Origin of the sequence: Corallococcus sp. AS-1-6 (genome assembly GCF_020037015.1) — a bacterium.
GTDB lineage: Bacteria > Myxococcota > Myxococcia > Myxococcales > Myxococcaceae > Corallococcus.
The window spans coordinates 1-56,678 of sequence record NZ_JAIQDE010000032.1 but is presented as its reverse complement, the minus strand read 5'-3'; the positions used below and the strand labels follow the sequence as shown (position 1 = coordinate 56,678).

General features: G+C 71.9%; 47 protein-coding genes (1 of these 47 running past the window's edge). 27 read left to right on the top strand and 20 right to left on the bottom strand.

Annotation, left to right across the window (positions count from 1 at the left end; genetic code table 11):
- A protein-coding gene (locus tag K8612_RS33050) for a hypothetical protein (protein WP_223765150.1) crosses the window boundary here: on the top strand, positions 1-1,105 show its 3' portion. The gene continues 1,211 nt to the left of window position 1, outside the view; the window shows 1,105 of its 2,316 coding nt (coding positions 1,212-2,316); its start codon lies beyond the left edge, outside the window; its stop codon occupies positions 1,103-1,105.
- Positions 1,106-1,848: 743 nt separating this feature from the next.
- Here K8612_RS33050 and K8612_RS33045 read toward each other — a convergent pair.
- From K8612_RS33045 to K8612_RS33035, 3 genes are all read right to left on the bottom strand, one after another.
- Entirely contained in the window at positions 1,849-2,280 is a 432-nt protein-coding gene (locus K8612_RS33045; protein WP_223743447.1) for a hypothetical protein, read from the bottom strand.
- A 687-nt stretch (positions 2,281-2,967) separates the two neighbouring features.
- Complete coding sequence (locus tag K8612_RS33040; RefSeq protein WP_223743448.1) at positions 2,968-3,177, bottom strand: hypothetical protein; 210 nt, start codon at positions 3,175-3,177, stop codon at positions 2,968-2,970.
- A 203-nt stretch (positions 3,178-3,380) separates the two neighbouring features.
- Positions 3,381-3,650, bottom strand: a complete 270-nt coding sequence (locus K8612_RS33035; protein WP_120525713.1) for a GlsB/YeaQ/YmgE family stress response membrane protein — start codon at positions 3,648-3,650, stop codon at positions 3,381-3,383.
- A 229-nt stretch (positions 3,651-3,879) separates the two neighbouring features.
- Between K8612_RS33035 and K8612_RS33030 the strand changes: the two genes are divergently transcribed.
- The 4 genes from K8612_RS33030 to K8612_RS33015 all read left to right on the top strand — a co-directional run bounded on the left by K8612_RS33030 (position 3,880) and on the right by K8612_RS33015 (position 6,780).
- The gene (locus tag K8612_RS33030; RefSeq protein ID WP_223765149.1) at positions 3,880-4,752 is read left to right on the top strand and encodes a JmjC domain-containing protein; all 873 of its coding nucleotides are present in this window, start codon (positions 3,880-3,882) and stop codon (positions 4,750-4,752) included.
- 188 nt (positions 4,753-4,940) lie between these two features.
- Positions 4,941-5,306 (top strand): group 1 truncated hemoglobin, encoded by a 366-nt coding sequence (locus tag K8612_RS33025; RefSeq protein ID WP_223743450.1) that lies wholly within the window; start codon positions 4,941-4,943, stop codon positions 5,304-5,306.
- Between the two features lie 24 nt (positions 5,307-5,330).
- Complete coding sequence (locus tag K8612_RS33020) at positions 5,331-6,326, top strand: 2Fe-2S iron-sulfur cluster-binding protein (RefSeq protein WP_223765148.1); 996 nt, start codon at positions 5,331-5,333, stop codon at positions 6,324-6,326.
- Positions 6,274-6,780 carry an Rrf2 family transcriptional regulator gene (locus K8612_RS33015; RefSeq protein ID WP_373692156.1) on the top strand — a complete coding sequence of 169 codons (507 nt, stop codon included), beginning with the start codon at positions 6,274-6,276 and terminating at the stop codon, positions 6,778-6,780. Before K8612_RS33020 ends, K8612_RS33015 begins: the two co-directional genes overlap by 53 nt.
- Before the next feature lie 87 nt (positions 6,781-6,867).
- On the opposite strand, the gene K8612_RS33010 is transcribed toward K8612_RS33015, so the two are convergent.
- Complete coding sequence (locus K8612_RS33010) at positions 6,868-7,584, bottom strand: glucose 1-dehydrogenase (RefSeq protein WP_223765146.1); 717 nt, start codon at positions 7,582-7,584, stop codon at positions 6,868-6,870.
- Between K8612_RS33010 and K8612_RS33005 the strand changes: the two genes are divergently transcribed.
- Positions 7,574-7,855, top strand: a complete 282-nt coding sequence (locus tag K8612_RS33005; protein WP_223765145.1) for a helix-turn-helix domain-containing protein — start codon at positions 7,574-7,576, stop codon at positions 7,853-7,855. The genes K8612_RS33010 and K8612_RS33005 overlap by 11 nt on opposite strands.
- A 69-nt stretch (positions 7,856-7,924) precedes the next feature.
- On the opposite strand, the gene K8612_RS33000 is transcribed toward K8612_RS33005, so the two are convergent.
- Positions 7,925-12,280 (bottom strand): carbohydrate binding domain-containing protein, encoded by a 4,356-nt coding sequence (locus K8612_RS33000; RefSeq protein ID WP_223765144.1) that lies wholly within the window; start codon positions 12,278-12,280, stop codon positions 7,925-7,927.
- A 220-nt stretch (positions 12,281-12,500) separates the two neighbouring features.
- On the opposite strand from K8612_RS33000, the gene K8612_RS32995 reads away from it, so the two are divergent.
- The 3 genes from K8612_RS32995 to K8612_RS32985 all read left to right on the top strand — a co-directional run bounded on the left by K8612_RS32995 (position 12,501) and on the right by K8612_RS32985 (position 18,395).
- The gene (locus K8612_RS32995; protein WP_223765143.1) at positions 12,501-15,530 is read left to right on the top strand and encodes an aminotransferase class I/II-fold pyridoxal phosphate-dependent enzyme; all 3,030 of its coding nucleotides are present in this window, start codon (positions 12,501-12,503) and stop codon (positions 15,528-15,530) included.
- A 911-nt stretch (positions 15,531-16,441) separates the two neighbouring features.
- Entirely contained in the window at positions 16,442-17,668 is a 1,227-nt protein-coding gene (locus K8612_RS32990; protein ID WP_223765142.1) for an acetamidase/formamidase family protein, read from the top strand.
- 139 nt (positions 17,669-17,807) lie between these two features.
- Positions 17,808-18,395, top strand: coding sequence for an SRPBCC family protein (locus K8612_RS32985; protein WP_223765141.1), 588 nt, complete (start codon positions 17,808-17,810; stop codon positions 18,393-18,395).
- Positions 18,396-18,404: 9 nt separating this feature from the next.
- Here K8612_RS32985 and K8612_RS32980 read toward each other — a convergent pair whose 3' ends face one another.
- A complete protein-coding gene (locus K8612_RS32980; RefSeq protein ID WP_223765140.1) occupies positions 18,405-19,625 on the bottom strand; it encodes a serine hydrolase in 1,221 nt (406 codons plus the stop codon).
- A gap of 50 nt (positions 19,626-19,675) precedes the next feature.
- Positions 19,676-20,392 carry a 2OG-Fe(II) oxygenase gene (locus K8612_RS39655; RefSeq protein WP_373692155.1) on the bottom strand — a complete coding sequence of 239 codons (717 nt, stop codon included), beginning with the start codon at positions 20,390-20,392 and terminating at the stop codon, positions 19,676-19,678.
- Here K8612_RS39655 and K8612_RS32965 point away from each other — a divergent pair.
- On the top strand, positions 20,391-21,734 hold the full coding sequence (locus K8612_RS32965; RefSeq protein ID WP_223765139.1) for an erythromycin esterase family protein: 1,344 nt from the start codon (positions 20,391-20,393) through the stop codon (positions 21,732-21,734). The genes K8612_RS39655 and K8612_RS32965 overlap by 2 nt on opposite strands.
- Positions 21,735-21,771: 37 nt before the next feature.
- Here the strand turns inward: K8612_RS32965 and K8612_RS32960 are convergent, their stop codons facing one another.
- On the bottom strand, positions 21,772-22,239 hold the full coding sequence (locus K8612_RS32960) for a transcription elongation factor (RefSeq protein ID WP_223765138.1): 468 nt from the start codon (positions 22,237-22,239) through the stop codon (positions 21,772-21,774).
- A 108-nt stretch (positions 22,240-22,347) separates the two neighbouring features.
- Here K8612_RS32960 and K8612_RS32955 point away from each other — a divergent pair, with 108 nt between their 5' ends.
- On the top strand, positions 22,348-24,432 hold the full coding sequence (locus K8612_RS32955) for a WD40 repeat domain-containing protein (RefSeq protein ID WP_223765137.1): 2,085 nt from the start codon (positions 22,348-22,350) through the stop codon (positions 24,430-24,432).
- Here K8612_RS32955 and K8612_RS32950 read toward each other — a convergent pair.
- Both K8612_RS32950 and K8612_RS32945 read right to left on the bottom strand, forming a co-directional pair.
- Positions 24,407-25,522, bottom strand: a complete 1,116-nt coding sequence (locus tag K8612_RS32950) for a hypothetical protein (protein WP_223744774.1) — start codon at positions 25,520-25,522, stop codon at positions 24,407-24,409. The genes K8612_RS32955 and K8612_RS32950 overlap by 26 nt on opposite strands.
- A 4-nt stretch (positions 25,523-25,526) precedes the next feature.
- Positions 25,527-26,033, bottom strand: coding sequence for an Mpo1-like protein (locus tag K8612_RS32945; protein ID WP_223765136.1), 507 nt, complete (start codon positions 26,031-26,033; stop codon positions 25,527-25,529).
- A gap of 115 nt (positions 26,034-26,148) precedes the next feature.
- On the opposite strand from K8612_RS32945, the gene K8612_RS32940 reads away from it, so the two are divergent.
- Positions 26,149-26,787, top strand: coding sequence for an NAD-dependent epimerase/dehydratase family protein (locus K8612_RS32940; RefSeq protein ID WP_223765135.1), 639 nt, complete (start codon positions 26,149-26,151; stop codon positions 26,785-26,787).
- 20 nt (positions 26,788-26,807) lie between these two features.
- Here the strand turns inward: K8612_RS32940 and K8612_RS32935 are convergent, their stop codons facing one another.
- The 3 genes from K8612_RS32935 to K8612_RS32925 form a co-directional block, all read right to left on the bottom strand.
- Positions 26,808-27,437, bottom strand: a complete 630-nt coding sequence (locus K8612_RS32935) for a hypothetical protein (protein ID WP_223765134.1) — start codon at positions 27,435-27,437, stop codon at positions 26,808-26,810.
- A gap of 12 nt (positions 27,438-27,449) precedes the next feature.
- Positions 27,450-31,070, bottom strand: a complete 3,621-nt coding sequence (locus K8612_RS32930) for an annexin (protein ID WP_223765133.1) — start codon at positions 31,068-31,070, stop codon at positions 27,450-27,452.
- Positions 31,071-31,234: 164 nt separating this feature from the next.
- The gene (locus K8612_RS32925) at positions 31,235-32,095 is read right to left on the bottom strand and encodes a hypothetical protein (RefSeq protein WP_223744779.1); all 861 of its coding nucleotides are present in this window, start codon (positions 32,093-32,095) and stop codon (positions 31,235-31,237) included.
- Between the two features lie 242 nt (positions 32,096-32,337).
- Here K8612_RS32925 and K8612_RS32920 point away from each other — a divergent pair, with 242 nt between their 5' ends.
- Both K8612_RS32920 and K8612_RS32915 read left to right on the top strand, forming a co-directional pair.
- The gene (locus tag K8612_RS32920) at positions 32,338-33,102 is read left to right on the top strand and encodes a hypothetical protein (RefSeq protein ID WP_223765132.1); all 765 of its coding nucleotides are present in this window, start codon (positions 32,338-32,340) and stop codon (positions 33,100-33,102) included.
- Between the two features lie 21 nt (positions 33,103-33,123).
- Complete coding sequence (locus K8612_RS32915; RefSeq protein ID WP_223744781.1) at positions 33,124-33,621, top strand: hypothetical protein; 498 nt, start codon at positions 33,124-33,126, stop codon at positions 33,619-33,621.
- Between the two features lie 18 nt (positions 33,622-33,639).
- Here the strand turns inward: K8612_RS32915 and K8612_RS32910 are convergent, their stop codons facing one another.
- Positions 33,640-34,929: a universal stress protein gene (locus K8612_RS32910; RefSeq protein ID WP_223765131.1), complete on the bottom strand. Its 1,290-nt coding sequence runs from the start codon at positions 34,927-34,929 to the stop codon at positions 33,640-33,642.
- Positions 34,930-35,343: 414 nt separating this feature from the next.
- On the opposite strand from K8612_RS32910, the gene K8612_RS32905 reads away from it, so the two are divergent.
- Genes K8612_RS32905 through K8612_RS32895 form a run of 3 tightly spaced genes read left to right on the top strand, consistent with a single transcriptional unit; the run spans position 35,344 to position 40,367 of the window.
- Positions 35,344-37,815: a cation-translocating P-type ATPase gene (locus tag K8612_RS32905; RefSeq protein WP_223765130.1), complete on the top strand. Its 2,472-nt coding sequence runs from the start codon at positions 35,344-35,346 to the stop codon at positions 37,813-37,815.
- Positions 37,816-37,857: 42 nt separating this feature from the next.
- Positions 37,858-38,895, top strand: a complete 1,038-nt coding sequence (locus tag K8612_RS32900; protein ID WP_223744784.1) for an NAD(P)-dependent alcohol dehydrogenase — start codon at positions 37,858-37,860, stop codon at positions 38,893-38,895.
- A gap of 47 nt (positions 38,896-38,942) precedes the next feature.
- Positions 38,943-40,367 carry an MBL fold metallo-hydrolase RNA specificity domain-containing protein gene (locus K8612_RS32895; protein WP_223765129.1) on the top strand — a complete coding sequence of 475 codons (1,425 nt, stop codon included), beginning with the start codon at positions 38,943-38,945 and terminating at the stop codon, positions 40,365-40,367.
- A 31-nt stretch (positions 40,368-40,398) separates the two neighbouring features.
- Here K8612_RS32895 and K8612_RS32890 read toward each other — a convergent pair whose 3' ends face one another.
- Positions 40,399-41,415, bottom strand: coding sequence for a 2-hydroxyacid dehydrogenase (locus K8612_RS32890; RefSeq protein WP_223765128.1), 1,017 nt, complete (start codon positions 41,413-41,415; stop codon positions 40,399-40,401).
- Positions 41,416-41,674: 259 nt separating this feature from the next.
- Here K8612_RS32890 and K8612_RS32885 point away from each other — a divergent pair, with 259 nt between their 5' ends.
- Genes K8612_RS32885 through K8612_RS32855 form a run of 7 tightly spaced genes read left to right on the top strand, consistent with a single transcriptional unit; the run spans position 41,675 to position 47,838 of the window.
- On the top strand, positions 41,675-42,013 hold the full coding sequence (locus K8612_RS32885; RefSeq protein ID WP_223765127.1) for a hypothetical protein: 339 nt from the start codon (positions 41,675-41,677) through the stop codon (positions 42,011-42,013).
- Complete coding sequence (locus K8612_RS32880; RefSeq protein ID WP_223765126.1) at positions 42,010-43,056, top strand: hypothetical protein; 1,047 nt, start codon at positions 42,010-42,012, stop codon at positions 43,054-43,056. Before K8612_RS32885 ends, K8612_RS32880 begins: the two co-directional genes overlap by 4 nt.
- Positions 43,057-43,078: 22 nt before the next feature.
- A complete protein-coding gene (locus tag K8612_RS32875; RefSeq protein WP_223744789.1) occupies positions 43,079-43,369 on the top strand; it encodes a TraR/DksA C4-type zinc finger protein in 291 nt (96 codons plus the stop codon).
- Positions 43,370-43,401: 32 nt separating this feature from the next.
- Positions 43,402-44,790, top strand: coding sequence for a sigma-54 dependent transcriptional regulator (locus K8612_RS32870; RefSeq protein WP_223744790.1), 1,389 nt, complete (start codon positions 43,402-43,404; stop codon positions 44,788-44,790).
- A gap of 26 nt (positions 44,791-44,816) precedes the next feature.
- Entirely contained in the window at positions 44,817-46,022 is a 1,206-nt protein-coding gene (locus tag K8612_RS32865) for a sensor histidine kinase (protein ID WP_223765125.1), read from the top strand.
- Entirely contained in the window at positions 46,022-46,723 is a 702-nt protein-coding gene (locus tag K8612_RS32860) for a response regulator (protein WP_223744791.1), read from the top strand. The genes K8612_RS32865 and K8612_RS32860 overlap by 1 nt, the downstream gene beginning before the upstream one ends.
- Complete coding sequence (locus K8612_RS32855) at positions 46,720-47,838, top strand: ATP-binding protein (protein WP_223765124.1); 1,119 nt, start codon at positions 46,720-46,722, stop codon at positions 47,836-47,838. The genes K8612_RS32860 and K8612_RS32855 overlap by 4 nt, the downstream gene beginning before the upstream one ends.
- Positions 47,839-47,844: 6 nt before the next feature.
- On the opposite strand, the gene K8612_RS32850 is transcribed toward K8612_RS32855, so the two are convergent.
- Complete coding sequence (locus K8612_RS32850) at positions 47,845-48,369, bottom strand: hypothetical protein (protein WP_223765123.1); 525 nt, start codon at positions 48,367-48,369, stop codon at positions 47,845-47,847.
- A gap of 84 nt (positions 48,370-48,453) precedes the next feature.
- On the bottom strand, positions 48,454-49,368 hold the full coding sequence (locus K8612_RS32845) for a lytic transglycosylase domain-containing protein (protein WP_223765122.1): 915 nt from the start codon (positions 49,366-49,368) through the stop codon (positions 48,454-48,456).
- A gap of 244 nt (positions 49,369-49,612) precedes the next feature.
- Between K8612_RS32845 and K8612_RS32840 the strand changes: the two genes are divergently transcribed.
- On the top strand, positions 49,613-50,569 hold the full coding sequence (locus K8612_RS32840; protein ID WP_223765121.1) for an alpha/beta fold hydrolase: 957 nt from the start codon (positions 49,613-49,615) through the stop codon (positions 50,567-50,569).
- On the opposite strand, the gene K8612_RS32835 is transcribed toward K8612_RS32840, so the two are convergent.
- Both K8612_RS32835 and K8612_RS32830 read right to left on the bottom strand, forming a co-directional pair.
- Complete coding sequence (locus K8612_RS32835; protein ID WP_223765169.1) at positions 50,555-52,126, bottom strand: ATP-binding protein; 1,572 nt, start codon at positions 52,124-52,126, stop codon at positions 50,555-50,557. The genes K8612_RS32840 and K8612_RS32835 overlap by 15 nt on opposite strands.
- A gap of 133 nt (positions 52,127-52,259) precedes the next feature.
- Positions 52,260-52,997: an SDR family oxidoreductase gene (locus K8612_RS32830; RefSeq protein ID WP_223765120.1), complete on the bottom strand. Its 738-nt coding sequence runs from the start codon at positions 52,995-52,997 to the stop codon at positions 52,260-52,262.
- A 154-nt stretch (positions 52,998-53,151) separates the two neighbouring features.
- Between K8612_RS32830 and K8612_RS32825 the strand changes: the two genes are divergently transcribed.
- Complete coding sequence (locus tag K8612_RS32825) at positions 53,152-53,994, top strand: AraC family transcriptional regulator (protein WP_223765119.1); 843 nt, start codon at positions 53,152-53,154, stop codon at positions 53,992-53,994.
- A gap of 21 nt (positions 53,995-54,015) precedes the next feature.
- Here K8612_RS32825 and K8612_RS32820 read toward each other — a convergent pair whose 3' ends face one another.
- A complete protein-coding gene (locus K8612_RS32820) occupies positions 54,016-54,402 on the bottom strand; it encodes a VOC family protein (protein WP_223765118.1) in 387 nt (128 codons plus the stop codon).
- 446 nt (positions 54,403-54,848) lie between these two features.
- On the opposite strand from K8612_RS32820, the gene K8612_RS32815 reads away from it, so the two are divergent.
- The gene (locus K8612_RS32815) at positions 54,849-56,153 is read left to right on the top strand and encodes an FAD-dependent oxidoreductase (RefSeq protein WP_223765117.1); all 1,305 of its coding nucleotides are present in this window, start codon (positions 54,849-54,851) and stop codon (positions 56,151-56,153) included.
- Positions 56,154-56,678: the final 525 nt, after the last annotated feature.

Below are 56,678 nucleotides of genomic sequence, written 5' to 3'. Positions count from 1 at the left end.
CGGGGCCTCCGGTGTCTGTGACACGGCAGAGTACTGCACGGGCAGCAGCGCGCAGTGCCCGGGCGACGCGGCGGTGGGTAACGGCACGACGTGCGGCGGCGGCTCGGAGAGCGCCTGGGGACCGTGTGAGGGGTTCTCCGGGGCATGTGGAGAGGCAGGCACGCAGTCGCGGACGGTCACGGTGCAGGCGTGCTTCAACGGAGGCTGCCAGGCGTCCACCACCACGGAGACCCGCGCCTGCACGCGCGACACGGACGGCTTCACCTGCGGGAGCACGACGACGGGGAGCTGGGGCTCTTGCAGCTATTCGGGCACCTGCGCGGAGGACGGCGTCCAGTCGCGCACCGTCACGGAGCGCATCTGCTCCGCTGGCACGTGCCAGGCCTACACGGGCACGGAGACGGCGGACTGCTACCGCAGCACCGAGGGCAAGTCGTGCGGCACCACCACGGCGGGCAGTTGGGGCGCGTGCAGCTACTCGGGGACTTGCGCCGAGAGCGGGACCCAGTCGCGCAGCGTGACGACGCGGACGTGCTCGTCAGGCTCGTGTGGAAGCTTCACCACGACGGAGCAGGGGAACTGCGGCCGTTCCACGACGGGCACCGTTTGCGGAATCAATATCGGCCCCTGGTCTGCTTGTGGCGGCTTCAGTGGAACGTGCGGCCGGACGGGCACCCAGTCCCTCGTGGAGACGACGCTGCTCTGCGCCTCTGGGTCCTGTAGCGGGAGCGCCAGCCGCACCATCACGAATACATGCGAGCGGGACACCACGGGCGTCTCCTGCAACGACGGCAACTCCTGCACCACGGGCGACACGTGCGACAGCGGAGGAAGCTGCTCCGGCACCCAGATGTCCTGCCCCGGTGGTGGGACGTGCTCGAACGGCGTCTGCCCGGCGACCTGCAACGGTCCGGATGTGGCCATGTGCAATGGTGTCTGCACCAACCTCAACAGCAACGCCAACTGCGGAGCCTGTGGGAACCGGTGCCTGATCAGCGCGGGGTTCGTCTGCCTGAACATGGAGTGCGTCTGCCGGTATGACTATGCCGTGAAGGATGGCGAGCCTGGGGCACTCCCCGCCTGCTTCGCGGCCAGTTCCCAATAGGACCATCAGGCCATGAAACACTTGTCGCGCGGGACACGCATGCGCCCGCGCGAGTAGTGGCTCACCTTCAGGCTGTACGGCATGGGGTGGCGGCCACCCGGGAGGGCTTTGAGAGGGGTTGGGATTTACACATGTGACAGGGAGTGCTACGAGTTTGGCAATCACGACCCGGAGTGTGGGCCGTGTTCACGCTTCCCGCGCGTGCCCCCGTCTCATCCCCCGAGTTCCCCCATGCCCCGCTTGAGATCCGTGCGTGCCCTGAGCGGCACCGTCGTGTTGTGTGTCTTCACCCTGTTCCTGGCCCAGTGCGCCTCGGAGGCCCCCGACGAGACCTGTGGCGCGGGCTGTGCCGCAGGAGAGGTCTGTTGGGACGGAGGCTGTGTCGACGAATCCCTTGCCCCGGAGACCCCGGAACGGCCGGTGGAGGCGCAGTGGGGGACGAAGCAAGAGAACGGCGAAGCGTGCGCGTCCGGCCGCGACTGCTACAGCGGCGAGTGCGCGTCCGGCGTCTGCTGTGACTCAGCCTGTGATGGGCAGTGCAACGCGTGCAACCTGCCCGGCAACGAAGGCACCTGCACCGCCGTCCCGCGCGGCACGACGTGCGACGACGGGGACGCGTGCACCCTCGAGGATGTCTGCGACGGTGACGGCGTGAATGCCTGTGCAGGCACGGCCAAGGTGTGCGACGCCCCGCCGGACGCATGCCACCGGTCAGCGGGCACCTGCTCCCAGGGGGCCTGCACCTACGCGCCCGCTCCCGAAGGAACGGCGTGCGTGGACGACGGCAACCCCTGCACCACGGACGTCTGTGATGCATCGGGTTCATGCCTGCATCCGACACTGACGGTGGGCACGGCCTGCGGCGAGGACGGTGTGTGCGATGCCTCCGCGCAGTGCACCTCTGGCTGCTGGATCGACGGAGCGCTGTACCCGGCGGGGGCGGCCAATCCGGAGGGCTCGTGCCAGGTGTGCGACCCGGCCCGGTCCACGTTGGCTTGGAGCTTCCAGTCCCCGGCCACGGTGTGCCGGGGCGCGGCGGATGCGTGTGACGCGGTGGAGTACTGCACGGGCAGCAGCGCGCAGTGCCCGGCGGACGGCGATGTCGCGGCGGGAACCAGCTGCGGCGCGGGCAGCATCTGTAACGCGTCCGGGCAGTGCTCCACGAACTGCTTCATCAACGGCACCCTCTACGCCTCCGGGGCCACGAACCCGGCGGGGGCATGCCAGGTGTGCGACCCGACATTGTCGACGACCCAGTGGAGCTTCAAGCCCGCGTCGACGCTGTGCCGGGCGGCCTCTGGCGTCTGTGACGTCGCAGAGTACTGCACGGGCAGCAGCGCACAGTGCCCTGGCGATGACGTGGTAGCCAACGGCACGACCTGCGGGAGCACGACGTCGGAAGGATGGAGTTCGTGCGATTACGCGGACTCATGTGCGGATGAGGGCATCCGGGAGCGCTCCATCACCGTGCGTGTGTGCTCTTCCGGCACGTGTCAGGCCTTCACGGATATCGAGACTGCGAATTGCTACCGCAATACCAACGGTCTTGCGTGCGGGACGAACAGCACGGGACCGTGGAGCGTCTGCTTCTACAGTGACAGGTGTGGCGAAACCGCACCCAGGGGCCGGATCATCACCTCCGGTGTTTGTTCCAATGGCGGCTGCCAACAGACTTCCTTCGAGGAGGTTGAATGGTGCCATCGGAGCACGGAAGGGGCGTCGTGCGGTGGCGCCTATTACCCTCCCTGGAGTGGCTGCGATGGAACCTTGGGATCAAACCCCTGCAGCACCTCAGGGGAGATGACCCGCACCATCACCGAGAAGCTCTGCCGCTCGGGCAGCTGTTCGGACGTCTCGACGTTTCAGGCGATGGCCTGCCAGCGCAACCCTAGCGGTGCCTCCTGCGACGACGGAAACGCCTGCACGACGGGCGACACCTGCAACAGCGGAGGCGGCTGCTCCGGAAGCCAGATGAGCTGCCCGGGCGGAGGGACGTGCTCTGGAGGTGTATGCAGCACTCCCACGGGATGCCCTGGCGGGCAGACGAAGTGCGGCGGCTTCTGCACCGACATCTACAGCGACGACAACAACTGCGGCGGCTGCGGCATCAAGTGCAGCGCCGCCCACAACGAGGTCTGTTCCGGCGGGTGGTGCACCTGCGTGCAAACGCCGGGCAGCCCCTACCAGTGCCCGTGACGCCATGACATGAGGCACTTCTCGCGCGGGACCTGCATGCCCCCGCGCGAGAAGTGGCCGAGCCTTTTGCCGGTCCGGATCAGACCCTTCGGACCGTGCTCGAATGGATGAGCCGCAGTATCAGCAGCAGCACCACCGCTCCGATGAACGCCACGAAGATGGTGCCCGCGAGGCCACCGAACGGAGCTCCCGTGCCGAGCGCCCGGAGGATGAAGCCGCCCAGGAACGCGCCCACCACGCCCACGACGATGTCGCCAATCAGGCCGTAGCCACCGCCCACCACCGCGGACGCGAGCCATCCAGCAATGAGGCCAATCACCGCCCACAACAGGATTGCTTCCAGCGCCATGTCTCTTCCTCCCATCGAGGTGTGAGTGGAAACATGGGCATGATTCCCGGCCGCGCTCGCCCCGCCCCCAAGGGCGACGGCAGGGCGGGCAGGCGGCCTGCGCCACCTCCCACCGGCCAAGGTGTCTTCAGAGAGGGGCGGGGCAAAATGCCCCAATTTGAACCTGTGGCCGCGCTCTGCTGGCATGGAGTGAACACCTGTCGCTGAAGGCGGCGAGGAGTCACTTTTCGTGAAGCGCATCTTCGAGTCCGTCGGGTCGCCGCTGCAGTTCGACCGTGAGTCCTTCCGGTGCCGTCACACGCTGCTGGGGCACCCCGCGCTGGAGCTGGAGAACCTGGCGGGCGTGGTGCAGCGGCTGCCTTCCGAGAACGTGTTCTTCAGCTCCGGCCTGCTGCCCAAGGACGCGGACTTCGACCGCGCGCATGTGGACCACCGCACCGGCCTGTCGCTGAAGGACACCGTGGAGAACATGATGACGAGCCGCTCGTACATCATGCTGCGCGCGCCGGAGCAGGACCCCAGCTTCCACGACCTGTACCGCGCGCTGCTGGCGGAGGTGGAGGACCTGATGCGCGCGCAGGGCGTGGGCACGCGCGCGGTGGACCCCATGCTCTACCTCTTCATCGCGTCCCCCGGCAGCGTCACGCCCTTCCACCTGGACCGCTACTCCACGCTGCTGATGCAGTTCCGGGGCACCAAGGCGGTGCACATCTCCAAGGCGTGGGACGAAGAGGTGGTTCCCGCGCCGGACCTGGAGGCCTTCGTCGCGCGCTCCGGCTCCAAGGTGAACTACCGGGAGACCTTCGATGCCACGGCGACGCGCTACACGTTCGGCCCCGGGGACGCGCTGCACATCCCCTTCGTGGCGCCGCACTACGTGAAGAACGGCCCGGAGGACGTCTCCGTGTCGCTGTCCATCATCTTCAACACCCGCGAGACGGCCCGGCACCTGCGCGCGCTGCGCGCCAACCATGCGCTGCGCAAGCGCCTGGGCCCCCTGGGTTACCGGCCCACGCCAGTGAACCGCTTCCTGCCGCTGGACCACGTGAAGAGCGGCGTGGAGCGCGTGGTGCGCCGCGCGCGGGGCCTGCTGCCCGTCTGAGGACGGCGCGCCCACGGCGTCCCGTGGCCCACCAGGACGAACACCTCCCCCACTGTGCGCATGAGGCCAGGACACATGCGCCAGAAGCTGACCCGATGCGCGGCGCGACGCCTTGTTGACGGCCAGGCCCTTAAAGATGCATTCAGTATGCATCTTTTGGGGCGTGGGCCCAGAAAGCGAGCGAAGTCATGTCGAGCGTGTACGAGAAGATTGGCGGGGAACCGGCGATGGCGGCGGCGGTGGAGGTCTTCTACCGGAAGGTGCTGGCCGACGAGCGCATCAACCACTTCTTCGAGGACGTGGACATGGAGCGCCAGGCCGCCAAGCAGAAGGCGTTCCTGACGATGGTGTGCGGCGGGCCGGCGAACTACTCGGGCAAGGACATGCGCGCGGGGCACAAGCACCTGGTGGAGCGCGGGCTGAACGGGTCGCACTTCGACGCGGTGGCGGGGCACCTGAAGGAGACGCTGGAGGAGCTGGGCGTGCCCGCGGAGCTGGTGGGCCAGGTGATGGCCGTCGCCGAAGGGGCGCGCGCGGACGTCTTGAACCGCTGAAGCAGCCCGGGAAGGAGGCACGCCATGGCGAAGGTGCGGCATGAATCCGAGTGGTATCCGCTGGAGCCCGGAGAGACGGTGCTGGACGGCCTCTTGCGCCAGGGCGTGCGCGTGCCGCATGCGTGCCGGGCGGGGGCCTGCCAGTCCTGCCTGATGCGGGCGACCTCGGGCCCCGTGCCCGAGGCGGCGCAGGTGGGGCTCAAGGACACGCTGCGGGCGCGAGGCTACTTCCTCGCGTGCACGTGCCGGCCCCAGGAGGGCGCGGCGCTGGAGGTGGCGGGGGCGTCGGAGCTGCGCGTCCCCGCGCGCGTGGTGGAGCTGGAGTCGCTCAGCGCGGACGTGTTCGCGGTGCGGCTGGAGGTGGAGACGCCGCTCGACTATCGCGCGGGGCAGTACGTCACGGTGGTGCGCGCGGACGGGCTCGCGCGCAGCTACTCGCTGGCGAGCCTGCCCCGCGAGGGCCGGCTGGAGCTGCACGTGCGGCTCGTGCCCGGGGGCGCCATGAGCGGCTGGTTCGCCCGTGACGTCCGGCAGGGGGATCCGGTGCACGTGCAGGGGCCGGCCGGGGACTGCTTCTACGTGCCCGGGCAGCCGGAGGCGCCGCTGCTGCTCGCGGGGACGGGCACGGGGCTCGCGCCGCTGTATGGAATCCTGCGGGACGCGCTGGAGGCGGGCCACACGGGCCCCATCCACCTGTTCCACGGGGCGAAGGACCCGGGCGGGCTGTACCTCAGGGACGCGCTGCGGGCCCTGGCGGCGAGCCATCCGAACCTCCACTACCGCCCCGTCGTGCTGGCCGGAGGCGGCGGGGACGTGGAGGAGGGGGCCCTGGAGGCGAAGGTCCTCACCTGCCTCCCGAAGCGGCTGGTGGGCTGGCGGGCGTTCCTCTGCGGCAACCCCGAAGCGGTGCTATCCCTGCGCAAGAAGCTCTTTCTCGCGGGGTTCTCGCTGAAGGACATCCACGCGGATGCCTTCCTGCCGAGCGCGCCGCGAGCAGGGCCTGCCGCCGGAGCCGCCTGACTTGCACCTGACCCTTCACGCCGACTACTCGCTGCGCGTCCTCATGTACCTGGCGGCACGTCCCGGGCGGCCGTCGTCCACGCAGGAGATGGCGGACGCCTACGGCATCTCCAAGCACCACCTGGTGCGCGTGGTGCAGACGCTGGCGCAGGAGGGACACGTGGAGGTGAAGCCCGGGCGGGCCGGCGGCGTGCTGCTGGCCAAGGCCCCGGGAGACATCCGGCTGGGCAGGGTGGTGCGCGCGGCCGAGCCGGACTTCCACCTGGTGGAGTGCTTCGACCGGGAGCGCAACACCTGCCCCATCGCGCCGGCCTGCGGCCTCAAGGGCGTGCTGGCGGAGGCGCGCGACGCGTTCCTCGCCACGTTGGACAAGTACTCGCTGGAGGACCTGCTGCGCCGCTCCAAGCCCGGCCTGTCGGACCTGCTGCTGACCCCGGCCGCGCCACAGGAGTAGGCGCGCCCGGGCTCACCTCACGCCTGTTGGAGCAGGGGGCGGTCAGCAGCAGCCCGGGGGCCACCCACGGGCATCCGCCAATCCGTGTCACACCGCCATGACACCCCCATCCACGAAGAGTTCGACGCCCGCGACGAAGCTGCTCTCCTTCGACGCCAGGAACAGCACCGCGTTCGCGACATCCTCCGCCTGACCGAGCCGCCCGAGCGGTGTCATCTGTTTCAGCACGTCCTCCATCCCCGCGTTGCGCTGGAGGTATGTCTGCATCGCGGGCGTCTCGATCACCCCGGGTGAGACCACATTGACGCGGATGCCTCGGCTCTTCAGGTCGGTCGTCCAGGTTCGCGCGAGTGAGCGGATCGCGGCCTTGGTCGCGTTGTAGACCGACAGGGCAGGGAAGCCTTTGCTGCCACTGGCCGAGCCGGCGAGGATGACCGCTCCTCCGTCGGTCATGAGCGGCAGCGCCTTCTGCACGCTGAAGATCATGCCCTTCACGTTCGCGCTGAACACGCGCTCGAAGTGCTCCTCGTCGATCGCATCAAGCGTCCTGGTTTCGGAGATCCCCGCATTGGCGAAGACGACATCGACCCTGCCGTGGTCGCGCTTGATGCGCTCGTAGAGCCGGTCGAGGTCGGAGAGATTTCCCACGTCCCCTTGGACGCCAACGGTGGCACCACCGATTTCGGTGACTGCCTCGTCGAGCCTCTCCTGCCTTCGCCCGGTGACGTAGACCCTTGCCCCCTCCGCGGCGAAGGCCCTGGCGGTCGCGAGCCCGATGCCATCACTTCCGCCGGTGACGACCACGACTTACGCCATCAAGCGGCAGCTCGAGGGCATCACCCAGCGCGTGCTGACGCAGACGCTGCGAAAGCTCGAACGCAACGGGATGGTCCGCCGCCGCGTCCTCGGCGGTTCGCCGCCGGGCGTCGAATATGCGCTCACCCCGCTGGGCAGGTCGCTCCAGGAGCCGTTCGCGGTGCTGTACGACTGGACCCTCGCGCACATCGACGCGATCCAGAAACACCAGGAAGCCTACGACCGCGAGGCGGTGGCCGCCGCTCGCGATTCCGACTGAGCCGGGCCCTCCGCGATGCCTCGACGGCGGGCCCGGTCTCCAGGCCCGCCGCGAGTCCGCTTCAACGGCTCAGCGCCACGTGTCGTTCACGGTCGAGCTGCCCGTGGCCGGCGTCGTCAGGGTGCGGTTGGCGCCGCTCTCCCAGGTGACGTTGTTGGCGGCGTCCTTCTTGATGAACTTGTACTCAATCGCCGTGGAGCCCGGCAGCCCGACGGCCGCGCTCCACGTGGGGTAGTTGGCCGCGGACAGCAGGATGGCATTGGCCGGAGCCCAGCTCCCCAGCGCGGCGACGTTGCCCACCACGTACACGTTCTGGCCCATCACGGTGCTCGCCGTGACGTTGAACGTCACCGTGGCCCCGCTGGTGGACGTGGTGACGGAGAGCGCGCTGCTCGCCGCGGACACATTGCCCGCCGTGTCCCTCGCCCGCACGGTGTAGCTGTACGCCGTGCCCGCCGTCAGCCCCGTGTCCGTGAAGCTGGCCGTCGTGGGCGAGCCCACCAGCGCCCCGTTGCGATACACGTCATAGCCCGCGATGCCGCTCGCGTCGGTGGACGCCGTCCACGACAGCGACACGGTGGTCGCCGTCTTCGACGGAGCCGTCAGGCCCGTGGGCACCGAGGGCGCCGTGGTGTCCTGGGACGGCGCACCCGCGGAGATGGCCCCCGCGTTGAACGTGGAGGTGCCCGCGGGGAAGAAGTAGTTGAGCCCCCCGTTGTTGTCCCACGTCCCGCTGCCGTTGTTGAACACCGCCTCCAACTGCGTGGCGGAGCCCAGGTCCACCGTGTGCTTCGCGTAGCCGGAGACCTCCGCCGTCGCCATGGCCACGCCCGGCGCCGTCGTCCACGTGCCGCCCGCCGGGCGGTAGTGGATGTATGGGGTTGCGTAGCCCTTCTTGTAATAGACGGTCGCCGTGTTGCCCGCGCTGGTGGTGACGGAGAGCGCGGTGCTCGCGGCGGACGTGTTGCCCGCGGCGTCGCGCGCCCGCACCGTGTAGCTGTAGGCCGTGTTGGAGGACAGCCCGCTGTCCGTGTAGCTCGTGGACGTGGGCGAGCCCACCTGGGTGCCATTGCGGAACACCAGGTAGCCCGTCACGCCCACGTTGTCCGTGGACGCGGTCCAGCTCAGGGACACCGTCGTCGCGGACTTCGACGGAGCCGTCAGCCCCGAGGGCACCGACGGCGCCGTGGTGTCGCTCACCGGCGCGCCCGCCGTGATGACGCCCGCGTTGAACGTGGAGGTGCCCGTGGGGAACAGGTAGTTCACGCCGTTGTTGTTGTCCCACGTGCCGCTGCCATTGTTGAACACGGCCTCCAACTGCTGCACGGAGCCCAGGTTCACCGTGTACTTCGCGTAGCCCGTCACCTCCGCGTCCGGCATCAGCACGCCGGGGGCCGTGGTCCACGTGCCCCCCGCCGGGCGGTAGTGGAGGTATGGCGTGGCGAAGCCCTTCTTGTAATAGACCGTCGTCGTGTACCCCAGGCCGGTGGTGACGGAGAGCGCCGCGCTGGCCACCGAGGTGTTCCCCGCCGCGTCACGGGCCTTCACGGTGTAGCTGTACGTCGTGCTCGAGGACAGCCCCGTGTCCGTGTACGTCGTCGCCGTGGGCGCGGCCACCTGCGTGCCATTGCGGAACACGAGGTAGTCACTCACGCCATAGTTGTCCGTGGCGGCCGTCCAGCTCAGCACCACCGACGAACTGGTGACCCCCGACGCGGAGAGCCCCGAGGGCGCCGACGGCGCCGTGGTGTCCGGGGGCAGGGTGGTGACGGAGAGCGCGCTGCTCGCGGCGGACGTGTTGCCCGCCGCGTCCCGCGCCCGCACCGTGTAGCTGTACGCCGTGCCCGCCGTGAGCCCGCTGTCCGTGTAGCCCGTCGTGGAAGGCGAGCCCACCTGCGTGCCATTGCGGAACACCTGGTAGCCCGTCACGCCCACGTTGTCCGTGGAGGCCGTCCACGTCAGCGTCACGGAGCGGTCCGTGCGCGTCGCCGCGAGCCCCGTGGGCACGGACGGCGCCGTGGTGTCCACGCGGAGGAACGGGTAGGTGCCCGTCACCGGGCCGTTGATGTCCTCGATGTACTTGCCGCCCTCCAGCCGGTACTTCCCGGCGCCCACGTAGACGGATTGGATCTCGCTCCGGGTGACGTTGCCGCGCGCGTCGGTGGCCTCGATGTAGTAGTCGAGCACCTGGTCGCGGTAGGCCCCCAGGTAGGCGTAGTAGAGGTCGCCAATCTCCTGCGCGGCCACCTTCTGCATCACCGGCAGGTGCGCCGGCTGCCACGCCACGCCGTTCATCACGGGCCGCAGCTCACGGCGCTGGAGCGGGTAATCCACCCAGGCGCCCACGCGGGACGGGTCGATGCCCGGCACGCCCGCGGCCTTCAGTGCCGCCGGGTCGTAGACGCGGGGCGTGTTGTCCAGCGGGTCGATGCTCTTCGCCGTGTGCACGCGCACGCGCGCCTTGATGCTGGCGATGCCGCTCACGTCGTAGGCGTAGGTGTACAGCGCGAAGTTGTTGTCGAAGTGGTGCAGCGTCCAGCCTTCGGACTTGTCCGTGTTGGCGCTGCCCGGGTTGTACGGCCAGCGCTGCGGCCACCAGACGGAGGGGCCCGTGCGGTCCTGCGCCAGCCGGTCCTGCACGTACGGCTTGGAGAAGTAGAGCGACTGGTTGAAGGACAGCGTGGGCTTCACGTTGTCGTCCACGTTCTCGTCGTAGTAGCCGAAGCCGGAGTCCATGGCCGGCAGGAGGAAGTACCAGGCCAGCTCCGCGGGGTTCGCGCCGCCCGCCCAGTCGTTCGCCGCGTCGCCCTTCACCGGGAAGGACAGCATCCACGGGTTGAGCTGGTTGCCCGCGTGCGTGATTTGCGAGTCCAGCGCGGTGGTGGGCTTCCAGTGGTTGGGGTGCGCGTCCAGCCAGACCTGCTCGGCCGTCTTCGCGTAGTTCATCGCGGCCTGGAGCAGCGCGAAGTTGCGCTCCAGGTAGTGCCAGCCGTGCTCCAGCGACACCGTCATCCCCTCCTGCACGCCGCTCAGGTTCGTCTTGGGCGCCAGGTTGAGCCCGGTGGCGGAGTTGAACGCGGGGAACTGCCCCTTCCAGATGCCGAAGGGCAGCCGCCAGTGGTGCCACTGCGGGTCGGACGAGGAGTCGCGCGTGTCCACCCACGAGCCGTCCTGCACGTGCACCACGTCCGTGGAGGCGGGCGTGTTGTTGACCAGGTACTCGTCGATGCCCAGGCACTGCACGCCGCCGGTGCAGGTGACGGCCCGGCCGTTGATCCACGTGTCCAGCGACCCCGCGCGCCCGCCGGAGTTGTCGCCGTCGTGCGCGAGCACGAAGAACTGCTTCTGGGACGTCAGCCCCTCGAAGTTGCGCAGGCCCACCACGTCCACGGTGGCCTGCCCCTCCCAGCCCTCCAGCCAGGAGCCGTTCTGGTTGACGGGGATGCCCACGACGCGCGACTCGGCGCCCGTGGCCGGGTCCACGTAGCGCACCCAGTGCGGCGTGGAGGCGAAGGGGTACTTGTTGCGGATGACCTGCTGCTCGTGCGCCATGGGCTCGCTCACCCAGGCGCCCACGGTGCTGGTGTTCTGGAGGTCCGCGCGGTTGGGCGGCGACACCAGCGTGTCCGAGCCCGGGTCGTTGAGGAACGGGTAGTCCTTCAGCGTGCGGGAGAAGTGGTTGTCACCGATGACGGACCACTTCACGCCCAGCTTCGCCAGCGTGGGAATGAGCCGCTCGCTGAAGCCCAGCTCCGTGGGGAAGAAGCCCTTGGAGGCCGTGAAGCCGCTGCCCAGGAAGTACGACTGGGACAGCGTGGCGCTCTGGTAGATGAGGTCCTTGAGGAAGTAGTCCGGCCCCACCAGCGGCCCCATGGAGTGGTGGCCCGTGAAGTGGATGAGGTCCAACGAGCGGTTGCCCGCGGGCGTGCGCAGGTTGGCGTAGCGGTCCCGCCAGGTGGCGCCCCAGTTGGCGTTGTCGTAGCCGGACACGTTGCGGCGGGTGACCAGGTCGTTGACGTTGTTCACCACCGCGCCGGACATGGTGACGTGAATCTGTCCCGTGGAGGCGTTGGCCTTCATGTCCGCGGCCACGTCCGGCGGCCAGTACTGATACGCGCCCACCTTCGCGTGGTGCGAGTAGTACGTCACCAGGTCGTCGTGCGGCATGGGCGCGCCCGACGGCAGGAAGTAGGTGTAGTTGGCTGGAGGGGACTGCTTTATCTGGATGACCTGCCCGTCATACGCGTAGCGGATGGGGCCGCCTACCGGCGTCGCGTTGTATTGGGTCAGGTCGTAGTACGCCCAGAAGTTGGGCATGTGATTGTGATACACGTGCGCGGCGGCGATTTGAGCCGCCGCCGGTGGCGCGTGTAACAGGATGACGGCGAACACCGCGAGCAAGGCCAGTTGCGACTGTCTTTTCATGGGGCGTCCTCACCGGGCGAGAGGGGCCGCCCGGTGGGCGCTGCTTACTGGCGTTTGACTCAAGATTTCCCGTGTAAACTGGGAATGGCAATCTGTAAATTGATACTGCGATGCGTCAGGCCGCCGTGCTCATGCGGTCGTTGACAGGGGGCATGCGGGCCCGGACAGTCGGCGCGCCATGGCCACCTATCCCGCGTCAGCCCGTGAAGCCTTTGTCCAGTTGCGTACGCTTTCGGAGGCGCTGGCCCGGCCGCAGGAGCGTGCGCGGGCGCTGGCGGAGCTGCGCGAGCTGGCGGAGCTGTCTCGCGACCAGCCGGAGGGCGCGCCGCTGCGGCTGGCGTCGGTGGTGGTGGCGGTGGGCGCGTCCCAGGAGCGGCTGGAGCTGTTGATTCCGCCGTCCATCTTCGCGCCGGAGGCGTGGGCGTTCACGTTCCTGGAGGGGCTCTTGAAGGTCCCGCTGGACGAGTACGCGGGCAAGCACCTGGTGGAGGTGGGCTCCGGCTCCGGGTGGATCTGCATCGCGCTGGCGAAGTTCACGGGGCTCGCGCGCATCCGGGGGCTGGACCTGAACCCGCAGGCCCCGGCGGTGGGGTTGTGCAACGCGTGGCTCAACGGCGACGAGGCGCTGGTGTCGCGGCTGTCCTTTGGCGAGAGCGATCTGCTGCTCGGGCTGCCCCAGAAGCCGGAGTGGGACTTCATCGTCGGGTGCATCCCGCAGGTGCTGCGGAGCGACGAGCTGCCCGCGGAGCTGGCGCAGGCGGATGAGCAGGCGCTGCTGGACTTGTCCAACTACACCTCGTTGCAGAACGTCTACGAGGACCACTTCGGCCTGGGGCTCATCGCGCGCCTGCTCAACGAGGCGCCGGAGCGGCTGCTGCCCGGGGGACGGCTGCTCTTGAACCTGGCGGGCCGTCCGGGCCGGGCCATCATCGCGCGGATGTTCACGCGGCGGGGCTTCACCACCCGCGTGCGCGTGGCCCGGCGGGTGATGCAGGCGGCGGACACGGACATCCGCCCGCTGGTGTCGCTGGAGCAGCGCACCGGGCGCGAGTTCGAGTTCTTCATGGAGGCCCACAGCCCGGAGCCCCTGCGCGCGGCGACGGCGCTGGGCTGGCTGCAGTCAGGCCACCCCATCTGGCACGAGGTGGCGGTGTGGGAGGCCCAGTTGTCGCAGCCCCGGGAGACGCTGGCCCTGCGCGCCGCGCTGCGCTCGCTGGGCATCGCGGCGCTCCAGGAGGAGCTGGACCTGGGGGCGGCGTCCGCGGAGCAGTTGGGCTTCGTCACGGCGCTCGCGGAGCGGCTGTCCCAGGCGCCCTTCCTGCCCTACGCGCACGAGGCCGGCGACGCGTCCTTCCGCAGGCTGGTGGCGCGCTACCTGGACCGGCACTTCGGCCTGAGGTTGTCGGAGGATTCGCTGTTCGTGGCGCCGGAGCGCGAGCAGGCCGTCTATTCCTTCCTGCTCGCCACCTGTGACCCCGGGGACGCGGTGCTGGTGTCGCGCAGCCTGCACCCGCTCTACGCGCGCGCGCTGGACAAGGCGGGCGTGCGCGCCACGGTGACGCACAACACGCTGGGGGAGATCCGCCGCCTGCTGAGCGCCTTCGACGTGAAGGCCGTGCTGCTGACGGTGGAGCCGGGCGAGCGCACCAACCTGGCGGTGCTGCGCGACATCGTGGCGGAGGCCGCGCGGCGGGGCATCTGGGTGGTGCTGGACGAGAGCGCCTTCTTCAACATCACCGGGGACGTGGAGCCGCGCACGCTCTTCGAGTTCCTGGCGCGGACGCAGCACGCGCCCAACCTGGTCATCCTGTACGGCCTCATCAAGAACGCGGTGTGGCCGGACCTGGAGTTGACGCTGCTGCTGCCCGTGCCGGAGCCGCTGCGCGTGGACCTGGAGGTGGCGGCGGAGGTGACGTACTCGCGCATCAGCGTGCTGGCGGAGTGGTTCTACGAGCGCACCTTCTCGGAGCTGCTCGCCTTCCGCATGGCGTTCGCGGAGCCGGAGCCGCCCTCGCCGCACCGGGCGCCGGAGGTGCCGCTGCCGCGCTCGCGCCGCATCGGGAAGCTGTCGGAGCTGCCCGCGTTCGCGCCGAAGTTCTTCCGCGAGGACGACCCGGAGCTCGTGCGCCTGGACTACGGAGAGAACGAGGGCCCGATGCCGCTGCCGCTGGTGGAGGGGCTCATCGCGGCGGGCGTGGCGCCGCGCGCGGACGGAGCGCAGACGGGGCTGGCGGAGGCCGTGGCGGCCTTCCTGCTGGAGACGCGAGGGGCCCGCTATGTCCCCGAGGACGTCGTGGTGGCGCCCGGCGTCTGGCCGCTCATGCACCACCTGGGCGTGGCGCTGCGCCAGCGGCTGGGCCGGATGCCGCGCGTGTTCCTGGTGACGCCCTGTTACGGCGTGCTGGAGCCCACGTTCCTGGCGGCCGGCTGCGAGGTGGAGTCCGGCCCGCTGGGCACGCTGCTGTCGCGCCGCGCGCGGGGGAGCACGCCGGACGCGGTGGTGCTGTCACAGCCGGCGAACCCCACGGGGCACTACCTGTCGCACGAGGAGTTGATGGCGCTGGCGACGTTCGTGGTGGAGCAGCGCTGCCTCTGGATCTCCGATGAAATCTTCGGCCTGGTGAACCTCACCAACCCCACGGCGGAGACGGTGCACAGCCCGGTGACGCTGGAGGGGGCGGTGCCCGGCATCGGCGCGCGGACGGTGTTGTTGGGAGGGCTGTCCAAGGAGTTCGCGGCCGGGGGCCTACGAGTGGGGTGGGTGGCGACGAAGGACCGGGCGCTGGTGGCGGCGCTGCGAGACAGCGCCCCGGGAGTGCTGCATACGCCCACCGCGCGCGCGGCGGCGTACCTGTACGCGGCCCATGCGCGAGGACCGGACGGACAACTGCTCTACGCCGCCCGGCACAAGGCGCTGAGGAACTACCTGGCGAGGATGCGGCGCGACCTCGCGGAGAAGCGCGCGTTGTTGGCGGAGGCGCTGCCCGATGACGGCCGGGCGGAGGCCACGGAGGCGGGGGGCTTGTTCCTCGCGCCTCCGATGACGGCGTGGCTGGGGCGCTCGGTGGATGGGGTGAAGCTCACGCCGGAGAACCTGCCGCGCGTCGTCTACGAGCACACGCACGTGGTGCTCAACGGTGGCGCGTGGTGCGGAGACCCGGAGCGGGTGCGCGCGGTGTTCTCCATTCCCCGCGAGAAGCTGTTGAAGGCCCGCGACCGCTTGAGGGCCTTCGGCCAGCGGCTGCGCTGACGGAAGCAGCGCGGCCACAAATGACGACCCAGGCGGCCAGGGAGGCGTAAGGCCAGAACCTGTCCGACAGTCGGACAAGATTCCCCAGGCGAAGCGGCCGGTCCCTCGCCGCGGTCCCAAAACCTGTCCGACAGTCCGACAGGTCCCGCCGCCCAGGCAAACTGAGCGCCTTCGGGCCACGCCGTTCCGAACTTGTCCGACAGTCGGCTGGTTCCTGCGGCTCAGACCGAAACGGGCAGGTCCCGGCCGCACCGTTCCAAACTTGTCCGACAGCCGGACTGGCCGTTGCGGCTCGGACCCAAACGGACACTCCCTGGCCTCACCATTCCGAACTTGTCCGACAGCCGGACTGGCCGTTGCGGCTCGGACCAAAACGGACGCGTCCTGGCCACACCGTTCGAACTTGTCCGACAGTCGGACCGGTTTCGGCTTCCCGGAAGCGGACGCCTTCGGCTCCCTCTGTTCCGAGCTTGTCCGACAGCCGGACTGCTTGAGGCCGTCCGGTCGAAAGAGGCCGCTCCTGGTCGCACCGTTCTGAACTTGTCCGACAGCCGGACCGGCTTGGGCCGCCCGGTCGAAAGCGGCAGCTCGTGGTCGCTCCGTTCGGAACTTGTCCGACTGTCGGACAGGTCTTGGCCGCCCGGCAGGGGCGGGGGGGCCTGGCCGCGCTTCTTCAAACCTGTCCGACTGTCGGACAGGTTTTCTGTGGGCGCCTCCGGCGGGGCCGTCGCCTGGGGGTTCTCATGTTCTCAAGCCCTTGGATGGGATTGTGGCCGAATGCGGGTGGAGGCCCTGGGATGGTCGCGGCCTGGGCTCGTTCCTCTACACTGCGCCCGCTCATGCTCCGCTCCCTCTTCGTCCTCCTCTGCTGTCTGCCTGCCGGCGCGCTCGCGGCTTCCGAGTCCTGGCTTGTGACGACCGACCTTTGGGGCAACCCCGCCTATCAACTCCTCACGCTGGATCGCGATGGGAAGCGCCTCTCCGGTGAGCTGGATGGGGACGCGTTGAAGGGGGAACGCACGGGCAACGCCGTCCACTTCGTCGTCACGGACTCACGCCAGAAGACCTACGTCTTCGACGGCAAGGTGAGCGGTGAGTCACTTCGCGGCACCGCGGACTACCCGGACAGCAACAACCCGAAGGCGCGGGCGTCCCATGCCTTCTCGGCCCGGCTGCTTCCCTCGCGCCCCTCGGGCGTTCCTCGCGTGCATGACTTCACGCCCACCTCTTGGTCCAACGAGTTCACCGCGCACCGCGCACCGGTGCTGACCGTCTGGCCGGGCGACACCGTGCGCACCTCGACGCTCGACTCCGGCGGCATGGACTCGAAGGGCGTCACCCGCGCCCTCTTCGGCAACCCGCAGACGGGCCCCTTCTTCATCGCCACCGCGAACCCGGGCGACACGCTGGCCATCCGCATCCGCCGCCTCACGTTGAACCGCACGTTCGCGGACAGCCTGGATGGCATCGTGGGCCGCGCGCTCACGCCGGGGCTCGCCGCGAAGGCGACGGAGCTGGGCAAGCCCGTGCGCTGGAAGCTCGACCCCGAGCGCGGCGTCGCGACCCCGGAGAACCCGACCGAGCGCCTGAAGGCCTTCACCGTGCCGCTGCGGCCCATGCTGGGCGGCCTGGCCGTGGCGCCCGGCTTCGGCTCCGCGCCCCTGTCCACCGGGGACACGGGCCGCTACGGCGGCAACATGGACTTCAACGAGGTCGTGGCGGGCAACACCGTCTACCTGCCCGTGGCGCAGCCCGGCGCCCTCCTCTACCTGGGCGACGCCCACGCCGCGCAGGGTGACGGCGAGACCTCCCAGTACGCGCTGGAGACCTCCATGGACGTCGAGTTCACCGTGGACGTCCTGCACGGCAAGCCGCCGCCCGCTACGCCTCGCGTGGAGTCCCCCACGCACCTCATGACGCTGGGGCAGGGCGGTTCGCTGGACGACGCCCTGCGCTCCGCGACGCAGGGCATGACGCAGTGGCTGGAGCAGGACTACGGGCTCACCCTGTCGGAGAGCGCGCAGGTGCTGGGCAGCTCCGTGCAGTACGTCGTCGCGAACCTCGCCGGACGCAGCGTGGGCGTCGCCGCGAAGCTGGACAAGGCGCGGCTCCAGGCCCTCCGGCCCCCGGTGAAGTGAGCTGCATTCCCGGGGGAGGCCTGGGCCCCCGGAAAATGGGGCGGAAATGCCGTGTCGATTCCGCGGCCCCTCGTTCGACGTGGAGATGAACCCTCCCGGTGACCCGGGAGCACTTCTTCCTCCGAACAGGGAGCCTCCCATGGCCAGAAAGATCGCACTCGCCATCCTCGTCCTCGCCGTCGCGCTGGGCGCCTTCGTCGCCACCCGCCCGGACCGCTTCCGCATCGAGCGCAACGCGCACGTGGCCGCGCCCCCGGCCACAGTCTTCGCGCTGATCAACGACCTGCACCGGTTCGACACGTGGAACCCGTTCCGCTCCGAGCCCGCGCCCGGCGTGACCAAGGCCTTCGACGGACCCAACGAGGGACCGGGCGCCAGCTTCGCCTATGCCGGCGGTGAGTCCGGAGATGGGCGCATGACCATCGTGGAGAGCCAGCCCGGCGCGCGCGTCGTCCTCAAGCTGGAGTTCTTCAAGCCGTTCGAAGCCACGAACCAAGCCACCTTCACGCTCACCCCGGAGAACGGCGGCACCCGCGTGAGCTGGGCGATGGAGGGCGAGAACACCCTGATGGGCAAGGCGATGTCGCTCGTCGTGAACATGGACACGATGATCGGCAAGGAGTTCGAGCGGGGCCTCGCGAACCTGGACGCCACCGCGCGAGGCATCACCCCTCCTCCCAGCGCGAGCGCCCAGGCCGACGCGGCGGCGCCCGCCCCGGCGCTCTGAGGACGCGCCTCAGCCCTCCAGCGCCCGGTAGGCGGCCTTGGAGAACTCCAGGGACAGGGCCTCGTCGTCGGGGCCCTGCGCCCGCCGCTGCGTCAGGAGGAGGGCCGTCAGGTCCTGCCTTGGATCAATGAAGAAGATCGTGCCGTAACCGCCGCCCCAGCCATAGCGGCCGGCCGTGGGCGAGACACCATCCGGCTTTGTGCACACGGCTCCGCCGAAGCCCCAGCCGGACGCATCCCAGAAGCCGGGGAAGAAGGGCGAGGCGGCCTTCTGCTCCTCCGGAATCTGGTCCGTCAGCAGCTCCTGGACGCTCGCGGAGGACAGCAGCCGGGTGTCCCCGGCCACGCCCTTGCCCAGCAGCATCCGGCAGAAGGCGAGGAGATCATCGGCCGTGGACACGAGCCCTCCCTGGCCTCCTCCCGAGAGGAAGGCGGGGGGCCGCGACCAGTGGCTGTCCGCCGGGGTGTCCCATGCCTCCAGCCTCCCCGTGGCGTCGTCGCGCGCGTAGGCCGTCGTGAGCCGGTCGAGCTTCCGCGCGGGCACCGTGAACGCCGTGTCCTTCATGCCCAGCGGGCCGAAGAGCCGCTCGCGCAGGAAGTCGTCGAAGCGCATGCCCGACGCCCGCGCGACCAGCACGCCCAGGACCTCGTAGCCGGTGTGATAGGCCCACCGCTCTCCGGGTTGATGCATGAGCGGCAGCGCGCCCAGCCGCCGCATGAATTCATCGGGCGGATCCGTGAGCATGTGGAAGCCGGGCGCCACCCGGGCCTCGCTCATGGCGCGCTGGATGGGATGCGTTCCGGGCGGCGCCATCACCGCGCCCAGCCCCCACCGCAGCGTGAGCAGGTCGCGCACGGTGATGGCGCGCTTCGCGGGGACGGTGTCGTCGAGCGGGCCCTCGGGAGTGCGCAGGACGCGGCGGTCCGCCAGCTCCGGCAGCCACGGGTCGACGGCGCCGTCGAGCGGGAGCTTCCCATCCTCCACGAGCATCAGCGTGGCCACCGCCGTGATGGGCTTGGCCATGGACGCGAGCCGGAAGAGGCTGTCGCGCCGCATGGGCGGATCCGAAGGCGTGAGGCCCTGCGTGCCCAGCACGTCGACGTGCACGGTGTCCCCGCGAGCGACGAGGGCGACGACGCCGGGCAGGCCACCGCGCTCGACGTGGCCTCGCAGGGCGGACGTCATGTCGGCGAGCCGGGGAGGGGAGAGCGTGGCGGAGCGTTGGGACATGGCCTCGAGTCTAGACCCGCGAGTCCCGATACGTGAGGGCAGGCCCGCGCTCAGCGCTTCGCGAGGATGAAGGCCGTGACGGAATAGCGCTGGTGACCCCGGGCCTCGGACGTCCACTCGGTCACGCGGTGGGGGGCGCCCCTGGCGCGGAAGATGAACACCGAGTTGAAGAGCGGCGGGACGCGCATCATGTCCGCGTCCACTTCGGGATGCCGGAAGGTGAGGCCGCCGCCGAAGCGGTCCTCCCACGGGCGCGTGAAGTTGTAGACGACGGCGAGCCCCTCCTCGTCCGTGTCCGGTGCTTCGGGAAGGACTCGCCCACCTCCATGCGCGACACCTGCACCTGCCGCGTCTGCAGCGGCTCGGGCCAGCCCACCAGCGCGGCGTGGAAGGCCGCGCCGTCCGCGCTCTGGATCCACGCGCGGAAGTCCGTCAGGGCGGAGGGCTCCTGGTGGTGCAGCGGCCTCACGCGCCTTCGGGGTCAACTTGACCTTCTCGAAGACGTCGCGCACCTGGGTCTTCTGCTGGGGGCTCGGTTGGCTCGCGCCAGCGCCCTGGAGCGCCTTCTTGAGGGCCGGGGCGCCCACTGCCTTGCCCGCCGTGCTGGCGGTCTGCAGCGACGAGACGAAGCAAGGGTTATCGCCCCGCCCGGCCGGAGTTGCTTGATCCTCCGAGGATGAGAGCCCCGGGAGGGCGCCGCCTGGCCGCCCGTTGCCTTCCTTCCGGGGTGCGCGACCCAACCCTTGAAGACAAGGGGAGGACACCATGGCGCACCGAGACGACGGCCTGCTGGTTCGAGCGCTCGCGGAGTCCGTGCGGCCGCTCCAGGGGACGCACGAGGACTTCAGGCCCTTGATGGAGTTGGTGGGGGACGCGACGTGCGTGCTGATTGGCGAAGCGACCCACGGCACGCACGAGTTCTACCGGCTGCGCGCGCTCCTGACGCGGAGGCTCATCGAGGAGAAGGGCTTCAACGCCGTCGCGGTGGAGGCGGACTGGCCGGACGCGTACCGCATCAACCGCTACGTGCGGGCCATGGGCACGGACGTGGACGCGGTGGAGTCGCTCTCCGACTTCCAGCGCTTCCCCGCCTGGATGTGGCGCAACGCGGACGTGCTGGACTTCGCGGGCTGGCTGCGGACGCACAACGACCGCCACTCCCCTCGGGAGAAGGTCGGGTTCTACGGGCTGGACCTCTACAGCCTCCACGCCTCCATGGGCGCGGTGCTGAAGTACCTGGACCGGGCGGACCCCGAGGCCGCGAAGCGCGCCCGGCACCGCTACGCGTGCTTCGAGCACTTCGGGGAGGACCCCCAGGACTACGGCCACGCGACGTCGCTGGGCCTGTCGCCGGATTGCGAGCGGGAGGTCGTCGACCAGCTCCGCGAGCTGCAGCGGGAGCGCGAGGCCCTGCTGCGCCGGGACGGGTTCATCGCGGAGGACGCGCAGTTCGAGGCGGAGCAGAACGCGCGGGTCGTCCAGAACGCGGAGGAGTACTACCGGTCCATGTTCCGTGGACGCATCTCGTCCTGGAACCTGCGCGACACGCACATGGCGGACACGCTGGATACGCTGATGGGCTTCCTGCACCGGCGGCTGGGGGCCGCGCGGGTCGTGGTCTGGGCGCACAACTCCCACGTCGGGGACGCGCGCGCGACGGAGATGGGCGAGGCGGGCGAGGTGAACCTGGGCCAGTTGACGCGCCAGCGGCACCCGCGAGCGACCCGGCTCATCGGCTTCAGCACGTACCGGGGCACCGTCACCGCGGCCTCCAACTGGGGCGGCCCCGCCGAGCGCAAGCGGGTCCGTCACGGGCTGGCGGGAAGCTGCGAGTCCCTCTTCCATCAGGTCGGACTGCCCGGCTTCCTGCTGGACCTCCGCGACCTGGGAGAGGCCGCCGGAGCGCTCCGGGAGCGGCGCCTGCAGCGGGCCATCGGCGTCATCTACCGGCCCGACACGGAGCGCCGGAGCCACTACTTCCACACGCGACTGCCGGCGCAGTTCGACGCGATGTTGCACCTCGACGAGACGCGCGCGCTCGAACCGCTGGAGCGCACCGCCGGATGGGAGCGCGGTGAAGCGCCGGAGACCTACCCGACGGGCCTGTAGTCGCCACGCGGCCGCTCCGCGGTGACGGGCGTCGCGGCTATCTCCGTTGCCGGCTGGACGCCTTGCGGGTGGCCGCCGCCTTGCGAGCGGACGTCTTGCGGGCGGTGGCCGTGCGCTTGCGTGAGGCGCTCTTCGCCTGGGCGGACAGGGCCTGCTTGGAGGCCGCCTGACGGCCCTCCCGCTTCAGCGCGCCCTGCGTGGCCTTGCTCCGCTTCTTCGACGGTGCCCGGGGCTTGCGCTCCTGCCGGCCCACCTCCAGGTCCTGCTTCGCCGAGCGCCGTGTCCGCGCGGAGGCCTGCTCCTTCGTGGGAGGCTCCAGCGGTACGCCCGCGCGCCGCGCCTTCGACAGTCCGATGGCGATGGCCTGCTTCGAAGAGCGTGCGCCGTGCTCGCCTTCGCGGATGTGCTCCAGTTCCTCGCGCACGAACCCACCCGCCGCGGTGCTGGGGCTCTTGCCCTCGCGCAGGTCCTTCTTCGCTCGTTCAACGGTCGCCTTGTCGGGCATGGCTTGCTCCCATTCGGGTTACGGTCCTGGCCCAAAGGTGCGGACGCTCCGCGCCCAGGCAAGCCGTGCCCCGTGTCCGGAGGGAGCCCCATGCGGTGGTGGTGTCTCATGCTGTTGCTTGCTTCCTGTTCGGCGCACCGGTCCTCCGGTGGTGGCGCGATGGAGGACGCGAACGCGCGGGACCTGCGCGCGCGCATCCACGAGGCCCGGGGTGAAGCGGCCGCCGGGTCCCGGCAGTGGAGCGTGGCGGCAGCGTCGTTCGCGCTCGCGCGGGCGTCGCGGGACTCACTCGCCGCGCAGTGGGGGCAGGGCCAGGCCGTGGACCGCGCCTCCACGCTGCGCTGGTCGAAGCGATTCCAGGGGTCGGTGCTCGCGCTGGCGTTCACCCCGGATGGCCGCGTGCTGGCGTCCGGGCACTACGACTCCGTCGTCCGGCTCTGGGACGTGGAGCGCGGCGAGCTGCTGGCGGAGCTCAAGGGCCACACGGCCGAGGTCCACGCCGTCGCCTTCTCGCCGGACGGCCGCTGGCTGGCTTCCGCGGGGAGGCCCGGCGAGCTCCGGGTCTGGGATTGGCGCCAGGGCCGGCTTCACCAGGTGATTGCCGGCCACTCCGACGTCGTGCTCGGGCTGGCCTTCTCTCCTGACGGCAGGCGGCTGGCCTCCGGCGGTCTGGACAAGGCGGTGCGCGTCTGGGACCTCGAGACGGGCGCCGAACCGCTGCGCTTCGAGCACGACGACAACGTCATCGCCGTCGCCTTCTCCCCGGACGGCGGGCGGCTGCTGTCCACGAGCGCGGACCGGAGCGCGCGGGTCTGGGACCTGGGGGCTCGCCGGGAGGTCCACCGCCTCATGGGACATGGGGAGAAGGTGGAGGCGGGCGCGTTCTCCTCGGACGGACAGCGCATCATGACGGCGGCGGGCGACCGGGCCGTGCGCTTCTGGGACGCCCGCTCGGGACAGCTCACCGACGTGTTCCGCAACTCCGGCGACGTGTCCGTGGCCGCCATCGACGGCGGGTTCCAGCTCCTGGTCCAGGGCGGATGGGACGGGCGCGTGCAGCTCGTGGACGGCCAGGAGGGCCATGGCGGCGCGCTGCTGGAGCGGATGGATGCGCATCACGCCGCCGTGATGAGCGTGGCCCTGTCACCGGACGGGCGCACGTTCGCTTCGGGCGGGATGGACGGCGTGCTCGACGTGTGGCGCCGGCCGGAGGTCCCCGCGCAGGTGCTGCTTCGCGGCCCCGGCGTCTGGGTGGAGGCGCTCGCGTTCTCCCAGGACCGCGAGCTGCTGGCGGGCGGCGAGGACGGCTGGCGGCGGTGGCGCATCACGGAGGGAGGTGCCCTCCGCCAGGAGGAGGGCGGAGCGGAGTCCGCGGTGTCCCTGGCGGTGAGCCCGGACCGCGAGCGCGTCGGGGTGGGCACGCTGAAGGGGCGGGCGCTCGTGCTGGACGCGCGCTCGGGGCGGGTGCTGCTGGAGCTGCCAGGGGGGAGCGGCTCCGTGCGCGCGGTGGCCTTCAGCCCGGATGGGACGCGGGTCGCGGTGGCGGGCGGTGCGGACATCCAGCTCTGGTCCGTGCCCGACGGCAGGCCCGTGGGGCTGCTCCAGGGACACACGGACAAGGTCTGGGCCCTGGCCTTCGACAGCACGGGGCGCAGGCTCGCGTCGGGCGGCAAGGACCAGACGGTGCGGACGTGGGACGTGGAGCGGCGTCAGCCCCTCTTGCGGCTCGACATGGGCGAGCCCGTGCGCGCCGTGGTCTTCACTCCGTCCGAGCCCCACCTGGTGACGGCGGGGATGCGGCAGCCCGTCCGCGTCTGGGACGTGACGGAGGGCCGGCTGTTGAAGACGCTGGGGGAGAAGGCCGTGGGCGTGCTGGCCCTGGCCGTGTCTCCGGATGGCCGCTTCCTGGCTTCGTCGGGCATGGAGCCGGAGGTGAAGGTCTGGGGGCTGCCCTCCGGCGAGCCGTTGGGGACGCTCACTGGCCAGCAGGGCTTCGTGGCGGCCCTGGCCTTCTCACCGGACGGCGCGCTCCTCGTCTCCGCGGCCTCCGACCGGACGCTCCAGGTGAACCGGTTCGACTCCATCGCGCATCCCGCCCCGGCGGGAGCGGGCATCGACGACCTGCTGCGCCGCTACGGGCTCGCCTGGGACGAGGCGCGGTTCCGGCTCACATCAGCCGCAGGAAGCGATTGAGGTCGCGGAACAACCAGAGGGGATTGCCGTGCCACACGGCCATCTCCAGCACCCCCGCCCAGGCGACGAGGCCCAGCCGCACCGCCGTGGGCCAGCGCGGAGCGCGCAGCACGCCCACGCACAACGGCACCAGCAGCAGCGCGGAGGCGTGCCACCAGTGGCGCGTGTCGATGACCGCGAGCAGCACGCCCAGCCCCACCGACGCGGTCACCAGCCCGTCCGCCCCGCGCCAGGACAGCGCCAGCGCCGCCGCGCTCAAGCCCATCACCAGGGCCACCGTGCCGGGCTCGCCCAGGATGGAGGGCGTCGCCGCGTCGGTCCGCGCGGCCAGCGGCGCCATCCACAGGAACGTGCGCACGCAGAGGACCCCCACCGCGGCGACCCCGAGCAGCGTGCCCCACGGCCACTGACGCACCGGCCGCCCGCGCACCCCACGCCACAGCGCCACGACGCCCACGGCGACGAGCACGAGCGCCCGGTAGTGCAGCAGCGCCGCGAGCGCCAGCCAGCGCAGCGCGACCACCGGCCGGTCCTTCGCGAGCGCCCCCAGGGCCAGCACCCCGCAGACGAGCCACGCGCCGTCGTACTGGCCGTGGAGCGCCAGCCGCATCAGCACCAGCCAGCAGAGGAACCCCACCGCCCAGCGGCTTCCCACAGGAAGCCCGTCCAGCAGCCGCAGCGCCGCGTAGAGCGCCACGTGCGCGAAGACCAGCAGGTACAGCAGGCACACCTGCCCGAAGGCCTGGGGCGACAGGGGGACCCACTCGCCCACGAGCGCCAGGGGCAGGAAGAGCACCAGCGCGCCGGGCGGATAGACGTACGGCACCTCCAGCCACTGGTCGATGGCCTGACGGTAGGGGACGCCCTCGCGAAGCTCGCCCAGCGGGGCGGTGTAGAGGGCCTGGAGCCCGCGATGCAGTCCCACCCAGACCGCGTACGGATGGCGCACGTGGTCCGTGTAGCCCTCCTTCAGCGTCCCCCGCGACGTCACCCCGGACAGGGGGACGGCGGAGAGCACCAGGAGCGACAGCAACGTGAGCAGCCCCCACCGCGCGGCGGGATGCCGGACGAGGATGCCGGGGCCTCCCATGCCGTCAGGTGCCCGCCGCCGCCTCCGCGCTCCCGGCCGTCACGCGCGCGCGCAGGTCCTGCTTGAGGCCCAGCGAGAAGAGCACCAGGGTGAGCAGGTACACGGGTTCGATGAAGAAGAGCTGCGGGCCGCCCAGGGACAGGCCGTGGGTCTTCTTCTCGAAGAGGACGTGCGCGCCCACCACCATCGCGAAGCGGAACACCATCACGCCCAGCGCGATGCCCGCGGCCGTCCCCGTGGGGAGCCGCGCCACCGCCTCCGCGGCGAGCAGCGTGGGCACCAGCGGCAGGGCCATGAGCAGGCCGGCGGTCCACTCCAGCGTCATGGCGTACACGGCCACCGCGGCCACCAGCAGGTGCGCGGCGGTCAGCGGCGTGCCGGGAACGCGCACCCAGCACAGCGGCACCAGCAGGGCGAACGTGAAGAGGTAGGCCCCCACGAAGTGGGCAGCGCGGCTGACCCCGTTCTCGTGCAGCGGCATCCAGGCGCGCATCTTGTCGGCGAAGCTCATGGGCCTCCACGGTAGGCCATCCGCGCCCGGGATGCCGCTCCCCGTGTGAAACCCGGGAGGCCGCCGCGCATCAGGGGGGCGCAACCTGTGGACCGCGACGTCCAATGACAAGGACGTGGACACGCCGGCCGTGGCGGCGGTGCTGGGCGCGCTCCAGGGCACGAACAAGACGTTCCTCTACACGAGCGGCGTCTGGGTGCACGGCCCCACGCAGGGCGTCGCCGCCGAGGACGCGCCGCTGAACGCGACCCCGCTGGTCGCGTGGCGCCCCGCCGTGGAGCAGCGCGCGCTGGGCACGCCGGGCGTGCGCGGCATCGTCATCCGCCCGGGCGTCGTCTACGGGCAGGGCACCGGCATCCCCGCCATGCTCACCGGCTCCGTGAAGGACCGGGGCGCCGTCACCTACGTGGGCACGGGGGAGAACCACTGGGCCGTGGTGTTCCTGGACGACCTGGCGGACCTCTATGTGCGCGCCGTGGAGAAGGCGCCCGCGGGCACCGTCCTCCTGGCCACGCAGGGCCCGGGCGTGAAGGTGAAGGACGCCGCGCAGGCCGCCAGTGAGGGCGCGGGCGTGGCCGGCAGGACGGCGGCGTGGCCCCTGGAGGAGGCCCGCAAGCAGTTCGGTCCGTTCGCGGACGCGCTGGCGTTGGATCAGCGCTTCACGTCGAAGAAGGCGGAGCAGCTCCTGGGCTGGGCGCCCAGGGGGCCGAGCCTCCTCGAGGAGCTGCGCACCGGCTCCTACGCGCGCCGCTGAAGGCAGGCGCCCGGCCGCGTTCAGCCCCGGGACGTCTTGAGCACCTTCGCGATGACGGCCGCGTCCGTCACGCGGTCGTACTTGAAGGGCTGCCCGGGCACCGCCTGGTAGCGGTAGACCGTGAAGGGCCCCTGGTCCTCGCTGGCGTGCTCCGGCACGAGCACCGCGAAGCTCTCCTGGCCCACGCCCACCATGTCGATGCAGCGCAGGCGCTCCGGCTTTCCGGCCGGGTCGCGCAGGGTGTAGACGTCGTCGATGCCGAAGCCGGCGACGCCTTCGACCTCGGGCTCCTCGGGAAGGTACTTGCGCAGCACGCCCAGCACCTGCTCCAGGTACTGGCGGGCCGCCGCGGGGGTCGCCGGCAGCTCCTGGCGCTTCGCCTCGTCGCGCACCAGCGACACCAGCGTCGGGGCCGGCAGGCGCGTGTCGGCGAGCACGGCCTCCAGCCCGTCGATGCCCGTGTACAGGGGGATGCTGTTGAAGCCCAGCGCGTGCCGGACCTGGTCCTCCACGTCGGCCAGGGTCGAGTTGGGCGCGCAGTAGGCCTGCAGGAAGGTGCGGGCCTTCTCCAGCGGGGGCGCGTTCTTGAGGGCTTCCATGCGCGCCTTGAGCTCTTCGAAGCGCGCGCTTGTCTTGGGGTCGGCGGTCATCGGGAGTTCGCCTCAGGGACCAGGGAAGGCGGTCAATACCATCACCTGCGGCGGTGTGCCGTCGATGAGGCGCAGCCGGACGTTGTAGCTGCCCGCGTTCGCGGGGACGGCCGTGCGGTTGCCCGCCGAGTCCACGGCGGCCGTGAAGCCCTTGCCCACCGTCGTGCCGGGAGGCACGGGGATGTTGAGGTGGTCGCTGTGGCCGTACAGGGCCAGGTCCGTCTTGATGGTGTCCCAGTTGTCGGCCACGTACTTGTTGAGGGTGGCGTCCATGGTCGCGTCGCTGGACCACTGGAAGGAGTTGTTCTCCACCTTGCCCCAGCCGTCGCCCGTGGTGACGCGGCTCTCCAGGGTGCGCGCTCCCGGGGGCGCGTCCGCGATGTTCGTGGGCAGCGACGCGCCGTGCCGGTCGAGGGTGTGCGCGTTGTGGGCCGTGCCGTGCGCCGCGTCGTTGGCGGCCACGTTGAGCGTGGGGCCGTTCGGGAAGGCCTCGGCCAACTGCTGCTCGCGGATGACGCCGCGGCGGAGGATCTCCGTCTGGGCCCGCTCCGCGCGCAGCTTCGCCATCTGCTGCGATTCGATGGGGACCTTGTTCCCCGTCGACGGGTCCACCTGGGTGAAGACGGCCGGGTCCGCGTCCCGGTTGAGCTCGGCCTGGGTGCGGGTCTTCGGGTCGTAGGTGCGCTCCGAGTACACGCGGCGCCCCTCGGCCTGGCGGGCCTTGAACTGCTGCGGCGTCTCCGTCGCGGGGTTGCGCGGCCCGTTGATGGCGGCGTTCTCCGCGGCCGTCATGGGCACCTGCGGGGGCGGCGTCACCTGGCCCACGGTGTTCACCGCCGTGCCCACGCCCGCCCAGTCCGGCGTGGTGGCGCCCGGCGCGCCGTGCATGGCCACGGAGCCCGTGCCCGGCGCCAGCGAGTCCAGCCGCTTGGCGTGGAATTCAATCTGGAACTCCACGTTGGCGATGTCGCGCTGGAGCGCCGCGCGCTCGGCGACGGTGGCCGCGGTGGGCTTGCCGCTCATGCCCGCGATGCTGTCGTCGATGCGCTTCTGCGCCGCCTCCAGGCCGCCCAGGATGTTCTTGAGCTTCTGCACCTCCAGCTTGGACTCGAAGCCCTGCGTGCCGTAGCCCGGCGTGCGGGTGAGGGCCTGCTGGACGCGGTCCTTGAGCTGGCGGATCTGCCCGGTGGGCCCCTCGTACTTCTGGAGCAGGCGCGCCGTCTCCTGGTGCGCGGCGATGTCCGCGGGCGTGGCGTGCGGCCCCGCCTCGATGCGCACCTGGCCGTTGTCGTAGCGCACCTTCGTGGTGTTGCCCGGCAGGTCCGGGTTGTGGATGACCGGGATTTCGCGCGGCTTGATGAGGTCCGCGCCCTTGGCCAGGCCGCCGCTGACGACGCCGCCCGTCACCGCGCCCACGGTGCCGTCCGTCACCGCGCGGGTGGCCACGCGGCTGACGCCCGTGAGCGCGCCGTCCTTCCACGTCTCGGACTGGGTGGCCGCGTCCATGGCGCCGCCGGCCGCGCCGCCGTAGGCGCCTTCCTTGATGCCCTGCTTGATGGCGGTGCGCACGGTGCCTTCCGCGGTCTCGCGCACGGCCGTGCGGGCCACGGCCTCCGTGGCCTGGGTGGCCGCCACGCGCGTGCCGCCCGCGACGGCGGTGGCGCCCTTGCCCACGGGAATCACCGCCGTGCCGCCCTCCACGGCGCCGATGAGCGCCTGGCGGCTCAGGTCCTGCGCCCCGGCGGCGTCACCCTGGATGGCGGCGTACGTCACCGCGCGGGTGGTGGCGCCCACCGCCGCGTACCCGGCGATGGCCAGCGGCGTGGCCGCGCCGCCCGTGGCGACGACGGCCACGGTGGTCGCGGCGACGACGGCCACGGTGGCCGAGGTCTCCGCCAGCGAGTCCTTGGCGGACTGGAGCGCCTTCACGTCCTCCGTGGCGTAGCCCGTCAGCGTGTTCGCGCGCTGGGTGTCACCCGTCGCGATGGCCTGGTCGGCGCGGCCCAGGTTGCGGTCGAGGATGTCGTTGTCCGACTCGCCCTTGGTGAGGTGCTGGATGCCGTCCAGCAGGTCCACGCCGAAGCCGGACTCGTTCGCCTGGACCTCGCGCAGCCGCCGCACGCGCTCCTGCGCGGCGTGGGGGTCGTTGGGGTCGATGGCGCCCAGGTCGTAGTCCTGCTTGAGCAGCTCCAGCTCGTCGCGGCCGTCCAGCTCGCCGTCCAGCTCCGCGCGCAGGTCCTTGCCGTACTTCTGCTGGTAGGCGGCGGCGATGGTGTCCAGCTCCGCCTTGGACTTGCCGCTCAGCTCGGAGCGGATGGCGTCCTCGTCCGTGCCCATGCCGTCCATGGCCAGGAACAGCCGCTCCGCGGAGGCCTCCGCCTGCCCCTTCGCGTCGTCCGCGGCGGGCGGGTTGAGCATGCGCAGCGTGACGTCCCGGTCGCCGCCGTCCCACTTGCGCACCTGGGCGTCCAGCGACTGGCCCGTCTGCTTCTGGTACTCGGCCTTGATGGCGTTGACCTGCTCCGGCGTCTTGCCCTGGAGGATGTCGCGCACGCCGCTCTCGTCCGCGCCGAAGAAGCCGCCCATGGCCTCGCGCAGCCGGGCCGCGTCCGCCTGCGCGGGGTTGCCCTGCATCAGGCCGACGGCGCGGTCGTACTCCTCGGTGGACAGCTCGTCCTTGAGCTTCGCCTTCAGGCCCTCGTCCTGCGCCAGCAGGGCGCGCTGCTCCGGCGTGGCCCGCTCCAGGCGCTCGAAGATGCGGCCCTCGTCGGTGCCCCAGCCGGCCATGTCCTCTTCCAGGCCGGCCTTGAGCGCCCGGGTCTCCAGCGCGGTGGCCTCCGCGGGCGTGGAGGCCTGGCCCGCGTTGAGCATGCTCCGGGCGCGCTCCAACTGCGCGCCGTTCATCTCCCGGCTCATGCGGGCCAGCAGCACGTCCTCGGGCTTCTGACCCGCCGGGGTGCCGCCGTGCATGTCCGCGTACTGCTGCGCGATGGCGTGGCGCTCCGAGGGGGAGCGCTTCTCCAGGATCTTCAGCATGTCCTCGTTGGAGCCGAAGACGCTGTCCATCTCGGACTGGAGGTTGACCGCGTCGCTCTTGGCGCCGTTGCCCTGGAGCAGGCCCTCCGCGCGCTGGAGGTCGGAGCCCCCCAGCTCGTCCCGGATCTTCGCGTCCAGGTTCTTGCCGTAGTGGTCCTGGTACGACTGGCGGATCATCGCGATCTGCTCGGGCGTCTTGCCCTCGAGCGTCTTGAAGATCTTGTCCTCGTCGGTGCCCCACCCGGTGAGGCCGCCGTCCATGGCCTCGCGCAGGGCGCTGGCGTCCTTGTCCGCCTGGGCCTGCGTGTACGCGGGCGCGGCCGGGGCGGGCGCGGGGGCCTGGGGGGCGGGCGGGCCGGCGACGGTGTTGCGCGCCGTCGCGGCGTTCGCTGCCGCGGCCGTGGCGGCGGCGGCGGCCGCCGTCCCCAGAGACGGTCCGGTCCGGGCCTGCGTGCCCTCGAAGCTGGAGCGGTCGCGAGGCGCGGGCTTGGGCTTGGGCGTGGGAGGAGGCGGCGGCGGAGGAGGGGGCTTGGGGGCCGGCGGCTGCTGCGGGAGCGTGCGCGGGAGGCCGTTGTTACGAGGTCCGTCGATCGCCATCGTCTGTCTCCGAAGACTTCCATGCCCTCGGTGGGTCCAATACTGGCGCCCTGGAACCGCGGCGTCCCCCGCCACCGGGTGCAATCCTTTCCCCCATTATCGCATCAACCCGCCGCGGGTTGCCTGATGACCCAGGCGGACCGGAATTTCAGGTAGGCATTGGCCTACACTGTGCGGGTGGCGCGCAGGCGGGGCGGGGTGAAGGACAGCTCGCGGACCTGGAGCCGGGAGGTGGTGAAGCCGTCGAGGCGCTTGGGGGCGTCCGGCGTGCCGGCGCGGACGGCGACGTGGGACTCCACGTCCAGCTCCATGCGGACGGGCCACAGCCGGTCCAGGGAGAGCAGGCAGCCGCCGTGGCCCTTCGCCTCGGTGTGCATGGAGGTTTCGCCCTTCTCCCCCGGAGGCGGGCGGAGCGAGGCGGGGACGGGCTGGGGCGTGCGCGGCGTCTCCATCTGCAGGCGCAGGCCCACGGACTGGCCCTCCAGGGTGCGCAGCTCCACGCGCGTGTTCGCGCCGGTGAGGGCGCCGCTCCCCGCGCCCTTCTCCTCCCAGCGGGCGCCGACGCCCACGGGTTCGGCGGGCAGGAAGGTGCCCAGGTCCTTGAGCAGCCCCGCCATCTGCTGCATCTGGCCGCGCACGGGCGCGGCGAGGTCCGCGGGCAGCTTCCACTCGAAGCCGCTGGAGCGGCCGTTGGGGGCCACCTGGCCTTCGCCCTTCAGGCCGGGCAGGGGAGACAACTGCGCGCGCGCCGCCTCCACGGTGCGCGCGGGCGTGCGCGCGGCGACGAGCAGGTCCACCTCCTCCAGCGTGAAGCGGTAGCGCGCGCTGCCGTCCGGGAGCACGCGAAGCACCTCCACGGCCATCACCATCTGCACCCCCGGCATCGCGGGGCCGGGCTTGCTCCGGCCCGCGTCGCGAAGCGTGGTGGTGGTCTCCGACCGCATGCCGATGCGCTGCACCCCGCCGAACAGGGGGCGCAGCAGGAGGGGCTTCTGGGGGGCCTGACCGCGATGCAGGACGTGCATGGACCGCGACTCTAGCCCCGCCGCGCCGCTTGTGAATCCGGGCGGTGCCCCGGGGGACCTCCGGTGTCTGCGATTGCGCCTCGGGCCCTCACGGGACCCGCCGTGAAACACCGGAGCCGTGTCTATTTTTGTAGAGGGAGATTCCAGGCAAAGCCAGACAGTGCCGTCTCAGCTCGCGAGCGTGTTTTTCCCAGGCAGCGAGAACGCAGCTCCGAGGGGCGAAACACGTCGCGGAGACAGGAGTGATTGTCTATAGACGTTTCGCCCAGGCCCGTCTGGAGGCAGCACTGAAGCACGCGCACCACAAGATCCTTCCAACTCACTCGGTGTATTGGTTCCTGGCGGGCCTGGCCTTGCTCTACGTGGAGGCGGCGGCGCTCCTGGAGCCCCTGGGCGTGCCCCTGCTTCCGCGCCCGTGGGTCCAGGACGTGCTCCGGAGCGGGTTCGGCTTCTCCCTGCTGCTCGTGGGCATCCCCTGCTGCATCTGGGTCCTGGGCTGGCGGGCCAACGACCTCTTCGTCTGGCTGATGGCGCCGCACACCCTGACGGTGGACGACGAGGGCCTGCGCGCCGGCGGCACGCGGATCCGGTGGCGGGACGTGCGGGAGATCACCGAGGTCTACGCGGACGACCGCGTCATCCTGCGCCACGCGGGGGGGACGCTGCGGCTGCGGCTGTACCTGTGGAGCGACCCGGACGTCCTGCACGACGCGGTGCTGGAGCAGGTCGTGTCGCGCCTGCTGGCGCGGGTGAGCCACCAGGTCTCCGCGGGGAAGCCGGTGCGCTTCGGACCGCTCGTGCTCAGCGACGTGGGGCTCATCCACCGCAGGAAGCTGTGGCGCTGGGACGACATCGAGAGCATCCGCCTCCAGGACGAGGTGGACCAGGGGCACGCGTCCCGCGAGCTGATCATCGTCGCCCAGGGCCGGCCCCGGAAGTTCGACGAAGCGAAGGTCATCAACGCGCCAGTCCTGCTGGCCTACCTGTCAGACCGGCTGGCCGGCTGACGCACCCACGGACATCCCGACATGGAAATCTACCGCTCCCCCCAGTCCAAGAAGCAGGCGGAGAAGCCGCGCGCCATCTACTACTCGCGGGGCAAGCTCATCGCGGGCGTGGTCATCTGGGTGCTGGCCACGGCCGGCTTCGGCGCGCTCACCGTGCGCGCGCTCCCGGTGAGCAACCTGTGGATCGCCGTCGCGCTCATCACCCTGGCCGCGGCGTGGATGCTGTTCAACTGCATCCGCGGGCTGGGGAGGCTGGACCGCCCGGTGCTGCTCATCGGCCGGGACGGCATCCGCTTCCCGGATGGCGTGCTCATCGCCTGGGGGGACATGCAGGAGAACGTCTATTACTCCCAGTCCTACATGGGCCTGCCCATCCTCAAGATGGTGCAGATCAAGACCACGCTCGCGAAGCCCCGCGTGAAGAAGCTGCGGGTCGCCGCGCTCGCCATGGACAGCGACGAGTACATGGCGCTCTGTGACAGCTACAGCCAGGGCGGTGGGGCGCCCGCCGCGCGCTGACCGGAGCGGGTTGCGCGCTCAGCGCAGCGGGGGGCGCAGCACGAGCACGGGCCGGCGGCTCAGGGAGAGCACCTTGCGCGCCACCGACCCGAGCACGGCCTCCCTGACACCTCCGTGGCCGCGCGAGCCCAGGCAGAGCAGCTCCGCGTCCATCCGCTCCGCGGCCTGCACGAGCGCGAGCGCCACGTCCTCGCCGTGGAGGACCTCCAGCCGCGTGGTGATCTCCCGGGCATCCAGTCCCCTGGGGACGCGCTCCATCAGGCGCTGCTTCAGGTCGCGGTGGAGCTCCGCGCCGGAGCGCTCGGGAATCACCGTCACCAGGTGCACCTCCGCGCCCGAGGGCGCCAGCGCGAAGGCGAAGGGGATGGCCTCGTCCGCGAGCGGCGACAGGTCCGTGGCCACCAGCAGCCGCCGCACCTGGGGCAGCGGCACCTCGCCCAGGGAGGCCGCGGAGGCCACCGGCACCACCGCCGCCGACATGGGCGCGAGCCGCAGGGCGTGGTGCGCCACCGAGGCCAGGTTGCCCAGGGCGTTGTGCGGGTGCGTGCCCACCACGAGCAGGTCCACCTCCTGCTCGCGGGCCAGGTCCACCAGGTGGTCCGCGGCGCGGCCCGCCGCCATGCGCAGGTGCACGCGCGGCGCGGTGCCGTGGCCCGTGTCCGCCAGCGCGGCCACCTCGCGGTGGAGCACGGCCTCGATGCGGGGGGCCACCTCGTCCAGGTTCATGGGGGTGGGCAGGCCCAGGCGCCGGCACTGCTCGAAGGCGTAATAGACATGCCCCGCCAGCAGCTCGAGGGGGCCGTCCGCGCCCAGCTCCTCCAGCCAGCGCCGGGCGGCCTCGCTGCCGCGAGAGCGGTCCACCCCGAACATCACGCGCAGGGGGCGCTCCCCCTGGAGCCAGGCCTTGAAGGGGGCGGCGTCACGCACCCGCAGGAGCGGCACGGCGCAGTTGCGCGCGATGCGCTCCAGGCTGACCCCCGACCCCAGGCCGGCGGGCTCGTCGCGGGGCGTGCCCACCACCAGCAGCCGCGCCTCGTGCGCGTCGCAGAAGACGGCCAGGGCTCGCGAGGAGCCGCTCTCCAGCAGGGTGGACTCCACCCGCGCCCCCAGCGGCTCCAGCCGCCGGGTCTCCTCGCGCAGCAGCGCCCGCAGGCCTTCGCGCACGGGCTCGGCCGCGACCCGGAGCTGATCCGGGTGGACCTGGTGGACGAGCCAGAGCGGCTGGCCGCGGCGGGCGGCGATGCGCGCGGCGACCTCCGCGGCCTGACGGGAACCTTCGGAGAGGTCGGTTGCGCAGAGGATGGCCATGGCTGGGCTCCGGACGGGGGGAAGGCGCCACACCGGGGCGTTCCGGTGGGAGGCTCGCGCTGGGAGCGCGACCCGCTGTGGGCTCCAGGCCTCTTCAGGATGCGTGCCGTGCCGTTTCCCTCTGGCGTCCCCGGCCCGGCCCGCGCAAGGGTTGCGGCGCCCGGAGGCGCGGGCGCAAAAGCTGCGCCTCCCGGGGGACCCGGCCCACGTCTCCCTTGACGGCATGGGCTTCGCAACCCGGTGGCGCATCCCTGGCGCAGGAGCAACTGTCATGACCCTCCATGGTTGGCTGGACCCCGAGCGAGGCCACCGCGTAACGCGCCGTGGCGCGTGTGGCCACCGCGTAGGGGGCCGTGGTGGGCATGGCGCCTGTGGCCACCGCGTAACGCGCCGTGGCGCGCGGGCGGTGTCCCGATGAGCGCGGCGGATGGCGCGGCGGCGGCGGCGGTGGTGGTGGCTCCGGAGCCGCGCTGGGGCCTGGACCGGCGGGAGGCCGAGGCGCGCCTGCGCCGGTACGGACCCAACACCCTGACGCGCGAGCAGCCCCGCTCCGCCTGGCTCTTCCTGGGCCGCCAGTTCCGCTCCGGCATGGTGTGGCTGCTGCTGGGCGCGTGCGGCGTGGCGGCGCTCCTGGGCGAGGGCGCGGACGCGGTGGCCATCGCCACCATCGTGGTGCTCAACGCGCTGGTGGGCTTCCTCCAGGAGTACCGCGCGGACCGCGCCGTGCTGGCCCTGCGCGCCCTCACCGCTCCCAGCGCGCGGGTGCTGCGCGACGGGGGCAGCGCCGTCATTCCGGCGTCCCAGGTGGTGCTGGGGGACGCGCTGGTGCTGGAGGCGGGGGACGTGGTGGCGGCGGACGCGCGGCTGCTCTCCGCGCATGCGCTGCTCACGCTGGAGGCGGCGCTCACGGGGGAGAGCACCCCTGTGGACAAGCAGGTGGGCGCGCTGCCGGACTCCACCCCGCTGGCCGAGCGCAAGGACCGCGTCTTCATGGGGACCTCCGTGGCGGCGGGCACGGCGGTGGCCGAGGTGACGGCCACCGGCATGGACACGGAGCTGGGCCGCATCGCGCACCTGGTGCGCACGGCGCAGGAGCCCCAGACGCCGCTGCAACAGCGCCTGGAGGGCGTCACCCGCATGCTGCTGGTGCTGTGCGTGGCCGTGGGCGCGCTGGTGGCGGGCCTGGGGCTGGCGCGGGGACAGGCGGGGGTGGAGCTGTTGCTCGCGGCGGTGGCGCTCGCGGTCGCGGCGGTGCCGGAGGGCCTGCCCACCGTGGTGACGCTCGCGCTCGCCGTGGGCGTGCAGCGGATGGTGAAGGGGCACGTGCTCGTGCGGCGGATGCAGGCGGTGGAGGCGCTGGGGGCCGCCACCGTCATCTGCACGGACAAGACGGGCACGCTCACCCAGGGAATCATGGAGGTGCGCGAGGTGTGGCCCCCGGAGTCCACGCAGCGCGTGCTGGAGGTGGCGGCGGCGTGCTGTGACGCGGAGCTGGGGCAGGGGAAGGAGGCCGGCGCCGGGGACCCCACGGAGCTGGCGCTGCTCGCGGCGGCGCGAGCCCGGGGCGTGGAGCGCTCGGACGTGGAGCGCGAGCGCCCCCGGGTGTCGGAGCAGCCCTTTGATTCGGAGCGGCGGCGCATGAGCGTCCTGCGCTCGGACGGCGTGCTCTACGTGAAGGGCGCGCTGGAGGCGCTCCTCCCGCTGTGCCGGCAGGTGCCTCCCGGCGTGGCGGAGGCCCTGGCCGCGCTGGCGGGGCGCGCCCTGCGCGTGCTGGCCGTGGCGGAGGGGCGGGGGCCCGACGAGCGGGACCTCACGCTGGTGGGGCTGGTGGGGCTCGCGGATCCGCCCCGGCCCGAAGCGGTGGAGGCCGTGCGCGCGGCGCGCGAGGCCGGGGTGCGCACGGTCATGATCACCGGCGACCACCCCGCCACGGCCCTGGCCATCGCGAGGGAGCTGGGCCTCCTGCGCGAGGGCGAGGCGCCGGAGGGCACGGTGCACGCGCGGGCGACCGCGGAGGAGAAGCTCCACATCGTGCGCGGGTGGAAGGCGCGCGGAGAGGTGGTCGCCATGACGGGCGACGGCGTGAACGACGCGCCCGCCCTGCGCGAGGCGCACATCGGCATCGCCATGGGCCGCACCGGCGCGGAGGTCACCCGCGAGGCGTCCGACCTCATCCTCACGGACGACAACTTCGCGAGCATCGTGGCGGCCGTGCGCGAGGGGCGCGGCATCTACGAGAACATCCGCAAGACGCTCGTCTACCTGCTGGCGGGCAACGCCGGCGAGCTGGTGCTGATGCTCGGCGCGTCGCTGCTGGGGCTGCCCCTGCCGCTGCTGCCCCTGCACCTGCTCTGGGTGAACCTCGTCACCGACGGACTGCCGGCCCTGGCGCTGGTCATGGACCCCGCCCCGCCGGACGTCATGCGGCGGCCGCCCCGGCGGCCGGAGGAGCCCATGCTGGGCCGGCGGGAGTGGGCGGCGGTGCTGGCCACCGGCCTGCTGGACGCCACCGTCACGCTGGGCACCTTCCTCTGGGCGCTCGAGCACCTGTCGCTGGAGGAGGCGCGCACCCTGACGTTCACCGTGCTGGTGTTCTGCCAGGTGCTTCGGGCCTTCGCCGCGCGCAGCGCCGGGATGCTCCACTGGGAGGTCGGGTCGTTCACCAACCGGGCCCTGCTCGCGGTGGCCGCCGGCACGCTGGCCCTCCAGGTCGCCCTGCCGGAGGTGCCCATGCTCGCCGCGTTCTTCTCGCTCGTCCCGCTCACCGCCGCGCACCTCGTGGGCGCCCTGGGCCTGGGGCTCATCCCGGTGAGCGTGCTGGAGCTGCGCAAGCTGGTGCCGCGCGGCAGGGCGTGGAGCCGTGGCCGGACCGATGCCCAGGTTTGACGTCACCCCATGGGATGGGGCGCCCCATCCAAGGAGCCAACCATGAAGGCCTATTCGCTCATGCAGTGGCGGCAGCCGGCCGCCTTCCGGGAGGTGGAGGTGCCGGAGCCCGGCCCCGGCGAGGTGTTGATCAAGGTGGGAGGCGCGGGCCTCTGCCACTCGGATCTGCACCTGATGGACTGGGAGGCGGGGACGCTGGACTACCGGCTGCCCTTCACGCTCGGCCATGAGAACGCGGGCTGGGTGGAGAAGACGGGCGCGGGGGTGACGGGCCTGCGCGCGGGGGATCCGGTGCTGGTCGCGGGCCACTGGGGCTGCGGCCGGTGCCACCGGTGCCGGCAGGGGATGGAGAACTACTGCGAGCGCCAGGGCCAGATGCCGTACGCCGGCGGAGGCCTGGGGCGCGACGGGGGCCTCGCGCCCTACCTGCTCGTGCCGTCCTCGCGCCTGCTCGTGCCGCTGGAGGGGTTGGATCCGCGCCAGGCCGCCCCGCTCGCGGACGCGGCCCTCACGTCGTACCACGCCATCAAGCGCTCGCTGCCGCTGCTGGGCGCGGGCTCCACGGCGGTCGTCATTGGCGTGGGCGGGCTGGGGCAGATGGGGGTGCAGGTGCTGCACGCGCTCACGGGCGCCCGGGTGGTGGCGGTGGACACGTCCCCCCGCAAGCTGGAGATCGCCCGCCGCGACGGCGCGGACGAGGCCGTGCTCTCCGACGCGGCCGTCGAGCGCGTGCGGGAGCTCACCCACGGCAAGGGGGCGGAGCTGGTCGTGGACATGGTGGGCACCGAGGGCACGCTCCAACTGGCGGCCGGGATGGCGCGCACGCTGGGGCACCTCACGCTCGTGGGGCTGGGCGGGGGCACCCTGCCGGTGGGCTTCTTCCGCGTCCCCTACGAGTGCTCCGTGGCGACGACGTACTGGGGCTCCATCCCGGAGCTGATGGAGGTCGTGGCGCTGGCGGAGGCGGGGCGGATCCGCACGGAGGTGGAGCTGGTCCCCCTGGAGCAGGTGGAGGACGCCTACCGGCGCCTGCGCGCGGGCGCCATCGCGGGCCGCGCGGTGGCGACGCCGAACGGCTGAGGCGTGGCGTCGGATGGCGGAGTCCTCGTGACGCGAAGGAGAGGGGCATGCACATGACGGATGAGGCGCAGACCACGACCTCGCTGCGGTTCCTGGGGGCGGCGGGCACGGTCACCGGCTCCAGGTTCCTGCTGGAGCGGGAGGGCCGTGGGAGGTGCCGGGTGCTGCTCGACTGCGGCCTGTTCCAGGGCCTCAAGGGCCTGCGCCAGCGCAACTGGGCGCCGCCGCCGTTCGACCCGGTGACGGTGGACGCCGTGGTCCTCAGCCACGCCCACCTGGACCACTCGGGCGCCCTGCCGCTGCTGGCCCGGGGGGGCTTTCGCGGCCCCGTCCACTGCACGCCGGGCACGGCGGACCTGCTGGAGCCGCTGCTGCTCGACGCCGCGTACCTCCAGGAGGAGGACGCGGAGCGGGCCAACCGCCACGGCTACTCGCGGCATCAGCCCGCGCTGCCGCTCTTCACGGTGGAGGACGCGCGGCGCGCGCTCGCGCTCGTGCGCACGCACCCCTACGGCACGCCCTTCGCCGTGGGGGAGGGGCTGGAGGTGACCTTCCGGCGCGCGGGCCACATCCTCGGCTCGGCCACGGTGGACGTCGCGTGGGGGCGGGGGGGCGCAGCGCGCCACCTGGTCTTCTCCGGCGACCTGGGGCGTCCGGGCCGCCCCATCCTGCGCGACCCGGAGCCGGTGCCCGGGGCGGACGTGCTGCTCCTGGAGTCCACCTATGGCGACCGCGTGCACGCGGCCTTCCCGGAAGAGCACCTGGCGCGCGTCATCACGCGCACGGTCCACCAGGGCGGCGTGGTGGTCATCCCCGTCTTCGCGGTGGGGCGCGCGCAGGAGCTGCTCTGGACGCTGCACCGCCTGAGGGACGCGCAGCGTCTGCCGAGCGTCTCCGTGTTCCTGGACAGCCCCATGGCGCAGGACGTGACGGCGCTCTACTGCCTGCACCCGGAGGACCATGACGTGGACATGCAGCGGCTCGTCGCGCAGGCGCGCTGCCCGCTGTGCGCCTCGGAGCACCACTGGGTGCGCACCGCGGAGGCGTCCCGGGCGCTCCTGGAGAGGACGGACCCCCGGGTCATCCTCGCGGCCAGCGGCATGGCCACCGGCGGCCGGGTGCTGCACCACCTGAAGCGCCTGCTGCCGGACCCGCGCAACACCGTGGTGTTCGCGGGCTACCAGGCCGCGGGCACCCGGGGGCGCGCGCTCCAGGATGGCGCGGCCACGGTGCGCATCCACGGGCAGGACGTCCCCGTGCGGGCGGGGGTGGAGACCGTGGACGGCCTGTCGGCGCACGCGGACCGGGAGGAGCTGCTCGACTGGCTGCGCACCTTCCCGCGCCCGCCGCGCGAGACCTGGCTCGTCCACGGGGAGCCCGCCGCCAGCGAGGCGCTGGCGAAGAGCATCCGCGAGCGGATGGGGTGGCGCGTGCGGGTGGCGCGCGATGGCGAGCGCGTGACGCTGGAGTAGCCAGGCCCGCCGCAGCGGCGGCCGGGCCTTGTCAGCGCGGGAGCACCTGCTCGGCCCGGACCTCCGTCGCGTCCAGGGGCTCGCCCCGCTCGAAGCGGCGGATGCTTTCGAGCGTGGTGCGGGCGATGGCGCCCAGGGCTTCACGGGTGAGGAAGGCCTGGTGCGCGGTGATGAGCACGTTGGGGAAGGTGAGCAGCCGCGCGAGCACGTCGTCCTGGAGCACCTGGCCGGAGAGGTCCTGGAAGAAGACGCCCTCTTCTTCTTCGTACACGTCCAGCCCGGCGGCCCCCAGGTGGCCCGACTTGAGCGCCGCCAGCAGGGCCTGGCTGTCGATGAGCGCCCCTCGGCCGGTGTTGATGAGCATGGCCCCGGGCTTCATCCGCGCGAGCGCCGCCGCGTCGATGAGGTGGCGCGTGCCGGGCGTGAGGGGCACGTGCAGGGAGAGGATGTCCGCCCGGGCCAGGGCCTCCGGGAGCGCCACGGGCTCCAGGTGCAGCCCCCGCGCGTCCTCTTCCTTCAACTGGGGGTCCACCGCGAGCAGCCGGCAGCCGAAGCCGTGGAAGATGCGGGCGGTGGCGCGGCCGATGCGCCCCAGCCCCACCAGCGCCACCGTCTTGCCGTGCAGGTCGAACCCCACCAGCCCGTCCAGCGAGAAGTTCCACTCGCGCACCCGCGCGTAGGCGCGGTGCACCTTGCGGTTGAGCGCGAGCACGAGCGCCGCGGTGTGCTCGGCCACGGCCTGCGGTGAGTACTCGGGCACGCGCACGACGGTCAGCCCCAGCCGCGCGGCCTCCGCCAGGTCCACGTGGTTGAAGCCCGCCGAGCGCAGCGCCACCAGCCGCGTGCCCCCTGCCGCCAGCGCCTGGAGGCACGGGCCGTCCAGCCGGTCATTCACGAAGGAGCACACCCCGGGGAAGCCCGCCGCCAGCCCCACCGTCTGGAGCGTCAGGCGGGGCTCGAACCAGGTGAGCGCGTGGCCGAACGCGGCGTTGGCCTCCTCGAAGGCGGCGCGGTCGAAGCGGTGGGTGTCGAAGAAGGCGATGCGCATGGGCGAGTCCCCTGGCGGCGCGGCGAAGGCGGCCGCGGAATCCCGGCGGACTCTGCATCCGCCATGCTCGGCGGGGACACCGGCCCCGGGGGACGGGGGGGCGCAAGCGTTGCGCGGTGCACGGGGGCCGGGGTGCAACTCCTGCGGGGCCCCGCGCGCACGACCCGGGACAAGGCTGGCATGCATCCTGTAAAGCGCTGGGGGTGGGCCGCGCGGCGTGGGGGGCCCGGGACGCGATACGGGAGACGGAGGACGCTCGATGAATGCCACGCATGACGAGGCGGGCCGGCGGTTGCGCCAGCGGTGGCGGGCCCTGCTGGAGCTGAGGCGCAAGCACCGGGAGCTCTTGCGCGAGGTCACCGGCACCGGGGCCCCGGAGTGGGTGGACCGCGCGGTGGCCCTGGAGGAGACGCGGCTGCTCGACGCGCTCGACGCTCGCGAGGCCCGGACCCTGGAGGCGCTGGAGCGCGCGCTGGCGCACCTTCCTCAGGACGGCCGGCCCCGGTGCGAGGCCTGCGGCTCCCTCATCGAGCCCGAGCGGCTCCAGGTCCTGCCGGAGGCCCGGTGCTGCCCCTGGTGCGCGGCGGGCGGACGATGAGCCCGTCGCCCAAGGCTCCGGTCGCCATCGGGTGGTTCGCGCTGGGGTACTTCGCCTGCTACCTGCCCTACAGCGCGCTGACGAAGGCGCTGAGCCTGGGCGCCCTGCCGGGGATGAGCGCGGGGCTGCCGGGCTTCGTGCTGCTGCCCTCCACGTCGCTGGCCACGCTCGCGGGGATGTTCGCGTACCTGACGTGGAGCGGCGCCTTCCAGCACGCGGGGCGGCGGCGCTTCGGGCCGGTGAGCCTGCCCTGGCCGGGGCGCTGGACCTTCCTGTCGGGCCTGTGCACCACGGGCATCATCGCCACCACCACGCTGGCGTACACCTTCGACGGGACGTCCATCGTCTTCATGATGCTGCTGATGCGCGGCGGCGTGCTGGTGCTCGCGCCGCTGGTGGACGCGGTGAGCGGCCGGAGCGTGGCGTGGCCCTCCCGGGTCGCGCTGGGGCTGAGCCTGGCCGCGCTGCTCGTCGCGACGGGGCCGGGCGCGGAGCCGCGCCTCTCCCTGGTGGCGGGGCTGGACTGGGCGGTCTACGTCGTCAGCTACTTCGTGCGGCTGCGCTTCATGAGCCGGCTGGCGAAGAACCACGTGCCCGGCGCGCGCGAGCGCTACTTCGTGGAGGAGCAGATGGTGGCCGCGCCCGCGCTCGTCGTCCTGCTGGCGCTGTGGGCCTTCGCGGGCGTGGGGGGCGCGGCGGAGCAACTGCGCGAGGGCTTCACCGGCATGTTCACGCGGCCCACGCTGGCCGTGGAGCTGGCCGTGGGGCTCTTCTCCCAGGGCAGCGGCATCTTCGGGGGGCTGGTGCTGCTGGATGCGCGGGAGAACACCTTCACCGTGCCCATCAACCGCGCCTCCAGCGTGTTCGCGGGCGTGGGCGCGACGGCCGTGCTCTCCGCGTGGCTGGGGCTGCCCGGCGTGGGCGGCCGGGAGCTGGCGGGCGCCGGGCTGGTGACGGTGGCCGTCGCGGTGCTCGCGCTGCCGGGCGTGCTCGCGGCGCGGCGCAAGCGCTCCGCCTCCGTGTCCCTTCCCCCGGCCTCCTGAAGCCCGCGCGCACGAGGACCCCATGCCCGTCGACCCCATCACGACCCTGGCGCTGCGGATGCTCCTGTCCCGCCGGGACGCGCTGCGTGCCGCGCGCGCGGCGGTGGCTGCCCGGCCGCCCGCGCGGGGAGCAGGCCTGCCACCGCGCGAGCTGGAGGAGGTGGAGGCGGCGCTCGAGCGCATCGCGCAGGGCCGCTTCGGCGGCTGCGAGCGGTGCGGGGGCGCCATCGGCCGGCAGCGGCTGCTCGCCGTCCCGGAGGCGCGCTGCTGCCTGGCGTGCGCGGACGCGCGGGCCCGGGACGTGAACGCGTGAAGACCCTGGGTCCAGGTCTGGTAAGCAGAGGCATGGCCCCAGAACGCATCCTGGTCGTGGATGACGAGGTGAACGCGCGGCGCGCCCTGGCCACCCTCCTCTCGGAGGAAGGGTACGAGGTCCGGGAGGCCGCGGACGGCGCGGAGGCGCTCGCCGCGCTCCCGGACTTCTCACCCGCGCTGGTGCTCACCGACGTGCGGATGCCGCGCATGGACGGCGTCACCCTGCTGCGCCGCGCGAAGGAGGACGGCAGCGACGCGGCCTTCGTGATGATGACGGCGTTCGCCACGGTGGAGGCGGCGGTGGAGGCCATGCGCCTGGGCGCGGAGAGCTACCTCACCAAGCCGCTGGACTTGAACGCCGTGCTCGTCGTGCTGGGCAAGGCGCTGGAGACGCGCCGGCTGAAGCAGGAGACCCGGCACCTGCGCGAGCGGGTGGCGGAGCGCTTCCGCGTGGGCAGCATCATCGGGGACGCGCCCGAGCTCCAGGGCGTCTACTCCCTCATCCACCAGGCGGCCCCCACGCGGGCCACGGTGCTCATCCTGGGGGAGAGCGGCACGGGCAAGGAGCTGGTGGCCCAGGCGCTGCACGAGCTCAGCCCGCGCAAGGCGCGCCCCTTCATCAAGGTGCACTGCGCGGCGCTCAGCGAGGGCCTGCTGGAGAGCGAGCTGTTCGGCCACGAGCGGGGGGCCTTCACCGGCGCCCAGGCGCGCAAGGAGGGCCGCTTCGAGCTGGCGGACGGGGGCACCCTGTTCCTGGACGAGATTGGCGAAATCTCCCCGGCCGTGCAGGTGAAGCTCCTGCGCGTGCTGCAGGGCCGCGAGTTCGAGCGCGTGGGCGGCACGCAGACGTTGAAGGTGGACGTGCGCATCGTGGCGGCCACCCACCGCGACCTGGAGGCGGAGGTGAAGGCAGGCCGCTTCCGCGAGGACCTCTACTACCGCCTCAACGTGGTGGCGGTGACGCTGCCGCCCCTGCGCCGGCGCAAGGCGGACATCCCCGCGCTGGTGAGCCACTTCATCGAGCGCTGCAACGGGGTCCACGGCAAGGCCGTGAAGGGGCTGGCGCCCGGCACCCTGGAGGCGCTGATGAGCCACGACTGGCCGGGCAACATCCGCGAGCTGGAGAACGCGGTGGAGCGCGCGGTGGTGCTCGCGCGGGGAGAAGAGCTCACGGCGGACGACCTGCCGCCCGTGCTGCGCGGCCCCCGCCCCAGCGCCGGGGGCGGCGACCGGCTCATCCCCGGCGCGACGCTCGCCGCCATCGAGCGCGAGGCCATCCTCCGCACGCTGGAGATGGTGCAGGGCTCCACCACGCGCGCCGCGGAGGTGCTGGGCATCAGCGTGCGGAAGATCCAATACAAGCTCAAGGAATACGGCGGCGGTGGCGCCGGCCCGGACGAGGAGCCGGCCGCGTCGTAGGCGCGCGCACGGGGAAGGGATTCGCCATGGAAGCCGGACCTGGAGGCGAGACGGAAGACATCCTGGAGGAGCTCCAGCACTACGTGGGGTTCACCGCCAGCGACGGGGAGGCCCTGCGGGAGCTGCACCCCATCGCCTGCGCGCACTTCGAGCGCATCGCGGACGTCTTCTACCGGCGCATCCTGGAACACCCGGGGGCGCGCGAGGCGCTGGAGGGCGGCGAGAGCCGGGTGGGGCACCTCAAGGTGACGCTCCAGGACTGGATGGGGTCGCTGCTGCTGGGGCCGTGGGACGCGGCCTACTTCGAGCGCCGCTGCCGCATCGGCCGGGTGCACGTGCGCATCCACCTGCCGCAGCACTACATGTTCGGCGCCATGAACCTGCTGCGCCAGGAGCTGACGGCGGTGATGGAGGAGGCGCTGCGCGGCGACCCCGCCCGGGCCTCCCGCCTGGGCCGGGCGCTGGGGAAGATCCTCGACCTGGAGATCGCCATCATGCTGCACACGTACCGCGAGGACCTGCTGGCCCAGGCCGCCCGGGCCGAGCGGCTGGCGACGTTCGGGCAGCTCGTGGGCTCCATCGGCCACGAGCTGCGCAACCCCCTGGGCGTCATCGAGACGTCGCTCTTCATCCTCAAGGGCCGCCCCGCCGCGAAGGACGACGCGCGCGTGACCAAGCACCTGGAGCGCATCGGGGAGCAGGTGGAGGTCGCCAACCACATCGTCACCAGCCTGCTGGACATGATCCGCTCCCGCCCGCTGGTCCGCGCGCCGCTGCGGCTCGCGGAGGTCTGGGCCTCCGCGCTGGAGGCCGTCGCGCCGCCCCCTCGGGTGCGCGTGCGCGAGGAGGGGCTGGAGGCCCTGCCCCCGCTGGAGGGGGACGCGGTGCAACTGCGGCAGGTCTTCGTGAACCTGCTGCAGAACGCGGTGCAGGCCCTGGGCGAGCGCGAAGGCGAGGTGCGGCTGACGGCGGACGTCCCGGAGGACGGGGCGCGGCGGGTCCGCCTGGTGCTGGAGGACAGCGGCCCGGGCCTGGATCCGGCCATCCGCGCGCGCGTCTTCGAGCCGCTGATGACCACGAAGGCGCGCGGGCTGGGGCTGGGCCTGGCGCTCGTGCGGCGCATCCTCGAACGGCATGGCGGCGGCATCGCGTACGCTCCCGCCGAAGCCGGAGCCGGGCCGGGAGGGGCCCGCTTCGTGGTGGAGATTCCCCTGACGCCGGAGCCGTCCTGATGCGCCGCTTCCTGTTGGTGGATGACAACCGGGCCTTCGCGGAGAACCTGGCGGAGATCCTGGAGGACGAAGGCCACCAGGCCACCGTGGTGGACCGGGGCGAGGCCGCGCTCCAGGCCGCGCGCGAGGTGCGCTACGACGTGCTCATCACCGACATGTGCATGGCCGGGATGAGCGGCGCCGCGCTGGTGCACCACCTGCGCCAGCGGGACCCGGGGCTCGCGGCCATCGTCGTCACCGCGCACCCCGGGGAGGCCGAGCTCGCGTGGGCGCGCGCGGAGGGCGTGCTCGCGGTGCTGCCCAAGCCGGTGCCGGTGCCCGCGCTGATGGAGCTGCTCACGCGGGCCCGCCGCGACGGGCTCGTCATGCTGGTGGAGGACGACGTCCACCTGGCGGACAACCTCACGGAGGTGCTGCGCGAGCGCGGCTTCACGGCCGTGGTCGCGCGCTCGGTGCCGGACGTGGCGGGGCTGGCGGCCGTCCGCCCCTTCGCGGCGCTCGTGGACCTGCGCGTGCCGGGCGGCCCCGACGGCGAGGCGCTGCGCCGCGTGCGGGAGCGCTTCCCCGGCACCACCCCCTTCGTCGTCACGGCCTTCCCTGAAGCGCTGCCCCCGGACTTCGAGGGCCGGTGGGTGCGCAAGCCCTTCGACACCGGTGCGCTGCTCGCCGCGCTGGAGCATGTGCACGGAGACCGCGCGTGACGGGGACGGGGAGCGCGGGGGAGCGTCCCCGGGTGCTGGTGGTGGATGACAACGCGGCGTTCCTGGACAACATGAAGGAGCTGCTGGAGGACCAGGGCTACGTCGTCTCCAGCGCGACGAGCTGCGCGGGGGCGCTGGAGCGGGCGCCGGCGGGCTTCGACGTGGCGCTGGTGGACGTCCGGCTGCCGGACGGAGAGGGCTCGTGGCTGGCCCCCCGGCTCAAGGCGCTGGTGCCGGACGGAGAGGTGGTGCTGCTCACGGGCCTGGGCATGCTGGAGGCGGCGGTGGCCGCGGTGCACGCGGGCGCGTGCGCGTATCTGCTCAAGCCCTGCGCCACGCCGGAGCTGCTGGTGACCCTGGAGCAGGCGCTGCGCCAGGTGCGGCTGCACCGCGAGAAGCGGGCGCTGGCCCGGCGCGCGCAGGTGTCGGAGAAGCTGGCCGCGGTGGGCACGCTGACCGCGGGCCTGACGCATGAAATCCGCAACCCCCTCAACGCCGCCACCCTGCAGCTCACCGTCCTGGAGCGGCGCGTGCGCAGGCTGGAGGAGGCCGTCCAGGGGCCGCTCCTGGAGCCGCTGCTGCTGGTGCGGGATGAGATCCGCCGCCTGGACCACATCCTCGAGGACTTCCTCCAGTTCGCCCGCCCCCGCGAGTTCAGGTCGGACGTCGTGGCGGTGGCGCCGCTGTTCGAGCGGGTGGCCAGCCTCCTGTCCTGGCAGGCCGAGCAGCGCGGCGTGACGCTGGAGGTGGAGCCGCCGGGCGCGTTGGACGTGTGGGGCGAGGAGGAGCGCCTGCGCCAGGTGCTGCTGAACCTGGCGCTCAACGCGCTGGAGGCGACGCCTGCGGGAGGCCGGGTGCGCTTCAGCGCGAGCGCGCGCGGCGAAGAGGTGGCCCTCTTCGTGGACGACAGCGGGCCCGGCGTGCCGCTGGAGGCGCGGGGGAGGCTCTTCGAGCCCTTCTTCACGACGAAGGCGAGCGGCAGCGGGCTGGGGCTCTCCATCGTGCACGCCATCGTCACCCAGCACGGCGGCACCCTCCAGGTGGAGGACGGGCCGCTGGGCGGCGCGCGCTTCAGCGTGCACCTGCCGGCGGCCCCGGGGACGCAGCCGCGCTGACGGGGCTCAGGGCGCGGCCGGCGCGGGCGTCACGCCGACGGTCCGCGTCTTGCCGTCCTTGTCCACCTCCAGCTTGAGGCGCGGGGTGCCCTGGGCGTCGTGGATGACGATGCTCGCCACGCCGTCCACCACGCCCATCGTGATGCGCTCCTTCCAGTCCTTCCGGAAGGTGACGGTGGGATTTTCCTTCTCCAGGCCCATGCACATGGCCTCGTAGCTCTCCGTGCTGTCGAAGCAGAGCCCGCGGAAGTCAATGGAGTCGATCATCGCCAGTCCTCCAATCTCCTGCCCGGTGGGACTGAGGAACTGGAGGCCGTAGGCGGTGACGGCGCGCTTCAGGCCCTGGGGGTCGGGCATCGGCGCCGCGATGCGGATGCGCGTCTGGCCGTGCTCGTCGACGACGTTCAGCTCCCGGACGGAGAGGGACTCCGCGGGGCGGGTCGCGGCGGTGCCTCCCGCGCACGCGCCCAGGCCCAGCGCGGAGGAGGAGACAGCGGCCAACACGAACGGACGGAAGGAGGAAGAGGTCATGAGGGGGAAGCTAGACGCAGGCTCCGCCGCTTTCCCCCGGGGGAGTCCATCCTTCCGTCACGGCTGTGTCATGGGCGCGGCGTCCTACGCGGGCAGCGTGCCCTGGCCGGTGGCCAGCGTGTTCATGAAGGACTTCACCTTCTGCACGTAGGTGGCGTCGCCGGTGCCGGCGGGGATGGCGTCCGGGTTGCTCCGGTCCACGCCGTTGGGGCCGGAGTTGTAGGCGCGCAGGGCCAGCTCATCGCTGCCGAACTGCTCCTTCATGTCCTTCATGTAGAAGGCGCCCGCCAGGATGTTGGTCTCCGGGTCGGAGAGGTCCTTGCCCTGGAGCTCCGGGTGCTTCGCCTGCAGCTCCCCGTAGGTGTTGGGGTTGACCTGCATCAGGCCCGTGTCCGTCAGGCCGTTGCCGCCGTTGGTGGAGACGGCCTCCAGGTTGCCGCGCGACTCCTGCCAGATTTGCGCGGCCAGCATCTCCGCCGGCACGCCCGTCTTGGCGGACGCGGACTCGATGGCGCCCCGGAACTTCTCCAGCCCCGGGGGCAGGTTGCCGCCCAGCTTCGAACCGCCGCTCGAGGACGAAGTCATGGGCCCCACGACGCCGGTGTTGCCGTTGAGCGCCACGGGAGGACGGCTGGAGTCCTGCGGCGTGAAGCTGCTGTCCGAGAAGGGCTGCGGACCCGCGCCGCACCTGTTTCGCGGGGCGCCCTGCTCACCCTGGAGCCCCTGCGCGGCGCCCGGCACGGCCTGCGCCACCAAATGCACCACGGAGGACAGCGCCGTCAGCGTGTCCTGCAGCAGCTTGCCCAACTGCGCGCCGCTGCCGGAGCCGGCGTCGAAGCCGTCCTGCTGAAGCGCCGCGAGCCCCGGCGAGCCCGGCTTCTGGCCGGAGGAGAACCCATCCACGCCCCCCGGACGGCCCGCGGCGCGAGGGGCGGCGGCGTCCTGCACCGGCATGCGGAACATGGAAGCGGAGGGGCTGCGGAGGGGCGAGATGGCCATGGCGGGGGACCTCGAAGGGGATGGGGATTTCGTTGAAGCGATGCGGGACCCCATAGCAGCCTGTGTGCCAGCCCCCAGCGGCCCGACGGACGCGGGCAACCGCTGGATTTCACGGGCAACGCGAAGGGCCGCCGGGGCCCGGGCCTGGTGACTCCCGTCACCGCCCCGATGCCCTTCGTCATCATCCGAACCCACCGTCACCCGGGGCATGGCAGGGGGGCGGAGCGTCGTGCAGAACGCTCCCATGGCCGACATCACCCACCGCACCGTCCCGACGAATGGCATCCACCTGCACGTCGCCGAGGCCGGCCAGGGCCCGCTGGTCCTGCTGCTCCATGGCTGGCCGGAGTCCGGGTACTCGTGGCGCCACCAGCTCCGCGCGCTCGCGGACGCCGGCTACCACGCGGTCGCGCCCGACGTTCGCGGCTACGGCCAGAGCGACCGGCCCGAGCCCATCGAGGCCTACAGCATGAAGCAGCTTCTGGCGGACTTCGTGGGGCTGCTGGATGCGCTGGGGGAGAAGACCGCGGTGGTGGTGGGCCACGACTGGGGCTCGGCGATGGCGTGGAACTGCGCCGCGCTGCACCCGGACCGCTTCCGCGCCGTCGTGGGCATGAGCGTGCCGCACCTGGGCCGCACGCCCCTGCCGCCCACCCAGCTCTTCCGGCGCGTGTTCGGGGACACGTGGTTCTACATCCTCTACTTCCAACAGCCGGGCGTCGCCGAGGCGGAGCTCGAAGCGGACATCCCGAGGACGCTGCGCATCACCCTGGGCGGCACCGCCGGCTTCGACACGCAGGAGGAGGCCGTGCGGTCGCGCCACAAGGGTGACGGCTTCCTCACCGGCCTCCAGGCGCCGGACGCGCTGCCCTCGTGGCTCATGGAGGCGGACCTCGCGCACTACGCGAAGGAGCTGGAGCACAGCGGCTTTCGCGGCGGGCTCAATCGCTACCGCAACATGGACCGCGACTGGGAGGAGTTGCCCGAGCTGGCGACGGCCGTCATCCCACAGCCCGCCCTCTTCATCACCGGGGAGAAGGACCCCGGCCGCGCCTTCGCTCCGCTGGACGCCATGAAGGCCCTGGTGCCGCGGCTCCAGGACGTGCTCGTCATTCCGGGCGCGGGCCACTGGATCCAACAGGAGCGCCCCGAGGAGGTGAACGCCGCCCTGCTGGCGTTCCTGGGGTCACTGCCCGCGTGAAGCCCCGTGCCGGGGCAGGCGCACGGTGAAGGTGGTGCCTTCCCTGAGGGTGGAGGTGACCTCGACGGTGCCGCCGTGGGCCTCCACCAGTTGCTTCACGATGTAGAGCCCCAGGCCCACGCTGCGGCCGGTGGAGTCCACCTCCGACGTCGCGCGCTTCAGGGGCTCGAAGATGCCGGGCAGCTTTTGTGGGGGGATGGGCGGGCCCTGGTTGTGGACGGACAGGGACACCCACCCGTCCTCGCCCCGGGTCGTCACCTGCACCGGGCTGGCCTCGGGGCTGTACTTGAGGGCGTTGGTGACTAGGTTCTGCACCACCTGGGCCATCCGCTCGGAGTCCCACACTCCCGTCGCGTCGCCCCGCGCCTGCACCCGCAGGGTGCGGCCGGGGTGCGCCGCATCCACCTGGTCCAACACCTGCCGGGCCACCTGGTGCAGGTCCGACGCCCGGGGCGCGATGGGGATGCCCGCGCCCAGCCGGGCCTGGGTGAAGTCGAGCAGGTCTCCCACGAGCCGCACCGCGCGGTGCACGGCGGCCTGGATGCGCAGCACGGACTGGGCGGTGCGCGCGTCGAGCTCGTCGCGGCGGGCCATGGCGCCCACCGTCAGGTGGATGGCGTTGAGCGGGGTGCGCAGGTCATGGCTGACGATGCCGATGAGTTGCTGCTCGAAGTCGACGCGGTCCTGGAGCTGCCGGGTCAGGACAGCCGCGCGCTGGTGTGCCTTCACCTCGTCCGTGGCGTCCCAGGACACGCCCATGAACCCCTCGACGGCGCCGTCCGGGTCCCGCATGGGCACGTGCGTGAAGTTGAAGTAGCGCTCCACCCGCTCGCCCGTGTCCGGGCAGGGGAACTCGAAGCGCTCCTCCGTGAAGACGCGGGGCTCTCCCTTCTGGAAGACGGGGTCGCAGGCCTTCGCGATGATGGACGGCCCCCAGGCCTCCGGCAGCACTTCCACCAGGGGTCTGCCGAGCACCTCCTCGCTCCCGCGCTCCCAGAAGTGGCACTGGACGGGGTTGGCGAACTGGATGACGTGGTGGGGGCCCCGGAAGATGGCGATGCCCACCGGGGCCTTCTCGAAGATGGCGTAGAGCTTGCGGCGCTCCTTCTCCGCTTCCGCGTGCGCTGCCCGCTCCCGGGCAAGCAGCGCCTCGCGCTCCTCCTCCGCCAGCTTGCGCCCGGTGACGTCCTGCGTGACCTTCACGAATCCGCAGGGCAGGCCCGCGTCGTTGCGCAGGAGCCACAGGTCGATCTCCGCGATGAAGAGGCTCCCGTCCTTGCGCTGCCGGGGCTCCTCGCCCTGGTAGTGCCCTGTCTCGAAGGCCTCCCTCAGCTCTTCTTCCGGGCGCCCCAGTTGGCGGTACTCCTCGGGGAAGAGCATGCGGAAGTGCTGGCCCATGACCTCTTCGGCGCGCCAGCCCTTGATGTGCTCGGCGCCCGGGTTCCAACTGAGGATGTGTCCTTGCAGGTCGATGCCGAAGATGGCGCGGTCCTTCGCGCTCTGGACCAGGAAGCGGAAGAGCACATCCGTGTTCGGCCCTGCGCGCGTGCACTCCATGCGAGCCACGGTCCCTCCAGCCCGTGAAACACGCGAGCCCCGAGCCGCCGTTCCCCCGGGGTGGAGCCGCGTTGCTCGCGCGGGCCGGGCGTGCGCCGGACACGCCCTGCGAGGGACTCGGCGCCTCGCCCGCTCAGTCCTGCGCCGTGGGACGGACAATCACCTCGCCCACGTCCACGTCGGCGGGCTGCTCGATGGCGTAGGCCATGGCCCGGGCAATCGCATCCGGCGGGATCGCGAGCCTGTCCCGGACCTCCTCGAACCGGGTCCGGAGCTCTGGATTCTTCACGTGCTCCAGGAAGTTCGTCCGGGTCATCCCGGGGGAGATGACCGTCACCCGCAGCCTGGGGCCCGCCTCCTGGCGCAGCCCTTCGGAGATGGCGCGCACGGCGAACTTCGTCCCGGCGTAGACCGCCTGACCGGGAACGATCCGGTGCGCGGACGTCGACGCGGTGTTGATGAAGTGCCCGAAGCCCTGCTCGCGGAAGACGGGCAGCGCCGCGGCGATGCCGTACAGCACGCCCTTGATGTTGGTGTCGATCAGCTCCTCCCAGTCGTCGACGCGCAGGTCGTCCAGCGGAGAGGTCGCCAGGCTGCCCGCGTTGTTGATGAGCACATCCAGCCTGCCGAACCGCTCGCACGCCAGGAGGACGAGCCCGGAGACGTCCTCGCGCCGTCTCACGTCGATCCGCGCGGAGAGGGCCTCGCCTCCCGCCTTCGTGATGCGCTCCACCACCGGTCCCAGCCGCTCCAGCCGGCGCGCGCCGAGGACGACCTTCGCTCCACGCCCGGCGAGCAGCAGTGCCGCCGCTTCGCCAATGCCGCTGCTGGCTCCGGTGATGGCGATGACCTTGTCCTGGATGCCTGACATGATGCCTTCCTGCCCGGCCAGGGAAGAGGGGAGGGCCGGGCCTGCGATGCAAGACGTAGCCATGCCGTGGCGCTCCGGGCTTGGGCGTTGTTGGCATGCCGTGCAGGTCAATTTCGCCCAAGCCGGGGGCAAGGCCCGTCCCTAGACTCCAGCCGTGACCGCGCTCCCTCACTCCGTCGTGGATGGTCCCCTGTCCATCCAGACCTTCCTGTTCCCGGAACTGCCGGGCCTGCGGCTGGTGCGCTACCGGACCGACGGGCGGCTGCTGCGCTCCGTGAAGGAGCGGTTCTCCGTGATGCTGACGCAGCGGGGGCACGCGGAGTGGTGGGGGCGGGGCCGGGTCCACGCCTCCTCGCCCCGAACGGTCGACCTCAAGCAGATGGGCGAGGTGCACCGGGACCTGCGCCGCGACGGACCCGCCCGCTTCCAGGTCATCGCCTTCGACGAGCCGCTCGTCACCGAAGCCCGCGAGGCGTTGGGCGTGCCGGCCTCCGCCCGGCTTCGCCAGCTCCAGTTCGAAACGTCACAGCCCGAGGCGGCCGGCTTCGTGCGCCTCCACGCCGTGCTGGATGGGGGGCTGGAGGGACGCGCCAGCGCCCTCGCGCTCCAGACGGCCCTGGCCGAAGCGCTCTCCTCGTTGGTCGGGTGTCTGGAGCGTTCAGGCGCGTCGGAGCGGCGCTACCGCTGGCCCATCCGGCGCGTGGTGGAGGCGCTGCACGAAGCCATTCCAGGGGGCATCACCCTGGAGTCGCTGGCCCATCAGGTGGGCTGGAACCGGTTCCACCTGTGCAGGGCCTTCCGCGAGGCGCTGGGCATGCCTCCGCACGCGTACCTCACCCACCTGCGTGTCTCGCGAGCTCAGCGGTTGTTGTCACAGGGGCTGGCGCCCGCGGAGGTCGCCCTCCAGGTCGGGCTCTGTGACCAGAGTCAGCTCAACCGGCACTTCAAGCGCATCGTCGGCATCACGCCGGGGCAGTTCGCGCGCGCCGTGCACTGAGTCCGCCAGGGTGTGGCCCTCTCAGGAGCGCTCCCGGAAGACCGCTTCGATGTTGTTTCCGTCCGGGTCCAGCACGAAGGCAGCGTAGTAGCCGGCGGGATAGCCCGTCTCGACGCCGCGCAGCCCGGGCGCCCCGTTGTCGGTTCCGCCCGCCGCCACCGCGGCCGCGTGGAAGGCATCGACCTGGGCGCGGCTCGTGGCGGCGAAGGCCGTGTGTTGCTTCACGCCGTGGGGGTGGAAGCGGTCGATCCAGAAGACAGGGTAGTCGCGGCCATAGCCAACGCCGTCCGCCCCGGTGTCCTCGGGGAGCTGCATGGCGCGGCGGAGTCCGAGCGCTCCCAACGCCGCGTCGTAGAAGACCGCCGAGCGGGCGACGTCCGCGACGCCAATGCCGGTGTGATCGATCATGGTCCCCAGTGTATGGGCGCGAAGTCGCGCTCGCGCATCCGGGCGTCGAGGCGCGGGTTGATGCTGTTCCCCACGGAAAGCCTCCGGAGTGACCGTCGCTGCCGTCTGGCTACGAGCGAGTGTCGGGCGCAAGGATCCCGGAAGGGCACAAGCGAACGCTTGGAGACGCTCCAGCGCAATGCACGGCGGTCCAGAACGCAAGCCGTCCGGAGGCGACCAGCATCAAGACACCGAGGGGCTCCTTCGCGCGCTGGAGGCTCCCGGTCGACCGGGGCGCCGGATGAGGCCGGCGCTGTAACCATTATTCGTCCTCGTTCGAGGTGGCCGTTGGATGCCCGGAATGCGCCGGGCGCCGGATGAGGCCGGCGCTGTAACCATTATTCGTCCTCGTTCGTGGTGGCCGGTGGATGCCCGGAATGCGCCGGGCGCCGGGATGGAGGACGGACATGCAGGCGAAGAAGGTGGCCGTGGTGGGCGGGGGGCTGGGCGGCCTCACGGCGGCGGCGCTGCTCGCGCGAGGCGGCTGTGAGGTGACGGTGTACGAGCGCTCCAAGCACCTGGGAGGGCGGGCGCGGACGACGGAGGTGGACGGCTTCCGCTTCAACCTGGGCCCGCATGCCCTGTACCGGGCGGGCGCGGCGTTTCGGGTGCTGGAGCGCCTGGGGGTGAGGCCCACGGGAGGCGTTCCGAATCAGACGGGCTCCCATGCGCTGGTTGCCGGCCGCCTGCACACGCTGCCTCGGGGCGCAGTGACGCTGATGACGACGGACGTGCTGTCGGTCGCTTCGAAGCTGGAGGTGGCGAAGCTGTTGGCGGGGCTGGCTCGAATCGACACGCGGCCGTTGGGCGCCATGTCGATGCGGGAGTGGTTGGAGACGCGCCTGACGCGAAAGGACGGCCGTGCGCTCGTCGGGGCGCTGATCCGCGTGTCCTCGTACTGCGCGGACTTCGAGGCGCTCAGCGCGGAGGCGGGGCTGAAGCAGCTCCAGTGCGCGACCGCCGCGAACGTGCTGTACGTGGACGGAGGGTGGAGCACGTTGGTGGATGCGGTGGAGCGGCTGTGCCGCGAGGCAGGGGCCCGGCTGGAGCTGTCCGCACGGGTGGAGGCCGTCGTCCTCCAGGAAGGCGGCAAGCGGGTCGAAGGCGTGCGGCTCGCGGACGGCACGGTGCACGGCGCGGACGCGGTGGTGATGGCGGGGAGCCCCGCGGACGTGGCGGCGCTGGTGCCGGGGGACGCGGTGCTCGCGCGGGAGGCGCGGGAGGCGGTGCCCATCCAGGCGGCGACGCTGGAGCTGGGGCTGTCGGCCCTGCCGAGGCCGGATGCGTTGTTCGCGCTGGGACTGGATGGGCCCTGGTACGCGTCGGTGCACTCGGCCTCCGCGAAGCTGGCCCCGGAGGGGGGCGCGATGGTGCACGTGGCGAAGTACCTGGGCGGCGCGGACACGGAGGCGAGCGAGGCGTCGTTGGACGCCGTGATGGACGCGCTCCAGCCGGGCTGGCGGGAGAAGGTGGTCGCGCGGCGGTTCCGTCCATCGCTCACCGTCAGCGCCGGGCTGCCCAGAGCCACGAACGGCGGACTGTCAGGGCGCCCCTCGGTGGAGGTGCCACACGTGAGCGGGCTGTACCGGGTGGGCGATTGGGTGGGAGCGGAGGGCATGCTCGCGGACGCATCCCTGGCAAGCGCCGAGGCCGTGGAGCGAGCCCTGGCACAACGCGCCAAGGAGCCTCAACGCCGCACCGCGGGAGCATGAGCTGAAAGGGACCACGGACGAAAGGGCACCGCGCAAGGTGCCATCTCCGAACCGCGAGCGCCGCCCGGCACGGACTCACGGGCCGAAGGAGCACCGAAGCCACACGGTGCAAGCCTGAAGAAATTGGATGCAGAGGAGCCAATCCATCAGCCATCAGCGCCGTCCCCATGAATGAGAACGTGAGAACCCTGCAATGGAGCAGCCCAGCGTGCACGTCCGAGGCGCCGCGCACGAACCTGTCCGACAGTCGGACAAGTTTGAGCGACCACTGCCCGACGGCTCTCATCCCATCCAAGCAGCAGAACCCAGTCCGGAAGTCGGACCCGTTTTGAGGACTGATGCCCAGCGGCTCCCTCGCCACCGGGGCGGAGGAAACCAGTCCGACAGTCGGACAAGTTTGGAGGACCACGGCCCAGCGGCTCCCTCGCCACCGGGGCGGAGGAAACCAGTCCGACAGGAGGTCTGCGCGGAATAAGCAGTCCTACGAGCCGCATAGAGGTGGGGTGACATCGCAAGAAGAAGCCC

Excerpts from the sequence above, each read along its gene's own strand:
- K8612_RS33045 (WP_223743447.1), bottom strand. The coding sequence starts at position 2,280 with ATGAAGCAGTTCGTGGAGCACTGCCCGGACGCGTTACAGATGCTGCCC.
- K8612_RS33040 (WP_223743448.1), bottom strand. The coding sequence starts at position 3,177 with ATGTCGGTGCAGAAGCCGCCGCACTTCGTCTGCCCGCCAGGGCATCCC.
- K8612_RS33035 (WP_120525713.1), bottom strand. The coding sequence starts at position 3,650 with ATGGCGCTGGAAGCAATCCTGTTGTGGGCGGTGATTGGCCTCATTGCT.
- K8612_RS33025 (WP_223743450.1), top strand. The coding sequence starts at position 4,941 with ATGTCGAGCGTGTACGAGAAGATTGGCGGGGAACCGGCGATGGCGGCG.
- K8612_RS33020 (WP_223765148.1), top strand. The coding sequence starts at position 5,331 with ATGGCGAAGGTGCGGCATGAATCCGAGTGGTATCCGCTGGAGCCCGGA.
- K8612_RS33015 (WP_373692156.1), top strand. The coding sequence starts at position 6,274 with ATGCCTTCCTGCCGAGCGCGCCGCGAGCAGGGCCTGCCGCCGGAGCCG.
- K8612_RS33000 (WP_223765144.1), bottom strand. The coding sequence starts at position 12,280 with ATGAAAAGACAGTCGCAACTGGCCTTGCTCGCGGTGTTCGCCGTCATC.
- K8612_RS32985 (WP_223765141.1), top strand. The coding sequence starts at position 17,808 with ATGGCCAGAAAGATCGCACTCGCCATCCTCGTCCTCGCCGTCGCGCTG.
- K8612_RS32980 (WP_223765140.1), bottom strand. The coding sequence starts at position 19,625 with ATGTCCCAACGCTCCGCCACGCTCTCCCCTCCCCGGCTCGCCGACATG.
- K8612_RS32965 (WP_223765139.1), top strand. The coding sequence starts at position 20,391 with ATGGCGCACCGAGACGACGGCCTGCTGGTTCGAGCGCTCGCGGAGTCC.
- K8612_RS39655 (WP_373692155.1), bottom strand. The coding sequence starts at position 20,392 with ATGGTGTCCTCCCCTTGTCTTCAAGGGTTGGGTCGCGCACCCCGGAAG.
- K8612_RS32960 (WP_223765138.1), bottom strand. The coding sequence starts at position 22,239 with ATGCCCGACAAGGCGACCGTTGAACGAGCGAAGAAGGACCTGCGCGAG.
- K8612_RS32955 (WP_223765137.1), top strand. The coding sequence starts at position 22,348 with ATGCTGTTGCTTGCTTCCTGTTCGGCGCACCGGTCCTCCGGTGGTGGC.
- K8612_RS32950 (WP_223744774.1), bottom strand. The coding sequence starts at position 25,522 with ATGGGAGGCCCCGGCATCCTCGTCCGGCATCCCGCCGCGCGGTGGGGG.
- K8612_RS32945 (WP_223765136.1), bottom strand. The coding sequence starts at position 26,033 with ATGAGCTTCGCCGACAAGATGCGCGCCTGGATGCCGCTGCACGAGAAC.
- K8612_RS32935 (WP_223765134.1), bottom strand. The coding sequence starts at position 27,437 with ATGACCGCCGACCCCAAGACAAGCGCGCGCTTCGAAGAGCTCAAGGCG.
- K8612_RS32930 (WP_223765133.1), bottom strand. The coding sequence starts at position 31,070 with ATGGCGATCGACGGACCTCGTAACAACGGCCTCCCGCGCACGCTCCCG.
- K8612_RS32925 (WP_223744779.1), bottom strand. The coding sequence starts at position 32,095 with ATGCACGTCCTGCATCGCGGTCAGGCCCCCCAGAAGCCCCTCCTGCTG.
- K8612_RS32915 (WP_223744781.1), top strand. The coding sequence starts at position 33,124 with ATGGAAATCTACCGCTCCCCCCAGTCCAAGAAGCAGGCGGAGAAGCCG.
- K8612_RS32910 (WP_223765131.1), bottom strand. The coding sequence starts at position 34,929 with ATGGCCATCCTCTGCGCAACCGACCTCTCCGAAGGTTCCCGTCAGGCC.
- K8612_RS32905 (WP_223765130.1), top strand. The coding sequence starts at position 35,344 with ATGAGCGCGGCGGATGGCGCGGCGGCGGCGGCGGTGGTGGTGGCTCCG.
- K8612_RS32900 (WP_223744784.1), top strand. The coding sequence starts at position 37,858 with ATGAAGGCCTATTCGCTCATGCAGTGGCGGCAGCCGGCCGCCTTCCGG.
- K8612_RS32895 (WP_223765129.1), top strand. The coding sequence starts at position 38,943 with ATGCACATGACGGATGAGGCGCAGACCACGACCTCGCTGCGGTTCCTG.
- K8612_RS32890 (WP_223765128.1), bottom strand. The coding sequence starts at position 41,415 with ATGCGCATCGCCTTCTTCGACACCCACCGCTTCGACCGCGCCGCCTTC.
- K8612_RS32885 (WP_223765127.1), top strand. The coding sequence starts at position 41,675 with ATGAATGCCACGCATGACGAGGCGGGCCGGCGGTTGCGCCAGCGGTGG.
- K8612_RS32880 (WP_223765126.1), top strand. The coding sequence starts at position 42,010 with ATGAGCCCGTCGCCCAAGGCTCCGGTCGCCATCGGGTGGTTCGCGCTG.
- K8612_RS32875 (WP_223744789.1), top strand. The coding sequence starts at position 43,079 with ATGCCCGTCGACCCCATCACGACCCTGGCGCTGCGGATGCTCCTGTCC.
- K8612_RS32870 (WP_223744790.1), top strand. The coding sequence starts at position 43,402 with ATGGCCCCAGAACGCATCCTGGTCGTGGATGACGAGGTGAACGCGCGG.
- K8612_RS32865 (WP_223765125.1), top strand. The coding sequence starts at position 44,817 with ATGGAAGCCGGACCTGGAGGCGAGACGGAAGACATCCTGGAGGAGCTC.
- K8612_RS32860 (WP_223744791.1), top strand. The coding sequence starts at position 46,022 with ATGCGCCGCTTCCTGTTGGTGGATGACAACCGGGCCTTCGCGGAGAAC.
- K8612_RS32850 (WP_223765123.1), bottom strand. The coding sequence starts at position 48,369 with ATGACCTCTTCCTCCTTCCGTCCGTTCGTGTTGGCCGCTGTCTCCTCC.
- K8612_RS32845 (WP_223765122.1), bottom strand. The coding sequence starts at position 49,368 with ATGGCCATCTCGCCCCTCCGCAGCCCCTCCGCTTCCATGTTCCGCATG.
- K8612_RS32840 (WP_223765121.1), top strand. The coding sequence starts at position 49,613 with ATGGCCGACATCACCCACCGCACCGTCCCGACGAATGGCATCCACCTG.
- K8612_RS32835 (WP_223765169.1), bottom strand. The coding sequence starts at position 52,126 with ATGGAGTGCACGCGCGCAGGGCCGAACACGGATGTGCTCTTCCGCTTC.
- K8612_RS32830 (WP_223765120.1), bottom strand. The coding sequence starts at position 52,997 with ATGTCAGGCATCCAGGACAAGGTCATCGCCATCACCGGAGCCAGCAGC.
- K8612_RS32820 (WP_223765118.1), bottom strand. The coding sequence starts at position 54,402 with ATGATCGATCACACCGGCATTGGCGTCGCGGACGTCGCCCGCTCGGCG.
- K8612_RS32815 (WP_223765117.1), top strand. The coding sequence starts at position 54,849 with ATGCAGGCGAAGAAGGTGGCCGTGGTGGGCGGGGGGCTGGGCGGCCTC.